The following is a 57,373-nucleotide window of genomic DNA, read 5'->3' as shown; positions in this document are numbered from 1 at the left end:
TTTTAGGGCGATGTATCTTCGTCCGGGGCGGGTGCCATGGAGCGCACCAACTCCAGAACGCGTTTCCGTACTACCGGATCAGGAATACGATAATAAGCCCGGATCAGCTCAATTGTTTCCTTGCGGGAGAACAGGGACGCTTCCTGATCTGAAAACACAGAGGCTGTCCCGGTCTGAAAAGGCGTTTCAAATGGCTTGCGGTTTTGTGCAAAGCCACCAGAGGGAGCCGACTGAGTTTTATGGTCCGGTGCTTTCCCAAAAGTTGGCATATCATCAAAGAAAAAGCTGATTGGCACATCCAGAGCGGATGCCAGATCATAAAGGCGGGAAGCTCCTACTCGATTGGCTCCCCGTTCATATTTCTGCACCTGTTGAAATGTAATACCGAGGGCTTCCCCCAGTTTTTCCTGCGAGAGCCCTAAGAGCGTACGCCTGAGCCGAATACGACGCCCAACGTGCATATCAACAGAACCGGCCCGAGGGTTGGAAGATTTGTTAGTAGGTAAGAGGGAGGCTGTTTCTATCACGACGTTTCTCGTCAGAGGAGGGGCTATTTTATACACCAAAGCACCAAGGTTTATAAACCATTCGTTAAGTTTCCCAAAGCAGGATGAGGCTTTATTTTTAAAAATTGTGAAGAATCATGATGTTTAAAAATGAAGATTATAAAAAACATTAAAATAAATATAACATTACTTTTGTGGGGATATTATTACATAATACTATAAAAGATTAATTTGAAATTAAAACATCTCATGGTGTCATTTCGGCCAATAAACGTCTTTAAACGGAAAAGAGTAATTTGCTTTATCGGCCTGTTTTTTCAGATTTGCGGCGCGGACGGATAAAGGCAGCCAGAAAAACAGCAAGACTCAGAAGAGCTGGTAGGGTGCGGCCATATTGTGCAAACAGGGGCGCGGGCAAGGCTGCGGGTAGTGACACAACAAGGGTGCCGGTCTTTCCCCACCCAAGGCGGGCGAGTTCATGCCCGAACCCATCATATGCAATGGAAATGCCGGTATTGGCGGCGCGCGCGATAGGAAGCCCTTCTTCCACAGCACGCAGCCTGACCGAGGAAAGGTGCTGACGTGGCCCTGCGCTGTTCCCAAACCAGCCATCGTTTGTCACGTTGGCCAGCCAGCGTGGGCGGTCATGCCCATTGACTGTCAGACCGGAGAAAATAACCTCATAACAGACCAGTGGCCCCACGGGTGGGAGGCCCGGCACATGCCATGTCTGTGCACCGGGTCCTGCTGCCATGCCGCCTTGAGGGACAATTTGCAACGGAATGAAGGGCGGTTGATATTCACCAAACGGAACCAGCCGGGCTTTGTCGTAAATAGCGGTAATATCGCCATCAGGGGCGAGTGCCAGAACGGAATTCCGGTAGCGCCCATCCTCATCAACGCGCAGAGCCCCAATAAATCCGGCATCTGCACCCGGTGCCCAGTTCATAATCATGCGGCGCGCGCGCGGGCTGTCCTGCAACAGTGTGGAACCGGGGAAAGATGTTTCCGGCCATAAAAAGACGATAGGCCGCGTCACGGCGTCCGGAAAATCGGAGCGTGGTTGCAGCTTGTGGGCCTGAAGAACACCGTCTGCTGTCAGGTGCAGGTAACGGGTAAAAATATCACGCGGGTTCAGGTGCCCGACTTTTTCCGTCTCCGGCACATTGCCTTGCACCAGCACGGCAATGGGGCCGGGCTCGCCGACAGGATGCACGCTGTGCAGCCGGATCATACTCGCTGCCAAGCTGATACCGATAACTGCGACGAAACACGCTGCAATGCGCAGGCGGTCAACCCGGTGAGGGAAAAACCGGCATGGGTGATCAGTTCTGGCGCGGATGGCATCCTGTAGTGCCGCGCCACCAAACAGAGCGCCCAGCACAACAAAAAGGGTCAGCCCATCCACGCCAATCCATGCGGCGGGCTGAATGAGCACGTCTCCAACTGTGCCGGGAATCGCCAGAGCGCTACCAAGGGGGTTCCACGTAAATCCGCTGAACAGAAACACACGCCCCATATCGAAGAGCGTCCAACTCCCGGCAAACGCCAGAAGTCGTCGCGGCCCGGCAGGAGCCAGACGGCTCAAGGCTGCGGGGGCCGCAACCATGGGGGCCAGAATGAGCGCGCAGCCCAAAGAGGGAAAGGGCACAAACCACCAGAACTCTTCCGCGCGGATCATCACCGCATTGACCAACCAGTAGAGATTGGCAGCGTAAAATCCGAACCCGAATAGCGCTCCGGCCCAAGCTGCTTTTTTCCAGTTTGGTGCCGTATTGAGCGCGCAGCCCAAAATAGGAAAGGTAAGGAGGAGGATAGGCAGGCAATGGACCGGCGGAAGAGCCAGCGCCGAAAGCGCGCCCATCCCCAGCATGAGGCCCGCCTGACGCGCTCTGCTTTTTGGGCTTTGCTGCGGGTCTGGATCGCTTGCCGGTATTTTTGGCAGAGAGGTCCGCCAGAACGCCAGACGGCTCAGCACGAGGGGCAAGCTACGCGTGGAAAAAACAGCTTAGTCGAGCGCATCGCGCAGGCGGCGTTCATAGTGGCGATAATATTTGTCAGCCAGTAGTTCACTTTTCACCAGCACAGCGACGTCTGTTGTGTTGAACTGGGCATCAATCACAGCACCATCGCCCACATAACCGCCTAGCCGCAGATAGCCTTTAATAAGCGGTGGCAGTTTGGCCAGCGTTTTGCGCACATCAATGGAATGCGGGTCCACGCGCAGCATGTCCACGCGCCGCTCGGGAAGGGCTTTTACGCGCAAAGCTGGAGGCGCGAGGTGGTTGTGGTACAGATAGGTGAGTTGGTCCCCCATGGCGTCCGGATTAGTGCCTTGCAGACTGGCACAGCCAAACAGCACATCAATACGGTGCAGGAAGATGTAGGAGGCAATGCCGCGCCACAGAAGCTGCATGGCCGCCCGGCCACGATAGTTCTTATCCACGCAGGAGCGACCGACTTCCAGCAGGCGTCCGGGAAAGTCCGTCAGGGGTGAAATATCGTATTCGCTTGCGGAATAGAAATGACCGATCTTGGCCGCTGCATCCCCCTGCACGAGCCGATAGGTGCCCACTACACCGCGCGCGTCGGACGCAATGGCGTGGTCAATCACCAGCAGATGGTCTGCTACGGCGTCAAATTCGTCAATATCGCGCTTCAGGCGCAGGGTTTCCGCGTCCGGGTGCGCCCCCATTTCTTCATAAAATACGCGGTAGCGCAGAGCCTGTGCGGCATCGCGCTCAGCATCGGTCGAAGCAATACGGACGCTCAGATTGCCGCCGCGGAGTTCAGGAAAACTCGTGCGGTCCAGTTCCAACGTGGAGAGGGAGCCAGAAGGGAGGTCAGAGGGGCGCTGGGCGGCGCTCATGAGGCAGCTCCTTTACGTTTGGGCGGCTGCGCGGTTTTGCCAGCCTGCTCGGGCTGCGGGCGTTTTTTGCCAAACAGTTCCAGCCGCATGGAAACAAAGTCAAACCCCAGCCGTTCCGCCACGCGCCGCATCAGCTCTTCATGTTCCGGGTCTTCAAACTCAATCACCTTCCCATTATCAACATCAATCAGATGATAATGGTGGCGGCCGTTTTCTGTGGCTTCATAGCGTGCGCGGCCTCCGCCGAAATCTCGGCGCTCCAGAATCCCTTTTTCTTCCAGCAGGCGCACGGTGCGGTACACAGTGGCAACGGAGATGCGGGAATCCAGCGCGGTGGCGCGGCGGTAGAGTTCTTCCACATCCGGATGGTCATCCGCGTCCGACAGAACACGTGCAATAACACGGCGCTGTCCCGTCATTTTCAGGCCATGTTCAACGCACAGCTGCGCAATCCGCGATTCTGTCGACTGTGACTTCAAGGGCGCAAATCCTGCTTGTTACCACCTGCATGCATGAAACATCTGGTAGCCGAAAAGGGAGAGGGTTGTCCAATTTTACACAGACGCGCAGGTTTTTTAAGGTCTGATTTCAAATGATTTCTGCCGTTGGCCCGGTGGGTGTGATGAGGATGGTTTATGCAAAATACAAAAGACCCGTCAGCAATTCCGGCACCAGAGCCATCGGATGCTGCGCCGTTCGGGCTCGATATTACCCATGAAAAATGCCCTATGACATTTGTGCGCACTCGTCTGGCGTTGGACGTGTTGGAGGCAGGGCGTCTGCTGGCCGTGCGGTTGCGGGGGGAGGAACCACACCGGAATGTCCGCCGGTCCGTGCTGGCATTAGGCCACGCTGTGTTGGCTGAACAGACGGAAGAGGATGGCAGCATTGTGCTGACAATCCAGAAAAAAGACCCCGCAGCAGCAGGCTGAAGGCAGCCGCCAGTGCGGGGTCTGATAACGCGTCCGGGACCAGACGTTTAGTTGTTCATGGCCTCGAAGAAATCATTGTTGGATTTGCTGTATTTAAGCTTGTCCAGCAGGAAGTCCATGGCATCCATCGTGCCCATGGGGGCCAGAATACGGCGCAGCACCCACATTTTGGACAGGGTGGCGCGGTCCACCAGCATTTCTTCCTTACGCGTGCCGCTCTTGGTGATGTCAATCGCGGGGAAGGTGCGCTTGTCAGCCAGTTTACGGTCAAGGATCAGTTCGGAGTTGCCCGTGCCCTTGAACTCTTCAAAAATCACTTCATCCATGCGGCTGCCGGTATCAATCAGCGCCGTGGCGATAATGGTCAGAGAGCCGCCTTCTTCAATGTTACGGGCCGCACCAAAGAAGCGCTTGGGGCGCTGGAGGGCGTTGGCATCCACACCACCGGTCAGCACCTTGCCGGATGACGGCACAACCGTGTTGTAGGCGCGGGCCAGACGGGTGATGGAGTCCAGCAGGATCACCACATCGCGCTTGTGTTCCACCAGACGCTTGGCTTTTTCCAACACCATTTCCGTCACCTGCACGTGGCGGTGGGCGGGTTCATCAAAGGTGGAGGAAATCACTTCACCCCGCACGGAGCGGGCCATGTCCGTCACTTCTTCCGGGCGCTCGTCAATCAGCAGCACGATCAGGAAGCATTCTGGATGGTTGGCGGAAATGGAGGAGGCAATGCTTTGCAGCATGACCGTCTTACCGGTGCGGGGCGGGGCGACAATCAGGGCGCGCTGGCCCATGCCGATGGGCGCGACCAGATCAATCACGCGGGGCGTGAAATCCTGTGTGCTCTTGCCCTTTTTGCCCTTGGCGTCACTTACCGGCGGGGCAGCGCTTTCCACTTCCATCTGCAGGCGGCGCTCTGGGTAGAGCGGTGTGAGGTTATCAAAGTTGATGCGATGCCGGACGGCTTCCGGGGCTTCAAAATTGATGGTGTTGATTTTCAGCAGGGAAAAATAGCGTTCTCCGTCCCGCGGGGCGCGGATCTGCCCTTCAACCGTATCACCCGTCCGCAGGGCAAAGCGGCGCACCTGAACGGGGGAGATATAAATATCATCCGGACCGGGGAGGTAGTTTGATTCGGGAGAGCGGAGGTAGCCGAACCCGTCATGCAGGATCTCGAGGGTGCCATCACCATAGATCGCCTGGTCATTATCGGCCAGCGCCTTGAGAATGGCGAACATCATATCCTGCTTGCGCAGGGACGATGCGTTTTCGATATTCAGGTCTTCGGCACAGGCCAGAAGATCGGCCGGAGACTTGGCCTTGAGTTCCGCAAGATGCATTTAGGAATGCCCTGACTGGCAAATAGTTTACAAAGGGGAGGGTCCGAACCAGTCTTGCGCAAAGCCCGGAAACACGGGGTGACACAGCATATGTGCGCCACAGCGGCCCGGATAGCAGGATGATCCTGACAGAGGGGGAAGGACTGGACAGGTGAAGTCAGCCAGTTCTGGAGGCGGAGAATAAATCCGTAAGTCTGGTTCGTCAACCAGACTTTGACAGAGCGCCGGACTGTGACAGAGCGCCAGACTTTGACAAGCGTTAGTGGGCGAGGCTGGGTGTGATGGCCGCCTGCCACGTGTCCCGGCTAAGCCAATACTGAGAAACCGAGGTATCAGGCGAGATGAAGTTTGTAACCTGAGACCATAGTTGGCTCGGCTTGGGGTGGGAGGTGAGCACGCCGGAGAGCAGATTGCCCGAACACGGGCCATCCAGCAGAATATCCCGGTCGGACAGAGTTACCTTCAGGTGGCAGTGGCTTAGCTGAGTTGATGTCGGCGGTGTCAACGTGCCGGTTATCGGCCCGGCATCCAGCGGGCGCATGGCGGAATCCAGTCGCATCATCTCGCCAGCCACAGTGCCCGGTCCAGTGGGGTGCAGCCCAACCAGAATGCGGTTGTTCCGCGCAGAGACAAGGCCACCGTAGCGCAGTGGTTCCGCACTCAGTTGGTTGAAGAGCGTCTGATAGGCAGTCTGATCGGGTACAGGTGCGGGTTTGGAGGCGGCCCAACTGTTCTGACTGCCAACCAGTCCCATAAGGCAGGCAATCCCGACTGCTAGTGCACGGCGCATGATTTTTACCGAGCGGCTTACGAGCACTTGGGGAGTGCGGAGAAACTGTGTGCGGTGCGTCATTTAATGCCTCCAAGCCATCCTTTGCGCCAGAACCACAGCAGCGGTAAGGCGACGGATGCGACCATAAGTCCGAGTGAATACCAATAGCCGAAGGACCAGCTAAGTTCCGGAATGTCCTTGAAATTCATCCCATAAACCCCGGCAATCAGGGTGGGTGCCACGCCGATGAAGCTGACAACGGTGAGCACCTTCATCATGCCATTCTGCTCAATGCTGATAAAGCCTAACGTCGCATCCAGCAGAAATTCGACCTTGCTGGCTGCCTGAGAAACATAGTCACTCAGGGAGGCCAGATCCCGGTTGGCTGTGGCCATGCGGGAGCGAAGTGCGCCGGACAGCGCGTAGGGCGCGTTTGCCGTCGGGAGTGTCGTCACGCCTGCATCAAAATGCCGGGCGGAAACAGGCAGGCCAGAGGCGGGGGCCATGCCGTCCTTTTTACTTTCACTCAGAAAAATCGTGATGCGCTCCAGGCCCAGCAATGTATCCCGCACACGGGAGCATAGGTCACCCGAACTGCCAACACGTTCCAGCAATTCCCGCTGCCATGCGGCAATGCTCCGTACGGCGGGTGCGTTTTGTCGCCGCTTGAAAATGTCGCGGGACAGTTTGTCCAACAACATGCCAACGCTTTCCAGAATATCGGCCAGCCGGTCTACAATGGTTTCAATCAGAGCCACCAGCACTTCACCGGGGCCAATGGCAGCAGCCACCAGTGTTTGCGGGGGAGCCTCTGTGTCCGGGGTGGAGGTCTCTTTCTGGTGGGGTGTCACAACTGTGCTGGGTGCGGGGGTCGCGGCAGGTGCGGGGGGCAGGATATGTTCAGCAACAAGCTGCGCCACATTTTCAAAAGACGGGTAGGGCTGGTACCGGATGGTAATCAGCCGTTCTGCGGTGAGCACAAAACCAACCGGAAATGCCTCAAACTCCAGCCCTGTTTTTTTGAGCAGGGGGGTGGAGAGAAACGCCGCGCCATTACGCACGCTGATGCGTGAGGAGCTTTCAATCTCGTTAAGGTCATCCAGTGTGGGGAGTGGCTGGCCACAGATACGGGCCGCCAGATCCTGCTCCTCCTGCGAGGGGTTTAGCAGGTCAATCCATGCAACACCTTCCGCATCGGCCTCACTTTCAATGGCCCGTGCAGGGGCACCGGGCTTGTGGGCCAGAAACATGGACATCTCCTAGGGCGGTCTTATCGTGTCATTCTAATGCGCTCCCGCAGCGCGGGCACCGCAGATATGACCAGACCGGCACGACAGTGACAAGTGACAGTCCAGAATAGCCGTATAGCGACTTTCGGCGGGTGTTTGCTCTCTATCAGCTCAGTGCATCTTGCTTGAAGCAAAGGCCCCTTCTTGTAACGGTGCCTCCGTCTGTTTTTTGTGAACCGGCCTCTGGGCAAGAGCTTGCGGCTTCTGGTAAGCCAGAAGTCTGTTTTTGGGGTAGGGCGGCCCCGGCATCGCACTTCGGCATCGTGCCCCGACATCGTACGCAGAAATCAGGAGCGGTAGAACCACCCATGGCAGATCCGGCAGCACAGCACCGCGCGGCAGCAACTCAGCCCAATTCTCTCCGGAACGGGCCGGATGAGCGCGGCCATTTTGGCGGGCGCTATGGTGGCCGTTTTGTTGCGGAAACCCTCATGCCCCTGCTGCTGGAATTGGATAAGGCGTATGAGACCGCCAAAGCAGATTCCGCGTTCCATAAAGAGCTGGATTTCTATCTGCGAGACTATGTCGGCCGCCCCAGCCCCCTCTGGTTTGCCCGCCGTATGACGGAAGAACTTGGTGGCGCCAAAATTTACATGAAGCGCGAAGAGCTGAACCATACCGGCTCCCACAAGCTCAATAACGTCATGGGGCAGATTCTTCTGGCCCGCCGCATGGGTCGCACCCGGATTGTTGCGGAAACAGGGGCCGGGCAGCATGGGGTGGCGACCGCCACGGTCTGCGCGCTATTTGGCCTGAAATGCGTGATTTACATGGGGGCGACAGACGTTGAGCGGCAGAAGCCCAACGTGTTCCGTATGCGTCTGCTGGGGGCGGAGGTGGTGCCCGTAACCGCCGGAGCCGGAACCCTCAAAGATGCCATGAATGAAGCCATGCGCGACTGGGTGGCCAATATCGCAGACACCTATTTTCTGGTGGGCACTGTGGCGGGTCCGCATCCATATCCGGCCATGGTGCGCGATTTTCAGAGCGTGATTGGTGAGGAAACGAAGGAGCAGATGCAGGCGCAGGAAGGTCGCCTGCCGGATGTGATTGTGGCCGCCATTGGCGGGGGCTCCAACGCCATGGGGATTTTCCATCCGTTTCTGGATGATGCCTCCGTGCGCTTGATCGGGGTGGAAGCAGCAGGCTGTGGTCTCGATAGCGGCAAAACGGCGGCCTCTATTGAGCGTGGCCGCCCCGGTGTGCTGCATGGAAACCGCACTTATCTGCTGCAAAATGCGGATGGGCAGATTGATGAGGCCCATTCCATCAGCGCCGGTCTGGATTATCCGGGTGTCGGGCCGGAGCATTCTTGGCTGAGTGATATTGGGCGCGCGGAGTATGTCGGCGCTACGGATGATGAGGCTCTGAAAGCCTTTGAGCTGTGCACCCGCACGGAGGGTATTATTCCAGCACTGGAATCTGCCCACGCCATTGCCTACGCCGCCAAGATCGCGCCCACCCTGCCAAAGGAAACCCTGCTGGTCGTCAATATCTCCGGTCGGGGCGATAAAGATATTTTCACTGTTGCCGAGCATCTGGGAGTGAAGCTGTGAGCCGTATTGCCGCCCGTTTCAAAGCACTGGCCGCACAGGGTCGTGGCGCGCTGATCCCGTATCTGGAAGCGTTTGACCCGGATCTGGACACCTCTCTGGCGCTGCTGAAGGCCATGCCCGCTGCCGGGGCGGACCTGATTGAAGTCGGAATGCCGTTTTCCGATCCCTCCGCCGATGGTCCGGTGATCCAGCTTGCGGCTCGCCGTGGGCTGAAGGCCGGGGCTACTCTGGCGGGTGTGCTGAAAATGATTGCGGCCTTCCGTGAGCAGGATCAGGAAACGCCTATCATCCTGATGGGCTACCTCAACCCTGTGGAAGCCTATGGCCACGCCCGCTTCTGCACGGATGCCGCTAAAGCAGGTGTGGACGGTCTAATTCTGGTCGATCTGCCACCGGAAGAAGCCGATATTCTGGAACAGCCCGCACAGGATGCGGGTCTTGATATCATTCGTCTGGTGGCCCCCACCACGTCGGACGAGCGCCTGCGGTATGTGCTCTCCCATGCGTCCGGCTTTGTTTATTATGTCAGCATTACCGGCATTACCGGCACCCGCACCGCAAGCGCTGATGATTTGCAGGCGGTTCTTCCGCGCCTCCGTGCCGCGACGGACCTGCCGATTGCCATTGGCTTTGGCATCCGCACGCCGGAACAGGCCGCCACGGCAGCACATATTGCGGACGGGGCTGTAGTGGCCTCCGCACTGCTCTCCACGCTGGCGGATACGCTGGATGCGGAGGGCCGTGCGACGGACCAGACCCTGCCACATGTGCTGGAACAGATCAAAGCGTTGGCGGCCGCTGTGCGCGCCAAGGGCAAAACCGGGGAGAAAAAGGCGGGATGACCTGTCTTTTTTCCTATCTGCCCGTTTCCGGTTCAGCCCCGCAGGCATGACGCATCCGTTTCGTGTTGTTGTGATCGGCGGCGGGCCAGCCGGACTGGCCGCCGCCGAGGTGCTGTCTGCCACAGGCTGCGCTGTGCAGGTTGTGGACGCCATGCCAAGCCTTGGCCGGAAATTGCTGATGGCCGGGCGTGGCGGGCTGAATATTACCCACTCCGAACCCGCAGAAAAATTCCTGACCCGCTATGCGCAGGCCACACCGTGGCTTGCGTCCTTTCTGGCCGCATGGACAACGGAGGATATCCAGCACTGGATGGAGGCACTGGGGCAGGAGAGTTTTGTCGGCTCATCCGGTCGTATTTTTCCCCGTGCCATGAAGGCGTCTCCTCTGCTGCGGGCATGGCTGGCGCGGTTGCGTGCGCAGGGCGTCACACTCCATCCTCGTGCCCGCTGGATGGGCTGGGATGCGGCAGGGCGCCTGACATTTTTGCAAGAGCAGCGTGACGCGGCTGATATTCCGTTATGCACCGCACCGGATGCCGTCATTCTTGCCCTCGGCGGGGCAAGCTGGCCGCGTCTGGGGAGTGATGGCGGCTGGGTTTCCCTGCTGGAACAGAAGGGTGTTGCTGTCTCGGCGCTGCGTCCCGCGAACTGTGGGTTTCAGGTTGACTGGTCAGACGCGGTCCGGGAGCGGTTTGCCGGAACACCGCTCAAGCCGGTGGCTCTGACCTTCGGCGGCCTGACCGTGCGCGGGGAACTGGTGGTGACAAACTCTGGACTGGAAGGCGGCGCGCTCTACGCTCTGTCGGCCCCTTTGCGGGAGCATCTGGCGCAGCATGGCGCGGCGGACCTTTCGTGTGACCTGCGGCCTGATCTTTCGGTGGATGATCTGACAAAACGGCTGGCGGCTGTGCGCCCGAGAGAAAGCCTGTCCAACAAACTGCGCAAAGCCCTTCGCCTTCCGCCGGTCGCTGTGGCGCTGCTGCGGGAGGCCGGACCTGTACCGACATCCATGCCCGCTCTGGCGGCCCGGTTGAAGGCCCTGCCTGTGCGTCTGACTGGTGCGGAGCCTCTGGCCCGCGCCATCTCCACAGCCGGAGGGATTGCGCAGGATGCGTGTGATTCCCGGTTGATGCTGCGTGCGTTACCCGGTGTTTTTGCTGCGGGAGAAATGCTGGACTGGGAGGCCCCGACCGGCGGCTATCTACTGCACGCATGTCTCGCAACCGGGCGAGGCGCTGCGCAGGGGGCGCTTGCATGGTTGCGGGAGACCCATCCGGAGCGGTATCGGATGCCCCTATGAGCAGCAATATGATCGTGATGGGTGATGTGCCGGGGGGTGGCCCGGCACAGATGGACCTTGCCGAACTTCTGGCCACCCGCCTTCTGGTGCAGGGCAATTCCGGGTCTGGTAAATCCCATTTACTACGGCGCTTGCTGGAGCAGTCGGCGCGTACGGTGCAGCAGGCCATTATTGACCCGGAAGGTGATTTTGTCAGTCTGGCGGAAAAATTCGGCCATCTGGTGATTGATGGCGCGGAGTGCTCGGAAATGGCACTCCATGCTGCCGGAGAGCGGATGCGGATGCACCGCGCCTCTGTTGTGCTTAATCTGGAAGGTCTGGATGCGGACCAGCAGATGAAGTGGGCGGCGGCTTTTCTGGGCGGTATGTTCGAGGCCCCGCGGGAGTATTGGTACCCCGTGCTGGTGGTGGTGGATGAGGCCCAGCTTTTTGCCCCGGCGGCGGCGGGTGAGGTCTCGGATGAAGCGCGCCGCGCCTCGCTTGGGGCCATGACCAACCTGATGTGCCGTGGTCGCAAGCGCGGCCTTGCAGGCATTATCGCCACCCAGCGTCTGGCCAAGCTGGCGAAGAACGTGGCGGCGGAAGCCTCCAATTTCCTCATGGGCCGCACCTTTCTGGATATCGACATGGCCCGCGCGGCGGACCTTCTAGGCATGGAGCGCCGTCAGGCGGAAGCGTTCCGGGATCTGGCGCGGGGCACGTTCGTGGCCCTTGGCCCGGCCCTGAGCCGCAGACCTATGCCGGTGCGGATTGGCGTGGTGGAGACGGAAAGTCGTTCCGCCGGTCCGGTGCTGACGCCGTTTGAGCCAGCCTCCGCCCCCGTGCATGATCTGATTCTGGCCCCTGTGCCTCTGGCGGAAACCTTCGCCCGGCCCAGAAAAGCGCCCGCCGCGCCACAGCCAGACCTGCTGACACAGCTAGCCGCCCATGGAGAGGCTCAGGCCACGGCCATGCAGGACGAGCCATCGCAGGAGGAAGCGCCGGAAGATCAGGCTGAGCGGGAAGCCCGCATGAACGCTATTTTGCGCGACATGCTGGCGGATGATGAAACCTCTTTCCGCGCCCCGGCCGTGCTGTATCAGGATTTTCTGGTGCGCTGCCGTATTGCCGGGTTGGGCCGAAACGCGCTGGACCTCAAGGCTTTCAACCGTGCTTTAGCGACAGCCCGCAGCGGTGTGAGTGAGGACATGTCGGCCTCATCGGACTGGCAGCAGGCGGAAGATCTGGCCAACGCCCTGCCCGAAGACCTGCAATCCGTTTTTCTGTTTCTGGCGCGTGCCGCCATTGCCCGCCAGCCGTGCCCGTCTGATGCCGAAATTGCACGTGTTTACGGCACCGCCTCCCAAGGCCGTGCCCGCCGTCTGGTGGAATGGCTGGAAGACCGGAATATCATTGTCCTGCGGGCTGATGGCATGGGCCGGAGGGTGATTACGGTCATCGGGCCGGGGTGGGAGACGCTGCCCGGCGTCCCACAGGGGTGAGTTGCGTTAAAAAAGTGCAGGCGTGCAGGCATGACGGGCGCGCCCTGCGGTGCTATAGGCCGAAACATGACGGATGACCCGCCCTTTAGCCCGGCTCTGCTCCCGGCTGGCTTTGTAGACCTTCTGACCCCCGATGCCCGGACCGAGGCAGAAGGGGTTGCAACCCTTATGGGTGTGTTCGCCTCGCACGGGTATGACCGTGTGCGGCCGCCGCTCATGGAGTTTGAAGAGACATTACTGGCGGGCTCCGGCGCGACTCTGGCGGATCAGAGCTTCCGTGTCATGGACCCGGATACCCGCAAGATGATGGTCCTGCGGCCCGATATTACGCCCCAGATTGCCCGCATGGCCGCGACTCGTCTTGGCGCGGCGGCGCGGCCCCTGCGCGTGTCCTATGCTGGCGCGTGTGTGGTGGTGGTGCCCGCTGCGGCTGAGGAAAGCGGGCGGCAGATCATGCAGGCGGGTATTGAGCTAATCGGCCCGGACAGCCCGCAGGCGGATGCGGAAGTGATTTCCGTCGGGGCGGAGGCGCTGGCCCTGCTGGGTGTGCCGGATGTCTCGTTTGACCTCACCATGCCCCCGCTGGTTCCAGCTTTGCTGGAAGAAGCCGGAATTTCCGCTTCCGTACGCCCCGTGCTGATGCGCGCACTGGACCGTAAGGATGCCGCCGCCGTGGCCGAATTGGGGGGCGCTGCTGCGGAAACACTGATTGCCCTGCTGCGTGCCACCGGACCAGCGGATCAGGCGCTTGAGCAACTTGCCCATATCAGCCTGCCGCCACGCGCCCGCGTCTTTAGTGAGCGGCTGGCGGCCACCGTCAAAGCCCTGCGCAAAACCAACCCGGACTTGCGGCTGACGGTTGATCCGGTGGAATTCCGGGGCTGGAAATATCATACCGGCGTGTGCGTTACGGTGTTTGCCGTAGGCCGTGCTGAAGAGCTCGGCCGTGGCGGGCGCTATCTTTCCAGTGATAATGAACCCGCTTGCGGCGTGACCTTCCGGCCGGATGTGCTGTTTCGCACCATTCCGGCAGCGGCCCCCCGCCCACGGGTTTATCTCGCCCCGGATGCAGACCAACAGGTGGCCGCCCGACTGCGGGCAGAAGGGTATGCCACGCTGGGTGCCCTGCCGTCCGGCCCGTCTCACGGCACAGACCCGGAGCATAACCGGGCCGAGGCGCTGCGTCTGGAGTGCGGTTTTCTTCTTTCCGGTGCAACATGCACAAAGCTTGACTGACCCTCTATGCCAGAGGCCTGCTGCAGGCCTTTTTGGCAGGATTTTTCAGGTAGATTTTCCAGGAGCAGAGCGTTTTATGTCCAACGTCACGGTGATCGGCGCCCAGTGGGGCGATGAAGGCAAAGGTAAGATTGTAGACTGGCTGGCCAGCCGGGCAGACATTGTTGTGCGCTTTCAGGGTGGCCACAATGCCGGGCACACGCTGGTGGTGGGTAATCAGGTCTACAAGCTTTCGCTGCTGCCCTCCGGTGTTGTCAGCGGCAAGCTGGGCATTATTGGCAACGGCGTGGTGGTGGACCCGCAGGCTCTGCTGGCGGAAATTGGCCGTATTCAGGAACAGGGGCTGACAGTCACGCCGGACACCCTGAAAATTGCGGAAAACGCGCCCCTGATCCTGCCGGTGCATGGCGCGCTGGACCGCGCGCGTGAAGCCGCTCGTGGGGACCGCAAGATTGGCACCACAGGCCGCGGCATTGGCCCGGCGTATGAAGATAAGGTGGCCCGCCGCGCCATCCGCTTGTGTGATCTGGCCGAGCCTGAAACGCTGGACTGGAAGCTGGACGAACTGCTGCTGCACCATAACACGCTGCTGGCGGGTCTGGGTGCCGAGACGTTCACAAAGGAAGAGCTGATGGCCTTCCTGACCGACATAGCGCCCAAGGTTCTGCCGTTTATGGCTCCGACATGGGATATTCTGGATGAAGCCCGTCGCGGCGGTCGCCGTATCCTGTTTGAAGGTGCGCAGGCTGTCATGCTGGATGTGGACCACGGCACTTATCCGTTCGTCACCAGTTCCAACACGGTCGCCGCCAATGCGGGCACCGGGTCTGGCATGGGGCCGAATGCCGCCGGGTTTGTGCTGGGTATTGCCAAAGCCTATTGCACCCGCGTGGGGGAAGGGCCGTTCCCGACAGAACTTTTTGATGATGTTGGCCGCAAAATTGGTGAGCGCGGCCATGAGTTTGGCACGGTTACGGGGCGTCCGCGCCGCTGTGGCTGGTTTGATGCCATTCTGGTGCGTCATGCCGTGCGCGTTGGTGGCGTGAATGGTCTGGCTCTCACCAAACTGGACGTGCTGGATGGTTTTGACGAAATCCGCATTTGTGTGGGGTATGAACTGGACGGTGAGAAGACGGACCGTTTCCCGTCCTCCCCGGCGGCTCAGTCCCGCATCAAGCCGATTTTTGAAACGATGGAAGGCTGGAAAGAAACCACGCACGGCGCACGGCGCTGGGCGGACCTTCCGGCACAGGCCATCAAATATGTACGCCGGATTGAAGAACTGGTCGGCGCACCTGTCACGCTGCTCTCCACCAGCCCAGATCGGGATGATACCATCCTGATGCGTGACCCGTTTGAAGACTAAGTAACTATCCGCCACTCAATAGTGTGGTTTGACCCGCTGTGTGGCCCTTTGAAAAAAGGGTCATGCAGCGGTTTTTTATTGCCACCAAGGCGCTGTGGGTCTGACGACACTTATCATCCTACCCGTGAAAACAGAGGAAATCTGTCGCCGTGCCGAAAAGTTTTTCTAAGGCGTAATCGGAGCGGCGGCGGCACAGTCTCAGAAAAATACAGATAAGATTTCTCCGTATGCGTGCAAACCCAAGTTCAGCGGGTATATGGGGCCTGCTGCATGGCCGTGATGATTTCACCCCCTAAAAGCCTGAAAAACGACGAGGGCTGGATACTGCGCGTAAATACGCTCCCGCTGTATCTTGTTTTTCAGCGTTGTGCAGATCCCTTCAGCATCCCCGGCTCTAAAAGTCCGCGTTCCGAGAAGGAGCGGGAAACCCGGTTGTGAAAGGTTTCATGGCGGAGGCGCATGACAGCAAACCGCGTCTGCATTTTTGAGGCAGAGGGGGCGAAAAATACGTTTCGGGAGGGGGAACCCGGTACAATTGCCGGCCCAGCTCCTAAGCGGTTCATAAGCCAGAACGCCAGCCTTTGTAGAGAATAATGTTACATCCGGTCAGAGCCTCGGAACACGGGTCCCGGATATGTGTAATTTTTATGACACTGGTTGTTTTTCCCGTGTTTCCCGGCTTATCCTGCGCCCGAATCGCTATGGGGTGTTCATGTCAAACAATGCAAGCGTTCTCGTTGTTGAGGATGACCCGGCGCTCTCCCGGCTGATCTGCTATAATCTGGAAAAGCAGGGCTATGATGTCCGTCTGGCTGGGGATGGCCATACTGCTCTTGATCAGGTGAGTCGCCGTGCGCCTGATCTGATTCTGCTGGACTGGATGCTTCCCGGGATTTCCGGTCTGGAAGTGTGTCGGCAGTTGAGAGAACAGCCAAAAACAAAATCCATTCCCATCATCATGCTCAGCGCGCGCGGGCAGGAGACGGACAGCGTACGCGGGTTGGAAATTGGCGCGGACGATTATCTGATCAAGCCGTTCGGCATGGAAACACTCTTTGCGCGGGTCAAGGCCATGCTGCGTCGGCTCCCGCCTTCCGGCAACGTGCTGAAGTTTGACACGCTGGTGCTAGACCGTGTTGCCCATAAAGTGGAACGCAGCGGGCGGCTCCTGCCTTTGGGGCCGACCGAGTATAGATTGCTGGAATTCCTGATGACGCATCCCGGTCAGGTGTTCTCGCGCGAGGAATTGCTGGAACAGGCATGGGAGCGCAGCTCCTGTGTGGAATTGCGCACGGTTGATGTGCATATCAGACGGTTGCGGCAGACGCTGAACGCAGGGGATGAGAAAGACCTGATCAGAACTGTCCGCGCCCGGGGATATGCACTTGATATGCCACAGGATTAACACACGTTCTGACGCAGCGGAGTGCCTGAATCATGCATGAGGCACTTGTTGCTGTGGCAGGGATACTGGTGGGGAGCGGGCTGACAGCAACAATGCTGGCGGCGCGGCTGCGGCCGGGAAAAGACGTGGCCCGACCTTATCATCATGAAGATAGTCCGACATCTGCCAGAACCGCTGTGCTGGAAGCGGTGGAGCAGGTCATGGCCTGTCTGCCGGCAGCCACGATGGTGCTGGATGCAGAGCGTCGGCTGCACTATGCCTCGCCGGAAGCGCATCGGATTTTTGAAGACAATCTGGGCAGTATCAAACGGCATCCTGCTTTTCAGACAGCGCTAGACCGGCTGGCTGAAAAAAATCTGGATGCGCCGTCCGGTGCGGAAACAGCACGTATCGTCCTGGATGTTCCGCATCATCGGGTTATCCGGGCACTTTTCCAGCAGCATGTCTTGCCCGCAACGTTCTGTGCAGACCCTCGTGGCCGGAGCGCATTGTCAGACCGGCCGCCGTATGTGCTGGTTTTTGTGGCGTTGCATGATGAAACGGAAGCGGACAATACCGAGCGCCAGCATACCGATTTTGTAGCCTACGCCAGCCATGAACTGCGCACACCGCTCGCGGCATTAATGGGGTTTGTGGAAACGCTACAAGGCCCCGCTGCGGATGACCCGGAAGCACAGCAGGAATTTCTCGGGATCATGGCCGCGCAAGGCAAGCGGATGCAGCATTTGCTGGATGATCTGCTCTATCTGTCCCGCGTGCAGCGCGTGGAGCACCAGCGCCCGCGTGGTTCTGTTGCGCTGACAGATTTATTTGCCCGCCTGAAAGCCGAGTCTCAGGCTCTGTTTCGTCAGAAAAAGGCAAAACTGGCTATCCAGCCTGTCCCGGACCCCGCGTTGTGCGTCGCCGCGGATATCGGCCAGCTTGTGCAGGTGCTGCTCAATCTGATTGAGAACGCTATCAAATATGGCACCCTGACGGATGGCGCGCCTGCGTCTGGTAGCTTGCAGGTTACGGTGTCCTGCGGGCCAGCCCCCCTCGATTCCCGTTGGCCTGCGGTGCCGGGGGTCGTGCTGAGTGTTGCGGATACCGGGCCGGGTATTGCCGCACGGCACCTCCCGCGACTGACGGAGCATTTCTACCGCGTGCCCAAAACAGCGGTCACGGTGCAGGGCAGCGGGTTGGGGCTCGCCATTGTCCAGCATGTTGTCACCCGCCATGGCGGGCGTTTTGTGGTTGAAAGCACGGTTGGCAAGGGCACAACCTGCCTCATCTGGTTGCCGCGGGTGGCGGCTGCGCCGGATGTCATAAAACCTTCAAAAAATAGTCTTCAACATGTCATCCCGCGTGAGGCGCAAACCCAGTAAGGGTTGTTCCCGACGTGGCGATTTGCGTCGTTATTTATGATGTCCAGGGATAAAACCGAAATGCGTCTTTCCTTCAGGCCTGCTCTGTGTCTGCTCGCTGCAACGTGCTTGACCGCTGCACTGCCGAGCGTCTCCCGGGCCGAAAGCGTCACTGGCGCCGGTTCCAGCTTCGCCGCCCCGATTTACGAGGCTTGGGGTGAGACAGCCAAAACCGCCGCTGGCGTCACGGTGAACTACCAGAGCGTTGGGTCCAGCGCCGGGCAGAATCAGGTTCTGGCAGGAACGGTTGATTTCGGTGCGTCCGATGCGCCGATGGATGCGCAAAAGATCGACTCTGCCGGTCTTTTCCAGTTCCCGACAGTGATGGGCGGTATTGTGCCCGTCATCAATGTTCCGGGCATGAAAGCTGACACGCTGCGCCTGAGCGGTGCGGTGCTGGCTGGTATCTATGCTGGTGAAATCACGGAATGGAATGACCCGAAGATTGCCGCCCTTAACCCGGGTGTAAAGCTGCCGGACATGGCCGTCGCACCCGTGCACCGTGCAGACGGTTCCGGTACGACGTTCGTCTTCACGTCCTATCTGTCTGGCTCTTCTGCTTCATGGCACGATTCTCTGGGCGCCAGCACGTCCATCTCATGGCCCGGTGGTCTGGGCGCCCGTGGGAACGATGGCGTGGCCGCCACCGTGCAGAACACGGAAGGCGCGATTGGCTATGTTGAATATGCCTATGCCAGCCGTAACCACCTGACGACCGTTAAGCTGCACAACCGTGCGGGTGAAGATGTTTCTGCGAATCAGGCAAGCTTTGCCCATGCTGCGGAAGCTGCTGACTGGCAGCATGCCTCTCATTTCGCAGTGAACCTGCTGGACACGCAGGGTAAAGGCGCATGGCCGATCGTCTCTGCAACCTACGTGCTGACCCCGATTGCCCCGAAAAATGCTGCACGCGGTGAAGCCGTGCGTAAGTTCTTCACATGGGCCTTTGAAAAGGGTGATGCAACAGCACAGAAGCTGGACTATGTGGCTCTGCCGCAGGCCGTCAAGACCAGCATTCTGGCTGCATGGAAAAGTGCGAAGTAAAAAACCCCATTATTCTATCAATCCCTTTCAGAATACTTTTTAAGATATCTTCTTAAAAAAGTCTTTTCAGAAGTGAGGCGGGCTGGATTATCCAGCCCGCCTTTTTTGTCATAGGACTGTAACGAAACCATCATGAAACCATCACGCACAAGCGATGTTCGCTAGGATATTCAGCAATCATCTTATCTCCTCTGGATTGGCAAAGATGCGCAGTAAACCGGTTATTTCATCTCTAGCTTTTGCTTCATTTTTGATGGGTGGCGCGGCACCTGTCGCAATGGCATCGTCTTCTGACGACGCCCAGATCCGTGCCCTTCGCCTTGAAATGGCGCAGATGCGGAAAGAAATGATGGGGCAGATCACGACGCTTAAAAGTCGTCTGGCTAAGACTGAAACTGTATCTCATCGGCAGGACCACATGAGCAGCGCATCGGCTCATGGTGGTCGTGTAGCCGGTCATCATGACATTGCCTCCGGTCCGGTTGACCCAAGTGTGCAGTTCAATGAGCAGCCTGCCTCAGCCAACCGCATTCATCTGGCCAATGCAGGCACGCCCACGTCTGACCGTGGGGATGTCATGTCATGGAAGTCTTTCCGCGCCGCTACCAGAAGCGATGAAAACGTGCATGTCGGCGGCATGATCGTCGGCTTCCCGAAAGGTCGTTTCACGGTCGCCTCTGAAGACGGTGCTTACGGCCTGTCCATTGGCCTTGCCTTCCATGAAGATTTCGGTGGCTTCTTCAACTCAGGGCCGCGGCCGGGTGAAGCGCGTGGGGCTTTCAATAGCTTTACCACTAACATGCGCCGTCTCCGTATTCCCTTCACCTTCCGTTACAAAAACTGGGTTGCGGCTGTCACGCCTGACTTCGGCGCGAACCATAACGATGGGTATGTCGGGCTGTATGAAGGCAACCTGAACTATACCGGTCTGCATAATACCATTCTGACTGTTGGTTATTTCCAGCCGCGCGTGACTGAAGAAGATTCTGAAAGCTCCAACGACTTCTTCACGCTCGAACGTCCGAGCATTACAGACATGGTGCGTAACATTGCAGCAGGTGACGCCCGCTTTAGCGTTGGCGCTCTGCATTATGAAAAACGCTGGTGGATTGCTGGTTACTTCACCGGTCAGGAGTGGGGCCACCGCAACGCATCTGACATGAACAGCACCTATTACGGCGGTGGTAGCGGCACAACCATGGACAGCCAGACAGGCGGCATGCTGCGTGTTGCCGGGCGTCCGGTTGCGACGAAAGACTGGGATGTCCACACGGGTATCTCCTCAATCGCGTCCTTCCGTCAGGCCTGTAACTCCACAGATGCCTATCATTGCTCGCGTTCCACGTCCTTCGGTCAGCGTCCTGAATTTGATATTGGTGAAGCCAACCTTTCGGCAACTGGTGGTATTAGCAACGCAGCACAGGTCTGGGCTGCTGGCCCTGAACTGGGTGTCCGCTGGAAACGCCTGATCGTGAAGGGTGAATACTATCACGTTGGTGTTCAGCGTGATGCGCCGGGCCTGAAATCTGCTGGTTTCCAAGGTTGGTATGGCGCTGCATCCTACACGCTCTTTGGCAACCCGCGTATGTATAACGAAAAAGAAGGGGCCTTCGGCGCACCGGGCGTGAAAGAAAGTGAAGAGTTCGATCCCGCTACGAATCATTGGGGTGCGATGGAAGTTGTGGGTCATTACAGTGTGATCGACCTCAACAGCCGCCTGACGGATGCTTACGCCAAGAACGTAATCCGTGGTGGTCAGCAGACAGTCTGGACAGGTGGTGTCAACTGGTATCCGAACCGTCACTTCCGCATGATGCTTGATTACAGCCACTTCATTGTTTCTCGTAGTGAGCAGCCGACCAACATTTATGGCCGCACAGGCAACGCCGTCTCTGTTCGTGTGCAGGCAGGCTTCTAATCTGGTCTTCGTGACAGTCTGAAAGAGGTTTGAACAAATCTCTTTCAGAACTACATATGTGATCTGATGCAAAACCCCCTTCAGGGCAGCCTGAAGGGGGTTTTTGTTTGGATTATTTTATGAAAAATACTGCATATGAAATAGAACAATGCTGGGCAGAGTTCATCCGATAGCACCTGTAAACAGATGCTGTGAGGACCGCCGCGCTAATGCTACAATAGTTAGTCCTGCCTGCTCTGCCAGTCGCACGGCGCGGGTTGTGGGGGCAGATACGGCAACCAGCGTGGAAAAACCAGCCAGAATGGCCTTCTGCACCATTTCGTAAGAGCATCGGCTGGTAATGATACAAAACCCCTCTGCAAAGCAGATGTTTTGACGAAGCCCCGCTCCAATCAATTTATCCAGAGCGTTGTGGCGGCCGACATCTTCACGGATCATGCGCAAGGCACCCTCTGAACCATACCACGCTGCCCCATGGACCATATGCACCTGTGCATTCAGTGTCTGATGGTCAGCCAGTGTCTTCACAGCATGTCGAATTGCAGAAAGGGGTACGGGAGGCATGACTGGCACAGCAGGTAGCGCCTGATGAAGACTTTTCAGATCTTCACTGCCGCAGACGCCACACCCTGTTCGACCCGTCATGGCGCGCCGGGACTGTAACAGACGCCGGAAATCTTCTCCTGCAATATCGAGAAACAGGGTGACACCGTCTTCTCCCATTTCTGTTCGGATACTGCGGATAGAGGAGGGATGGGAAACCAGACGTTCCGTTATAGAAAAGCCATAGGCATAATCTTCCAGATCCTGACACGTTGCCATCATCACAGCGTATGGCACGCTGTTATAGACAAAATTGACCGGCGTTTCCTCGGCAATGGCGAGTGTAGTGGTTTCAGCCTCTGTTTCGGTAAAACGCTGTACTGGCCAATAGGTCATGACGGATTCAGGCATGTGTTAGCCCTTCATAAGCCAGCGTGCGGGCATAAGCGTACTCATCAGGTGTATTGATGTTGAAAAACAGATCCGGTGACTGATCAGGAAAGACGATAGAGCGCATACCCAACGTTGCAGCAAAAGCGCGGATACGGCGTTTATCTTTACACTCGGGCTGGCTAAGCCACGCTTCCAGCGCAGAACGGCATGAGGTGGGCCAACTGGCAACCAGATGATGGTGCCGGTTAGCTGATACGGCAACCGCCGGAGCCGGAAGTAAACGCTGCGGTAAATCAGCCGGGATAAACGGTGTGTCGCCGGGAACGGTGATCAGAACGGAACAGTTTTGTGCTTCTGCCCAACGCAATCCTTCCAGAATACCAGCAAGCGGCCCGGTATCGCTCTCCATGTCCGATAGAACAGGTAGGTTCCAAGGTGCGAAACGAGAGGCGTCTCCATTGGCGCTGATAGCCAGTGCCGCACAGTGTGGGCGCAGAGCATATAGAACATAATCCAGAACGGTCAGGGTTCTGGAAAGGGGGAGCAGGGTTTTATCACACCCGCCCATGCGGGAGCCCGTGCCGCCAGCAAGCACAAGTGCGGCAATACGAGGAGAGGAAAGATGGGCGCTCATGCGGCCAAACATTGACCTGTTCCCCAAGGGTGGCAAGTGTTTTTACACCGCTGATCGGGCAGGATATTTTGCACAGCTCATAAAAAAAGTGGCCCGACAAATCGGGCCACCTGACCATGCGGCAGAATAAAGCCGAATTCGGCTAGTTTTACCGGGGCAGCACGTTCTTGTAAGCAACCATGCACTGCACATAGGCATTGTTATACTGGGTCTGGAGACCTCCCTGCTGGTTGCGGGAATAAAGCCCACCGCCCAGCGCGCCACCCAGAGCACCGGCACCGGCACCAATGCCAGCACCCGCGCCACCGCCAGCGGCAGCACCCAGACCAGCACCCAGAGCTGTTGCGGCCAGACCACCATACAGAGCCTTACGGTTCTGGCTGCCAGCCTGCCCTTGTACGGCAGCAGTGGCCTGAGACCGGCAGAAGTTCTGTTCCTGCTGGAAGGTCGCGTAATTCTTGCCCGGACCCGGTAGAACCATTGCGGTCGGGCCCATGGGTGTTTCTGCGCAGGCAGTCAGCAGAAGCGCCGGAAGAAGGACGAGGGACGCTTTTTTGAAGCTCATGACAAACACTCTTGTTATCGTTGGACGCTTGTAAACCTGAAGATTCTGGCATTTTTTTGGGCGAAAGCAAAATTTTTAATCAGCAGGAGCCTATCAACAGGCTCCTGCGGGCCCGTGCCACAAGCGTCAGGCGTGGTCGTGGTGAGTGCGTTTGTTCTCTTCGGAAAGCACGCGGCCACACAGTTCCTTGATTTCTTCTTCTGTCAAAGAAGCAGGGTGACGCAGGCCTTTAGCGGCAATGGAAGCCAGATTTTTTGAAGGCGGTTTTTCTGGCGTCGTGTGAGAAGACATGGCTTTTATCCTTGTAAAAAGTGAAAAGAAAACCGTGTACTCTGTAAATCCTAAAAATCCTGAGGACAGATTTCAAGGCTATAGTGCGCATCTCACACTATAAATCACGCTGCTTTAAAAAACTATAAAAACTGTTCTGTTAGTTTTTGCACACTGTGTGCAAGCCTTTCCGGGCTACAAACCGCCAGCGCTGAAGACGGGCAGAGCTGGCTGTGAAGTGGAAGAGGGAGCGTCTGTGCCGTCATAGGCTGTGCCTGCCGTAATTGTTCCAGAGATTGATGGAAAATACGGAACCGCACATCTTTTTGCCCATCAGGAAGGCGCCAGAGTTCAAAAGCTAGAGTAGTGTCTGGAGCCGTGCGATCAGGCTGGTCGGCAAACGACCAGTCCAACCCGAACAGTGTGGCCAACATGTCCAGTGTTGTGTCATGCCCGGCAAGCATGGTCAGTCTGGCTGAGGGAGGAAGGAGCGACTGGTCGGGCAGGAAAACTGGCTGACCTGCGAGACTCTCGATGAGTGTTTCCGCCAGAACATACCCTCTTGGAATTGCAATGGCTGGAAGGCGTCTCAGCCTGTCACTTTGTAAGGCGTGGGCGGGTAGAACCGTGTCCAGAAGCTCGCGTGTCTCAGCATGGGAGCATTCTTTTGAGGTGGGTGTGTGAGCAAAAACAGTAGACGGCAAGCCTTCCACATATTCCAGAAACAGGTTTTCCGCCGTGGAGGCGCTCAGGCTAAGACCACCTGCATCATGAGGCTGTCCCTTTTTCCATGAAAGTGTGGTGGGTGCAGAAAAGCATGGACCGTTCTGCTGCTGGCATCCGTTGGGCGCGAATGCGGCTTGCAAGGCAGATTCCGCCTTTGCCTCTGTGCTGACCGCAGGCACGTCCTGCTGAAACGCAAGAGTGAGCGCTGGCATAACACGTTGCTGGTCAAGATGAGCCTTTCCCGCAGCTAGCGCATTGAACAAAGGGTCATGCTGGCCAGCAGATAGGCCGTGCGCGGCACTGGTGCAGCCATGGCTCAGGGTCTTGGCCAGAATGTCACCGCTTTGGCGTGTGCGGGAGTCGGTGGCATCAGCCCAGACGAAAACAGCGCTTGATGAAGTACAGGTCTGCGATGCCGCTGGGAGAAGGGGGGCATACCAATCACGGAGGAATTGCCCCATGAGAGTCAGATTGGTGCGGCCATGGTCCGTCAATTCTCCCGGTGGCACGGGCCAAGCGGACCAGACACGACCTGTCGTTTTTTCTAATGTGCTGAGCGGCTTGGTCGGGCTGCGGATGCCATGCCGGGAAACCAGAACAACTTTCTCCAGCATTGCGCCGGATGGAGGCTGCCGAGACGGCGTGGGGTTAGCCTTCGCAGAGGTAGCCGCAACCGGGACGGCAGCACTCAAAGCAAGGATCAGATAATAAAAGAAGCGAACACGAAGCATCCCCGTGCATAGCACAGGGTAAATGCTTTGGTCGTTCGCAAAATGCTGCGCCGGTCTTGCCCTCAAGGGACAAACCGGCCTGCATCAGGTCAGACGGGTGACGAGCAACTGGTTGATACGGAAACCTTCCACATCAACCACTTCAAACCGGAACCCACCGGCATCCACGCGGTCAGCCTTGCGCGCCATACGGCGCAGGCGATGCATGACAAAACCGCCAATCGTGTCAAAATGCGTACTGTCGGGCAGTTCGATCACATGCAGTTCACGCATGACATCGCCAATCGGTGCCGCTCCGTCAATCAGCCATGAGTTTTCATCGCGCCGGACAATGGCCTGTTCCTCAAACGGATTGGCCAGACCATCCATGAGCGCACCCATGATGTCCTTGAAGGTAATTAACCCGACAACCAGCCCGTACTCATTGACAATCAGGGCAAAGCCTACGCCATGCGTATCAAACTGGGCCAGTGTGTCCCACAGGTTGAGCGTTTCCGGCACGGAGAGCACGTCCCGCCGCATGCGGAAAATCGGGTTGCCACGTAGGGCCGGACCTTCCGGGATGCTGGCGGGATCAACGACTGACGCCAGAACGTCTTCCGCACGGATGGAGCCAATGACCTTATCTAGCCCGCCATCACACAGCGGGTAACGGGAATAAGGTTTGGCACGAACCTTTTCGTGGTTGTTTTCAGCGCTGTCCTGCACGTCCAGATAGACAATTTCATCACGCGGAGTCATGGCGGATGTTACGGAGCGGTCCTGAAGACCCAGTACGTTCTGGATCATCTGGTGTTCCTGCTCTAGCAGCACGCCAGAGGCGGTGCCAGCCGCCAGAATGGCGCGCAAATCTTCCGGTGTTACAGGCTCCACAGCGGAGGCTGCGGGGATTTTCATGGCCCGCAGCACAGCGTCGGACACTTTGGAGAAAATCCACACAAACGGATACAGTACCCGCAGAGCCAGTTTGGGGAACCAGCCAATGGACAGCGCCACCTTATCCGGCGCATTCATAGCTACGCGTTTGGGCAGCAGGTCGGCAAACAGCACAAACAGGCCGGTGACCATAATAAAGCTGACCGCCGAGCCGATTTTTTCCGCCAATCCGTCTGGCAGACCCCAGTAACGCAGCAGCGCGCCGCACGGGGGGGAGAGCATTTCCGAGCTGACAATACCGCCCAGAATCCCCACCCCGTTCAGGCAGATCTGAAGGACAGTAATAACCTGACCGCTATTACGCCGCAGGGCCAGAAAGGCCTGCGCCCGCTTATCGCCAGCTTCTGCGCGGGAGCGGAGGCGCACATCACGGGCGGCGGCAAAGGAAATCTCAGAGAGAGAAATCAGGATGCTGACAGCAATCAGCAGGAAAAGTGCGACAAAACCTGTAAGAAAAAGAATCAAGACACGCTCGGAGTTCAATAAGAAACAGCTTATTGGACAAGGTTATACCTGTAGGCTTTTTAAAATCCTAATTTATTTTCCCAAATTTGGCCGAGTGGCAGGGGCGCGCCCGCAGCTTTGTGACTGGCAGTTTCCAGAAAATGACGTAGTGGGATGATCTCTGGCGCCCGTGTGGCGTTGAGAGTGCGGGAGGAGACAGGCCATGTTCCAAGCGTTGTTGATTGAAAAAGATGCCCAAGGGCACCAGTTTGTCCACGAGCAGTCTCTATCGGAAGACCAACTGCCAGAAGGCGATGTGACGGTGCGGGTGGCATGGTCTACCCTGAACTATAAGGACGCTCTGGCCATAACCGGCAAAGGGCCGATTGTGCGCCAGTACCCAATGGTGCCCGGCGTTGATTTTGCAGGAACAGTTGAAAGCTCGTCCCATCCGGGCCTGTCCGTTGGTCAGCCTGTTGTGCTGAATGGCTGGGGCGTGGGGGAAAGCCATTGGGGCGGGTTGGCGGAACGCGCCCGCGTGCCGGGTGAGTGGCTTATTCCGTTGCCATCCGGGCTAAGTGCGCGGCAGGCCATGGCACTTGGAACCGCAGGGTACACCGCCATGCTCTGCGTGCGCGCTTTGATGCGGGAGGGTGTCACACCCAAAAGCGGCCCGATTGTCGTCACGGGGGCCTCCGGCGGCGTGGGAAGCGTGGCCCTGATGCTGCTGAGTAAATTGGGCTATCAGGTTACGGCCATTACAGGTCACCCGGAGGAAGAACCAACTCTGCGCGGGCTGGGGGCGTCGGACGTGATGTCCCGTCAGGCGTTGTTACGGCTGACCCGCCCGCTGGAAAAAGCACAGTGGGCCGGGGCTGTGGATGTCGCGGGGGGTGCTATGCTGGCGGCTCTGTGTGCCTCCATGCAGTACGGAGGCGTGGTGACAGCCTGCGGTCTTGCCGCGGGGATGGAGTTCCCGGCAACAGTCGCGCCATTTATTCTGCGCGGCGTCACGCTGGTGGGGATTGATAGCGTCCGTTGCCCGAAAGAAGACCGTCTGGCCGCATGGCAGCAACTGGCGGAGTTGATTGACCCTGAAAAGCTGGACGGGATTCTGACAGAAATTACCCTTTCTGAGGTTAAACAGGCGGCATCTGATCTGCTTGATGGGAAAATCAGAGGTCGTATTCTTGTCAGGCTGGAAGCATAGGAAACCGTAAGATTAGGTCAGATGGTTCGTCCGGGGAGTTGATGGATTAATGGTGATATATGCTCAATCAGCTATGACCACCTTTACGCACCCTTGCAGAAGGTTCCGTATCTGATCTGGATTTTTAAAATTTCAGACTATCCGATGACAATCTGATTATATCAGGAAACAAGAAGACGTTTCCGCTGGATTTTTCCAGATGTGGTCGTGGGAAGGTTAGAGACGAAGCGGATTTCCTTCAGGCCAACCCACCGACCAAGCACTTTATGGACAAGTTCAATAACCTCATCGGATAAGCGTCTGCACGGCATCTTGGAAATAGGGATGACATAGGCCACAGGGCGCTGTCCGCGCAGGTCATCATGGATCGCGACAACGGCGCAGGCATGAACATCTGAGTGGGCTGCGATGACCTTTTCGATCTGCACACCGGAAATCCGCCGTCCTGCAACCTTAATGACGTCATCGGAGCGGCCGAGCATATGAACCGCGCGTGTCGCATCAATCATGCCTTCGTCGAACGTACGGTAATACTGGCCTGTTTCATCAAGATAGAGAGAAGGAACACGGATAGCTCCATCCTTCCATAGCCCTGCAAGACAACCGGGCGGTAACGGCAGGGATAAAACAATCTCGCCACACAATTCCCCGCGTTCTGAAGGCATGATAGCGGGGTGAAATCCCGGTGCAGGCCGTCCAATATCATTGATGAGTGAAATGGGGGCATGTTCCGGCAGGCCGAAGAAATGGGCCGTGATGCTCCATCCTGTTTCTGTCTGCCACCAGTGATTCACAACAGGTTTACGGAAATAGGATCGCGCCCAGTCCAGCAGTGTCGGGTCCGCATATTCTCCGGCAACGAAAATGCGGGCCAGTGCAGGCAGCAACGCTGCTGAGAGATGGCGACTCTCCTGCCGCATAAGCCGCATCTGTGTTGGCGTTGTGAACAGGCATTTTACAGCATGTTCATGGCAGAGCGCACGGATGGCGGATGCAGATGCGCCACCTTCCACGATCACGCTGGTGCCGCCGCAGATCAGGGGGGCGTAAACCCCATAGGAATGGCCGACGACCCAGCCGAGGTCCGATGTTGTGAAAAACGTGTCTCCGGGGTGGCACCCATAGATCAGTTCCATGGACAGAGCGAGTGCTACGGCATGGCCGCCATTGTCTCGCACGATGCCTTTTGCCTGACCTGTTGTGCCGGATGTATGGAGAATATAAAGCGGATCTTCGGAGTGCAGCGCGACAGGCTCTGCTGGTGTGGACCGTTCCAGCATATGGAAGTCATGATCCCGCGTTGGCAGAAGTGTCGCCGGGCAGGGTTTGCGCTGCACGATGACACAGGCCTGTGGCTTGTGCGCGGCTAGGGTGAGCGCGTCATTCAGCATGGGTAAGGATGGGATTACCGTCTGGCCCTGAAAGCTGCAACTGGCGATAATAACGACTTTTGGGGTTGCATCATCAATGCGTCGGGCCAGTTCCGGGCTTGCATAGCCGGCAAAAACGACGACATGCACAGCCCCGATCCGCGCACAGGCCAGCATGGCTATGGCGGTTTCGATCATGGTCGGCATGGTGATCAGAACCCGATCACCCTTGTTGACCCCTAGAGCGCGCAGACCACCAGCAAATCCGGCGACCCTGTCGAGAAGGTCCTGATAGGTGACAATTCGCTCTTCTTTCGTTGCGCAGGAATGCCAGATCAGGGCGGCCTGTTTGCCACGTCCATTTTCAACATGCCGGTCAACAGCGTTAAAGCACGTGTTGAGCGTGGCACCGGGAAACCAATCATGCCAGCCATCTGGGCGTGTCCGGCATGCGGTAACAGGTGTCTGCTTCCATGAGATGCGTTGTGCTGCGTCCAGCCAGAACTGGTCTGGCTGGCTCAGGGCCGCCTTATGGAGTGCGTCGTATGTTGTCCATGGAAGCATTGTGCACTCTCCCCCTTAAGCTACGGGAACGTCTTTTCCGGTGATCTGACTGGCCAGCCACGCGGCATCGCGCGAGACGCCAGAGAACCGTCCTGATCCCCATGTGTGCAGCCACGGAAGGCCGAGAAAGTAGAAGCCCGGCGCGTCAGTCACGCCCCGATGCCAGATTGGCTTGTTGGCTCCGTTAAAGACCGGCACATCAATCCAGTGATAATCCGGGCGAAAACCAATGCACCAGATAATCGAGGTGATGCCCGCAGCTTTCAGATCAAGCGGAGTGTTGCTGCCATCGGGTTCCCAGACGGGCACGTAAGGCGTTTCTGTTGGTGCACTCAGGCCTTCGCGGGCGATATAGGCATCAATGGATTTTTTGATGTCAGCGTTGGTCTTGTCTGCATCATCAAGATTGATTTTCAGATCCGGCCTGAAGTCCGCAACCTCATCTCGGATTGTCTCCAGTGTGCCGTGCAGACTTACGCCGTCCTTTGCAAAAAGGCGCAGGTCAAGATCATGCCCGCCATTACGGCCGGTGACATAGTGATTGGTCTTATCCCGTGCGCCGTCACGCAGAGGGTGGTTGTCCACCGTAAGGTCATAGAAGCGCATATCTGCAAGCCAGTCCACAATATCGCGGCCACGGTAAAAACGTGAAACACGCGGCGCAGAACCGACGCAGAGATGCACCTTGCGTTTTTCAAGGAACAGGTCCTCGACAATCTGCGCACCGGACTGACCGCTTCCAACAACCAGAACAGCCCCTTCCGGAAGCTGGGATGCATTGCGGTAATCCTGTGAATGAAGCTGGAAAATAGCAGAATCAATAGCACTGGCATAACCCGGAATGACAGCATCATGATACGCACCCGATGCAATCACGACATGCTGTGCATGCCAGACCTCATCGGCCGCCACCACGCGATATCCGCCGGCTTCATGCCGTGTGATGGAGGTGACAGCCATATGCTCACGTAGGGGAGGGGAAAATGAGTTCACAAACCCCCGGACATAATCGATGATTTCCTGCTTCATCATGAAGCCGTGCGGGTCTTTCCCTTTATAGGGGTGACCGGGCAGTTCGCACTGCCAGTTCGGTGTAACCAGACAGAAATTGTCCCAGCGTTCATCTTCCCAAGAATGGCAGGCCGTTCTGGCTTCAAAAATGATGTGCTCCACGTGCTCATTGCAGAGATACCAGCTCATGGAGAGGCCTGCCTGTCCGCCGCCTACAATAACGACGGGGATGTTTTTCTCATTCTGTGTCATCATAAGATCCGTTTCAGAGAGTGAAGGACAGAACACGTATTTGCGCGTCCTGACTGTTTTTGAACTGTGCGCAGGTCTGTCGAATGGTCTGGAGCTGCCCAAGGGCACGGCTACAAGGGAAACCGTAACGTGAGCGAACCCGCTCACTGGCTTCGTTCAGTGCGGTATCAGCCTTTTTCAGAAACTCCGGGACCAGATACGTCATGCCGGGCGTAAAATGGTCCTGAATGACCAGAGATGGAGAGTAGCATTCCGTTTCTGCCCCATCGGGCCAGCGCACACGAAAAGTCATTTCAGGCATGGTTAAGAGCTCCTGAGGGAGGAGAACTGGCACGCGGCAGGGCCGCGAGGCGTCGATAGGCAGTAAGGTGACGGCTAGCGACGTTGCGCCAGTCGAAACGGCGGGCTGTCGCCGGGCCACTGTTCTGGAAACGGTCACGGGTTTTGACGTTTAGGGCGTGCCGCAAAGTCCGTAACAGAGTGTCTGGTCGGTCAGGGTGGCACCACAGAGCGTCCGGCTCCTCAAGATGTTCTGTAAATGGCGCGATTTCTGGCACGATGACGGGTGTGCCGCAGGCCAGAGCTTCCAGTGGACACAGGCCGAACCCTTCGCTGAGGGATGGATAGGCCAGCACGTCCGCCTGTCGGTAGAAGGCAGGCATATCCTCATCCACGACCGGTCCGGTTACGGTGACATGATCGCTGGCACCGCGTTCACGCAGACAGGCGTCGAACCGGGTGCGATAGGCAGAATGATCCAGCAGCGAGGCGCCACCGATTATGACCAGATGAACATCTATCTGCTCACGGTGCAGGCTCAGAAAACTTTCTAGCAGGCTCAGGGTATTTTTGCGCTGCTCGACCCCGCCAACAGATAGGATCAATCGCCGGCTGGCAGGTAGATGATACCGTGCCCGGAGCGTGGCATCCCGCCCGTGCGGAACAGGTGAAAAACGCACGGGATCGACCCCATTGCCCACAACGGGGGCATGGCACCCATGGGTGTTGCGCAGGATGTCTGCCCACAGGGTGCTGACGGTAAACAGTTCGGTCGCGGCCTTGAAGCCGCGTTCCTGCCGGGCAGCAAGAACGGGATGGGTCAGGGGATCGAGATGATGAACCGTACGGGCAAAGCCCGATATCCGGCCTTCATCCATCAGATCAGCCAGAGCATTGGCGCTGATGGGATCCTGCGCGTGGAGAACGTCAAAATGCAGGCTGCGCACGGCGTCCCTGATTTCACCAATGCGACGTTCCACCAATGTTGGCAGGTCGGTCTCGCGCGCGGCAGGGATAGAGTGGGTTATGCAGAGGGGTGTGCGGAAAAAGCCGCTCCCTTCCACGTCCGGGGCGATCAGGGTCGCATGATGCCCAGCCTCGCATAGGGCTTCTGCCAGCGCCATGCCATGCACAACGCCACCGCGTGGATTGGTGGAATGGGTCAGAATACCGATGGACAGGCTCATGGCGCAAATCCCATGAGCGGTGTCCGTGTAAGATCCCAGAAGGTCTCTGTCTCATCAGCCCAAGTGATGTCCAGTCGGCGTGAGTTGTTGCATTGGCCAATAACAGCCGCGGCAATGTCCCGGCTGTGAAACCGGGTCATGATCGTTGCCGCATCTTCGGGGCGGGCTGTCAGCAGATAACCATAGCTGGGGAACGCAGATAGCCAGCGCTCCATGGGGGCGTCCGTGGGGCGCGGAATGGCGTCAAGCGTGAGGGTCATCCCCACGCCCGAACATTCGGCAAGCATGAGGGCTGTGCCCAGCAGTCCGGCCATGCTGATGTCTTTGGCGGCGCGGCTCAGGCCATCTTCAGCAATGCCGGGTAGCAGTGCGATGTCGCCTTGCAGGCGTTCTGCGCCGTGTGTGCCGCAGAGTGCGGAACTGGCATCCCAGAAGGGGTGAGGGTCATGCCAGCGGCCTCTCAGGTCGATGGCGGCAATCAGAACCTCATCTGGTCGGGCGTCGAAGCTGGTCAGTAGATGACGGGCGCGGCCAAGAATGGCGGCAGATAATGCGGTGTGCGGACTGCGCAGGTTAGTATGGCCACCCACAACCGGCACGCCATAGGTGCGTGCGCCGTCCTGTAAGCCGCGCAGGATGGCGGCGGCTGAGTCGGAAGTGTCGCTCCAGAGCGCATTCACCACCGCAACAGGACGACCGCCCATGGCCGCAATATCGCTGATATTGACCATGACGCCGCAGTAGCCGGCAAACCACGGCATGGACTGGACAAAACTGTCCTGAAACCCCTCGCTGGCCAGCAGGAGATAACCCTCACCATCCGGGATCGCGGCGCAGTCATCGCCAAGCCGAATGGCTTTTGCATCAGCTCCTAGAATTGAAGAAACTTTTGCAATATCCTGCTTGGATGCAAGAGCGCAGCTATTGCGGAGGGTGCGGAGCAGGTGCGCCAGATCACGTGCCATTATGCCACCTGTCGGGCGCGTGGTTGCGGGCGCAGTAGCCATGTCTGATCCTGTCCGTGGGCCGGATAGCGTGACAGATCAGCTTGCATGTCGTGGTGCGGCAACCCGTGCAGGAAACTGGTCCCAAGGCTTTTCCAGTGCAGGCGGCGGAAGAACAGCACGTTCTGTTCCTGCACTTGTGCCAGAAATCGGGTCGCTCCAAGACCGTGCGCCGTGCAGACCGCCATGCGGATAAGCTCTGCCCCGATCCGCCCCAACTTGCGATGGTCCGCATGGACTGCCAGACGGGAACCGCGCCAGAGACCGGGTTCAGCGTTATGGATGCGCACTGCCCCCACAATCCGGTCCGGCATACCCGCCATGCAGCAGGCGGCAATGATGGGAATAGCGGTTGCGTCGATAGCATCCCGATCATCATCTGCAAAAATCTTCTGCTCGGTGCAAAAGATTTCACGGCGTAGCGCATGGTACCCGGCGCGTTCCCACGGTGTGCGGGCAAGGCGCACGACATATTCCGTTGGGATGAAGTGTCGGTCTTCCACGCCTTCAAGTGTCGTGCTCATTGTTCGTAGGCCGACAGTGAGGAACAGGCGCCGCAACGGCCACATCCTGCCCGGATGTCTGTGGATTTCATGTTCGCCTCCCGTAGCATTCGTCCAAGAGGCGCCAGAACCGATTTCATGAAATCAGCAGAAGGCGGTGCATAATTTTCAAGCGGTGTGCCGGAGATGGGCACAAATGGGACCACGAAGGGATAGACCCCAAGTGCAATAAGGCGTTCGGCCAGAAGCAGAATGTCCTCGGCACTGTCTCCCAGACCGGCCAGAATGTAGGTGTTGACCTGCCCGCGCCCGAAGAGTGGCACGGCGGACGCAAACGCCTCCATGTAACGATCGACGCTGACAGTGGCTTTACCGGGCATGATTTTTTCGCGCACGCTCTGCGTGGCGGCTTCAAGATGCATGCCCAGACTGTCCGCTCCAGCATCGCGCAGGCGCTGGAACCATGCATGGTCACGCGGTGGTTCACACTGGACCTGAAGCGGGAGGTCAACAGCCGCCCTGATGGCACGGGCAGAGGCAGCCAGCACGGCGGCACCCCGGTCCACCATGTTAGGGGTGCCGGTGGTCAAGACCATGTCACGCACGCCGTCCAGTTCTACAGCGGCTTTCGCAACTTCAGCCAGTTGCGCGGGTGTCTTGTGGGCGATTGTCCGATCCGCCTCCAGAGACTGGCCGATGGCGCAGAACTGGCAGGAGGTGCGTCGGTCAGCATAACGAATGCAGGTTTGATATACGGTCGTGGCCAGCGTGTCCCGTCCGTGCAGCAGGGCTATTTTCCAGTAGGGAATACCATCTGCTGTTGTCAGGCCGTAGAAGCGTGGCGCCGCCGGGAAATGGATCGTGCCGAGGGGGTGGCCGTCTCGCAGCAGCGTGCTGGCACCTTTCTGGTCAGGTGGGCTTGCCTGAAACGGTGATCGGCGCGCGCCGGATGTATAGACCGGGACCATAACGGTCTGCCCTGCGATGGTGATCGTCTTGTGATCTGAAGGACCAGCCCCGCCTTTGCGGGCGATGCCTCCGGTCTGTTCGCCAATCTGCAACCCGAAGGATTGCAGGTCGGTCACGAGCTTGCGGCCGGAGAACGAGCCGAGTGTCGGAACGGTCATGGCGCAACCTCATTGTGGGAGAGGGCCGGCGGGACTTCCTGTTCCGGCTCTCTGGCGTAATGAACGGTCCGGGCGGGGTGTCGGTCCTGAAGCAGGCTGAGCAGTTCGGGGCGTGCGTAGTGCCCGACGGAATCCATCATGCGCTTGCGCTTGGTGATCAGGGCGAAGTCGAGATCCGCGATCACCATGCCTTCCCCTTCAGTCAGGGGCGGTGCGAGCAGCTTGCCTTCAGGAGAGACAATGGCCGTGAAGCAGCCTCCCCGTAGTGGTCCTTCCAGTGCCGGATCACCGGAGATGTCCTTGATCTGCTCTTCCGTCAGCCAGCCGGTGGCGTTCACGACAAAACAGCCGGATTCCAGAGCATGGTGTCGAAGTGTCACTTCCATCTGGTCGGCAAAAATCTGGCCGACCAGAGAGCCGGGAAACTGTGCGCAGTGGATGTCCTCATGCTGCGTCATCAGCGCGTAGCGGGCGAGGGGGTTGTAATGCTCCCAGCAAGCCAGCGCCCCGATGCGTCCTGCGGCGCTGTCAACAACCTTCAGGCCCGCGCCATCCCCTTGTCCCCAAATCATGCGCTCATGATAGGTGGGGGTAATCTTACGGCGTTTGAGCAAGATTTCACCTGTTGCATCAAAGATGATCTGCGTGTTGTAGAGGGTGCCAAAATCCCTTTCATTCACGCCTAGCACGACGACTGTGCCGGTCTGACGGGCCGCTTCGGCCACCATGTCTGTAACCGGTCCGGGAATGATAACGGCGCGTTCGTAGAGTTCCAGATGCTCGGCACCCATGCGGAATGCCGGCTGAATGAATGAGAAATAGGGGTAGTAGGGCACAAAGGTTTCAGGAAAGACCATCAGGTTAACGCCTTTTTCAGCGGCATTACGGATGGTCTGACAGACTTTCCGGGCAGTCCCCAGACCATCGTCACCAAGGACAGGGCTGATCTGGATGGCTGCGGCGCGAACGATACGGGACATGGCTGATGGTCCTCCCTAGGGCCTTAGAGAGTCCATGTATTGAGGATGAAGGCGTTGTCGCGTCGGGCAAGCAGGATAATGTCGAGCACGTCCTGCGGATTAATGGGCGTAATGCCGGGGATCAGGTTTTGCTCGCCATATCCGTACAAAGCCTGAAGCGCGAAGCGGCAGGCATAAACTTTTCCGCCCTCTTCAAGAATTTTTGCAATCTGTTTGTTGCAGTTCATGTGGCCCGGAAAGGCTTCATCACCTAGGCGGGGAAAACCGCGCTGCACACCAAGGGTGACACCCGGACCATACAGCAATACAGATGTTTCAAACCCTTTGCGGATAAGGCGTGTTGCCTGAAGCAGGTTTACGAACCCAACGGACCCTTCATTGGCAACGGTATGGAAGGTGATGAGGGCTTTTTCGCCGGGGTTGGCTTTAACGTCCTCGAAAACCTTGTTTTCATAATTGACGAAGCAATCACCATCTTTGTGTGGAGCGTGTTCAATTGTTGGCATGATATCTCTCCCGTGTGCTGCGGTCTCCGGCGGAAGGTCGGGAGTGACCGCGTTACCGGGAGAGATGTGACACGAGAGGCGGGCGTTTCAAAATTTTGTATGGATAATGGTCTCCATACAAAATCAACAAAAAATGCGATAAAAGCTAATTTCATGGGTACAAAGCCAGATTAATCATGCCACGCAACCATGCAATCGGTTGTAGCCTCATTAAAGCTTTGTTTTACAAGGGTATTATTCTCACGCGTTTGTGAGTGCGGTCATTCCTTGTTTCCAAATCCAGAATTTCAGGAGACGGCCCCGGCGGGAGTCTCTGATGCCCGATGCACAAGCAGGTCACACAATATCAGTAAACCCGGGAGACCGTTTATGCTGGAGAACCGACAGCACGCCATGCAGGGATTTTTCCAGACTGGCCGCGTCTGGTGCGCTCCCCAGCGCAATCCGCGCGCGCTGTGGCGGTTCGCCACTGATGGTGAACACTGTGCTGGGAACAAGAGCCAGACCGCGCCTGCGGGCATAGGCGACAAAATCGGCACTTCCCCACCAGTTCGGCAGTTTGAGCCATACATGGGGGCCGTCCGGGTTCATACAGTGCTCTTCGCCCAGAATCCTGCGGGCGACTGACTGCCGGAGCCGAAGCTCTTTTTGAATGGCGTGGAGTATGGCGTGCGCCTGTTCCGTCTGCATCCAGCGGACTGTCAGCGCGCTGAGCAGGCCGGCATTGGTCAATGCAATGGCGCGGATGGCTGCGGTCACCCGTCGCGTCATGTCTGTGCTGGGGAGCGCGACATAGGCTGTACGCAAACCGGGGCTGAGTGTTTTGGCAAGTGTGGCAATATAGCTGACACGGCTATGATCAAGAGCCGCCAGAGCTGGCAGCGGAGTATCCATGAGCAAGCTGTAGGGGTCGTCTTCAGCAATATGCAGGTGATGGCGTTGGGCGACTTTCAGAATATCCTTGCGGCGTTGCAGGGACATTGTGGCCGTGGTGGGATTATGAATGGTCGGGATGCAGTAAAGCAGCCGGGGGTGATGTTCGGCGCACACCCGGTCAAGTTCCTCCGGCATCATGCCTTCCATGTCACTGTCTACACCCACAAGGATAAGGCCAAACTGTGCGGCTATGGTCCTTATGCCGGGATAGGCGATACGGTCGGTGACGATGACGTCACCGGGCTGGGTATGTGTGCTGACGATTGCCGCCAGAGCACTCTGGGCACCGGGGGCTATCAGGATTTCATCCGTGCGGCGCTGGCCAATAACAGGGGCAATCCATTTTGCGCCAAACTGGCGTTCCTCAAGAGTTCCACCGGTTACGCGGTAGGACATCAGGCTGTTCAGATCCTGCTGCTTGAGGATGGCGGTAATATCGCTTTGGATCATGCGTTGGAGTGGCGGATCCTGCGGGATTGGGGGCAAGTTCATGGTCAGATCAACCACGGCAGGACCAGTATGGCGCCAGTGGCTTTCCCCGGCACCGACACGGACAAAGGTGCCTCGTCCGACGGTGGCATCGATAAGGCCGCGTCGCCGGGCTTCGGTTAACGCGCGGGTGACGGTCGTGAGGTTGGTGCCGAGGTACTCCGCAATCACGCGTTGGGGAGGCAGTTTGTCCCCATCCCGTAAATCGCCTTTGCGAATGGAAAGGGCCAGAGCATCGGCAAGCGTCAGATAAATAGCGTTCGGACTCCGGCTGATGTCTTCTTTCCAGTGTGCGAGATAGGGATAATCAGCCATGCGAAGCGGTCTCCATATATGTTGGCAGATTGTATGTGATTATTGTCCATACAATCAATGCAATAGACCTACTGTCGTGATGGCTGTTTTGCTCAGGAGACCGACCGGGTTTCCAGTTTCCGCAGCTGCGTAATAAAATTGCGAGCTGTCGGAGCATTTTCATCCGAGCGAAAGAGAGCCGCTATTTCTGAAATGATGGGCTCGCCGGAAAGAGTATGGAAAGCAACGGCAGGCAGTGTGACAACAGCCCGTAATGTGCTGGGAATAACGGCGACGCCCCGCCCTATGGAGACCTGCGTCAATACGGCGAGAAGGCTTCCCGGTCTGGAGACAATCCGTGGTGTAAATCCACCGAGACTGGCAACCTGAAAAGTCCCAAATGCCTGTTCTGGCAATACAAAAGCCGCAGCGGCGAGGTCCGCGGGTGCAACAGCCTCTTCCGGGCTATCCGTTTGTGCGGCGGGACGTGCGAGACAAAAGTGATCCCGGATCAGAACATGGTGCTCAAGGGACGCAGGCAGGGTCATGGGCAACCGGACAAAGCCGATATCCACCTCTCCATCTGCGATCAGCTTCGGGAGTTTTTCCATCTCAAACTCGCGTGCATTAACATGGACATCCGGATAGTCGCCAGAAAACTGGCTCATCTGGGCTTGTAGTAATCCCGTGTACGCCGCTGAACCGACATAGCCGATTTCTACCCGTCCCAGTTCACCGCGCCCAGCGCGACGTCCGACATTTTCCGCCGTGGCAAACTGCTGGAGCACCCGGCGTGCTTCGACCAGAAAGACCTCGCCTGCGGACGTAAGGGCGACAGAACGCTTTGTCCGCTTCAGCAACTGGGCCGATAAGGTTCGCTCAATTTCCTGTATTTGTACTGTGAGGGTAGGGGGCGAAATAGCCAGCCGTTCCGCCGCACGTGCGAAGTGGAGCTCTTCTGCCAGAATTACAAAATACCGAAGATGTCTGAGTTCCATGAGAATGCCGATGATTATTAGCTCATGCCTAATAATAGAGAAAAGAGCGACGAATGACAGAAATTATGGCCGTCAGTAACGTCAGGACAGTTTTTAATCCTTTCAAGGCCCCTTCTTATGACGAGACCATCTACATCGGGCGTGTTGAATAAGTCAGAGAAAACTGTAAGCCTCATCCCGGTGCTGCTGACAGCTTCAACAGGCTGTGCGCTTACGGTTCTGGATACAAATGTGGTTGCAATCGTCCTCCCCACGATTGCCCGCGAATTTCATGCGAGCTTTTCGGATATCGAGTGGGTGATCAGCACATACGTGCTGTGCTTTGCCTCCCTGCTCCTGCCCGCCGGTGCGATTGCTGACCGTTTCGGACGCCGCCGTGTTTATCTAATCGGTATCACGATGTTTAGCGTTGCGTCTCTCCTCTGCGGGCTCGCGCCGTCTGCCTCCGGGTTGTATATGGCGCGCGCCTTGCAGGGCATAAGCGCTGCCTTCCTTCTGGCTCCGGCACTCGCCATTATTGGTCACAGCTTTCATGATCCTGAAGCACGGAACCGTGCTTGGGCCATATGGGGAAGTATCATGGGTCTAACCATGGTTATCGCCCCAATTCTTGGCGGATTGATTGCGTACACTCTTGGTTGGCGCTGGGCTTTTTACATCAATGTTCCAATCTGCACATTCCTTGCCGGTGCAGTAGTGGGTCTGGTGACTGAATCAAACGACAATGCCGCCAGCAGGCTTGATCCTTTCGGGATCATAGTTTTTGCAGTCTTCATGTTCGGCCTGACATGGGGCATGATCAATGGTCAGGCTGTGGGGTGGGGATCTCCAAAGGCGTTGGCCGGATTTATTGGTGGTGGTGTAGCGCTCGTTGTTTTTATCGTTGGCGAGCGGGCTCAGTCACGCCCGATGCTGGATCTGAGCCTGTTCACCAATCCTCGTTTTCTTGGTGCGGTCTGGGCAATGTTTGCTTATGCGGCCTCCGCTCAGGTCATGGCGTCAATGCTTCCCCTGTTCCTTCAAAATGGACTGGGTCGTTCCGCTTTGCAGGCGGGCTTTTCCATGTGTCCATTTGCCGTGGCGATGCTGGTCTTCCCGCATATCGGGCGTCTCCTTGAGCGTCGTATGTCTTCAGCCGGTATTCTGACATCCGGATTAGCGCTTGTCGCCATTGGTAACGGGATAACCGCATGGGGAGCCGCGATATTAACGTGGCCAGTGATTCTGGTGGGAATGGTTGTGCTTGGCAGCGGCGGTGGTCTGCTGAACGGAGAGACGCAGAAAGCGATTATGAGCGTGGTGCCACGAGAACGATCTGGAATGGCCTCAGGGATCAGTACAACATCACGGTTTTCTGGAATTTTGCTCGGCTTCGCCATGCTCAGTGGGATATTGGCTACGAAAGTGAGGGCATGGGTCAATGTGTCTGCATGTGGTCCCGCGTGTCAGCATTCTTCGACATTTGCTGATGCAATTGTAGCAGGTGATCTTCCCAGTGCCGTTGCAGGGCTGGAAGGTCCATCACGTGCCATAGCCGTTGACTATGCACGGCAGGCGTTTTCTCATGGTTTTTCTGCGGCCCTTTTGACTGCGGCGGGTTTGGCGCTGCTGTCATCCCTTGTGGTGTATGTTTTGATGCAAAGGGCCGACTGAGGGCGGCTTACGCCTTATGCCAAACAGGATTCACGATAAACTGCATTGTAGACAGGAACAGGTCCACAGTGATCCTGAAGCTTATCGTGCCCCCCGGATTATGGTGCTGATTATTTCATATCTGGATAATGAATATCCGCATGCTTCTGTATTGATTATCTATTGTTCGTGGCTGTAGAGGACGTGTCCGACCACATATCACGATGGATTTTCCACTTTCCTCCCTGTTTGAGCAAGATGATAATTTGTCTCCCGCGTTCGACGACGCGACCATTTCGGTCAAGCATCCTGATCTGGGAGATACTGGTCGCGGCTTCAGGACCAGCATAGATCTCATAATGGTCAAATCGGGCTCCCCCGATGAGGTCCGGTCGCAGGGTTTTTTCAAAATAGGCAAGGATTGCCGCTCGGCCGGAAACTGCTGCTGCATTAGGCGGCAGAAGGCTGGCGTCATCGGTGTAGAGACGCGAAATTGCTTGAAGATCCCCTTTGGCGAGATCTGTGGCAAACTGTTCTGTCACGGCCTGCACTTCAGCCGGGTCAGCAGATGGCGTATGAGCTGCCAGAGCTGGAGTGTCATGGAGAGCGAGAACCATCAATGCACCAAGGAGAAACGAGAACGGTTTTGTGATTGTCATTAGGACATCTCCAGAAATCATCATTACCTGCTAAAAGTGGAAAATAGTTTCAGAGCTGGGAGCAGCCGCCATCGACCACCAGTTCCGTTCCAACGACGTATCGGGATTCATCGCTGGCAAGGTAGAGAACAGCCGCAGCGATTTCTTCAGGCTGACCCATGCGGCCCAAAGGTACAGTCGAGGCAAACTGCGCTTTGAAAGCCTGTACCTCGGCGTCAGACAGGCCAAGCTTTCCGAGTAATGGTGTTTCAATGCCTCCCGGAGCGACGGCATTCACGCGGATTTTTCGGTCAAGCAGTTCGTAAGACCAACTCCGTGCGAACGAACGGACCGCCGCCTTTGCGGCTGCGACCAGAGACAGAGCATGTTTTCCGGTCTGGTCAATAAAGGAGGTTGTCAGAATAACGGATGCGCCCTCACGAAGTATCGGCAACGCAGCCTGCATCGTAAACACGGCACCTTTGACGCTGATGTCCATGATGTCGTCATACTGGCGTTCATTAATCAATGGCAGCGGTGTTGGAATGACGTAACCCGCGTTTGCAAACAGGATATCAAGACCGCCAAACGTCTTCTGGACGCGGGATGCAACGGCTTGCATAGCCTCAAGGGATCGGACATCCGCAGCAAGGACGAGTGCCTCTCCACCGAGTTCGGCATGCACGTCGGCAAAGCGGGATTCGTCGCGACCGGTAACAGCTACGCGGGCCCCCTCCTTGATGAAACGCTTGGCGGTTGCAAGACCGATGCCGCTCGTGCCGCCAGTGATAAGCGCAGTTTTTCCTGAAAGTCTCATTCTGGAGTCCTCATATTCAAGAGCCACAAAAGGCAGCTCTCGTTGGCTTCGACAGTGTATAGGCGAAGGAAAAATGTCTTAAAGGACATATTTCCCTCAAATACAGCCATGAATCACATCAGGATGAAGTGAGTCTTAAAATGAGGGAAATAGGTCCTTTTGGAAATTTTTGAGTAAAGCTAAATGTCGAAAGAGTTCGGCAACGGACCCTGTATAAACAGGGCGCTTTGGAGAGCGATATGTTTGAAAATTCCAATAAAATTCCAATGGAAAAACTGAGTGCAGATGGCCGGGCACGGCGTCATGCACTGCTCATGGGCGGCGCAGTTCTTGCCGCCGCCGCAGTTGTGGATTTCATGCCTGAAACAATACAGGCGGCAACGATTGCTCAAGCCGAGAAGCCTATTGAATTCCTGTTCGCGATCTATCCGAATGGGACACTTCTCGATTTTGCAGGTCCTAACGAAATTCTCTCACGCCTTCCTAATACAAAGGTCAGGTTCGCCAGTCCGGACGGCGGTCTTGTGACTCTGGAAAAAGGCGTGACCTTTGGGCCAACGGAGAAACTGTCTGATATAGAGCGGGTTGATGTGATTTGCGTTCCCGGTGCGTTGGATCTTTCAGCAATGATGAAGCCTGAAATTCTTGCTCATATCAGGAGACTGTCAGAATCAGCGCGTTATGTGACATCAGTTTGTACCGGATCGATTATCCTTGCAGCCGCCGGTGTTCTGAAAGGAAAGCGCAGCGCATGTCACTGGGCGTTTCTGAATGTTCTCAAGAAATATGGAGCCATTCCAGACCCAGCGCGCATCGTAAAGGATGGCCGGTTCATGAGTGGCGGCGGTGTTACCGCCGGGATTGATTTCGGCGTAGCGATAGCGGCGGAACTTCGTGGTGTACAGGCCGCACAGGAAGTGCAACTTCTTGTTCAGTACGATCCGCAACCGCCATTTCACGCAGGTAATCCTTCCGACGCACCCCCAAAGGTCCGTGATGCTGTTTATAAAATGCTGCCCGGCTCTGAGAATGGTTTGATGCAACCCATCCTTTGATACAAATTCGACAACTTTTTACAGCCGTTTCATTGCTTTGATGGTATTGCGGAAGTGCCGTCATTAGGCTGCATGTATTTTGACTTTCTGCGGCCAGTTCAGATGAAAATCAACTTACTAAGAGAACTCAGAGTGAGTAATGCACATGAAATCATTCTTCGTTAAATTTGTTTCGTTTTCGGTCGTTATCGCCAATGCTATCTTGCCGATTGTGGCTTATGCGGAGAGCCCCCCTCTGTCAGTAGAATCAGCGATCAAGGCTGAAAATACGCGATGGGCCGACGCTTTTAAACGAGGAGATTATCAGGCTATTGGTCGTCTCTATACTGAAAATGGAACATTATTGCAGCCCGGCGGAAAGCGCATTATCGGTGCGGCTGCTATCACGAAATACTTTACCGAAGGATATGCAGGAAAGGCACCCGATACGGTTACTTTCAGCAATTTTGAGTTCTACGGCAATGACAAGGTCATAACTGAAGTTTCAGATTCCATTGTGAGAAGTCACGATGGAAAATTAAAATCGCGTGGCAAGCAAATTCTCATTTTTCTAAAACAGGGAAATATGTGGAAATTGCATCGTGATATCTGGAATGATGACGGCCCTGTACAATCTGATGATCGTTAAATAAGTATTGCTGATCTTGAATGCTATATATCGGAAAATATCTTATTGTCTGCGCACACCACACCTCAAATTCGTTTGTTAACGCACCGTTGAATTGAGTCATGAGGGCGCTGGTGCTGCAAAAACATAACATGGACGCCTCAGACCGACAGTCCATGTGATTTAAGATCGTTGCAGATGATAGGGACTTGATCGCCTGCGGTTTCGACGGAGGCGCAGGTTTAGATTTGGTCTTGTAGAGGGGGATCGCGCCATTGCAGACTTTGCAGCATTGGCGCGATTTCTAATAAAGCCGAGTTAAATAGAGGGATTTGCATAGAAATTTAAATTGTTTTTGATATTTTTAGGAAAAATGAAGACGCCCAAATTTATGCTTTATTGCACGTATTGTGCGTATTGCAATGGTTGTGCTTCTATCCAGTCCATCCAGAGTTTTGAAAATATTTTTCTAGATAACAAATTTTAGAGTCGTATACTTTCTAAAAAACACGCATTGATTAGAAAATATTTTTGAAAATTCTTGTCAAGATCTCTCATATAAAGTCTGTATTTCCAAAAGATTTCTATCCAGAAGAGATGGTTTGTAACAGAAACAGTTTTTGAAAAATAATTTTCTATTTCGGAATAGATGATTTATTTCAGACAACCGGAGAGGTAACGCCATAGTCAGCTACCCAACCGCCGTGGAAACCAAACGGTACCCGCACAGGCAGATGAATGGTAGCGACAGGCTCGCCAGCAAAATCCTGCGCGTCCAGAATGACGACATCGCTTAGGTTTCGGCCTGAATCATAAACGTAAGAAAAAATCCAGCCGTCATCTTCCGCACATGAATCAGGCTTTGGTACAAAGATTGGCTCCAGAGTCATCCGGCCTGTGCCGTAATCATGTATTTCCGTGGTGCCTCGCACCATGTCGTGCTTCATAGCCGGACCAAACGTTACACCGGCACCCCAATGGGCAGTGTAACTGAATCGGTAGGGCTGACCGCCAAACCGACCATTGATCTGCGGAAATTCCGTTCCATGATCATCAAGCTGCGTCTCGGTCAACTGGCCGGAACATCGGTTGAGCGTCCACCGGACAAGTGTGGGAGCACCTTCGTTCGGTCCATTGTGATCACGGTCGAACATGCGTGGGTGGCGTATGAGGTCAATAATCGTGAGATGATTATCGTCATAGGCATTCACAAAGTGAAAGACAAAACAACGTGGTGTTTCAAACCATTGAATGTTCTCGGCATTTCCGTTGCGTGGCAGAAGTCCGATCCGTGAGTCTCGCCGCTCGTCCCATAGCCACGGAAATCTCGCCTGTGACCGGTCTGGCTGAAACGTCACGGGCAGATCGGGTATGATGATGGATGAGGCGGTAAATGCTGTATCGTGGATCAGGGGAATGTGCGGCAGGTCGATCCGTGCTCTGGTTGTGGCGCGGCCGGTCTGGTCGACCGTAACGTAACGCACAGGCTGTCCGGGTTCATACGTTAAGGCATGCTGCTCACCCGTGATCGGATCGAACTTCGGGTGGCCAGTAAAACCGGCTTCCAGCGTCCCGTTGAAGTCCGCGCGTGCGATACTTTCCAACTCATAGTTCAGTTCTACCGGCAGGCTCCCTGCTTCAACAATGGCATAAAGCTTTCCACCCACACTTGTAAAATTCGTATTGACGCTACCATCGCGCCTGTTTTCGCCAGGGCCGCCGAGGGGCAGAACGTGCAGGGCTGTCACGACAGAGGAGTCTCTGACATAGCGGCTGCGATACCATTCTGCCTTACCATTTCGTAGGCGCAGGCCATGGGCCATTCCCGAACCTGAAAGCCAGTGATAGCGCACCGGGTCTGGGGCAACTGCTGGATTGGGACCAATGCGAAGGAGGCGACCAGTCAGCACTTTGGGAATATGACCGGTCACTTCCAGATTGAAAGCGGTGGTTTCAGCCTCGATCGGCGCAAAATTGTTGGCGAGATAAGGCGCCCCCAAACCCGCAAGTTTGGACGATTTCGATGGCAGAGTCATGATGATCTCCGATGTGATAGACAATCACATTGGCGCTTATTGATTGGGTGTCAATTAAAATGTTATAGATCATCACATGAAGCGAGACGTAGAACCCAAACGACCCGAGCGCCGCAAAACCTATCATCATGGTGACTTGCGAAAGGTGTTACTGGATGCTGCCCGAGAGGAAATAGCCGCTCATGGGGCGCAGAGTCTTTCAATGGCGTCGTTGGCGCGGCGGGCAGGGGTGGCTCAGTCAGCGCCTTATCGCCACTTCACGGACCGCGAGGCTCTCCTCGCAGCTGTTGCGACGGATGGTTTTGAGCAGTTCACCGAGGTCCTGCTTGAAGCCGCAGCAAGTGGCGGTAAGGCACATGCGATGCGGCGGATGGCAATTGCCTACCTTGCTTTTGGTGAAAAAAATGTGGAGCTTTACCGCCTCATGTTTGCGTCCGGTTTGGTGCCCGGGGCCGCCCCCGACAGCCTCCTTGCACGTGCGGCGGCAGTAAGTTTTCAGCCGCTTCTTGAGCGCGTTAGAGCATCCAGTCCGGCATCATCGCTCATTTCCGCGCATGCGAGATGGGGACAACTTCATGGACTGGTTATGCTAAAGGCTGATGGGTTTATTAGTGATTCGATTGAGACCCTGATAGACGCGTCAGATTTTTGAAAATCGACTCTTCCGAAGGTTTTTTCAAGAATAATGCGATGGGCAACGCGTTGGACCCCTGACTCCAATATGTCCTTCATCTGTTATTTGTCAGCATCGACACTGCGCGCGCGATGTGGCCGGTTAGTCTATACTGTCCAGACGGCCTGCGCGCCGGATAGCTTGCGGTGGATGCCCGTGCAGTTTGACGAAGGCGCGGCGCATGCGTTCTGGGTCCGTAAAACCGACCGCCTTTGCGATCTGCTCAATTGGTTCTGAGCCATCCTGTAAACGGACACATGCGGCTTCAACGCGCAGACGTTCAACCGCTTTAGCCGGTGTCTCGCCGGTTTGGCGGCGAAAAGCGCGTCCGAATTGGCGCACACTTAATCTAGCAGCCTCTGCCAGTCGCTCGATTGGGAGCGGTTCGACCAAATGATCACGCGCAAATGCAAGGGCCATGCGGATACGGTCTGAGTCCGGCTCCATCTGTGACATGGCTGAAAACTGCGACTGTCCTCCAGAGCGTCGATAGGGAACGACGAGTTCACGCGCGACCTCACGTGCAATTTTGGTTCCGAAGTCGGTCTCGATGAGCGCGAGTGCCAGATCAATACCGGCTGAAATTCCCGCAGAGGTCCAGTAATTATCGTCCGCGATGAAGATGCGATCGGCTTCGACCCTGACCAAAGGATACCGCTGCTGGAGTTCTGGGGCGAGACGCCAATGGGTCGTTGCGCGACGTCCATTGAGCAGTCCGGTTTCAGCAAGGAGGAATGCACCGGTACAGACGCTCGCAACGCGAGCAGTGTTTGCCGCAAGTTTGTTTGCTGCGGCGATGATGCCCTGATTTTGAAAAGGAGTGATGTCTCCACCGATGAAAATAACTGTATCAAATCCCCTATTGCGAAAGGGCTGCGTATGAATGGGAACCCCTGAACTTCCGGCAACAAGGCCTCCGAACTCGGAAATGACCGTCAAGCGATAGCTCTCACCCTCAATGAAGCAGTTCGCCTCTTCAAAAGCCCCTAAAGGCCCTGCGAGGTCGAGTATCCGATGGTTCGGGCAGATGAAAAATCCAATATGGTGCATAGACCTAATTTAAGGGAAAAACAGATTTTAAGCCATTTGTTTTTCGTGTTAGAATTTTTGAATGCCATTCAAAACCATGACGTGAGAGCTTTGAAACAGAAGCCCAAGGCTCTCGCGCCGGCTGCTTCTTCAAATCCTCTTCGCGAACAAATGGCTGCCCGACATTGGGCTGGACGTGTGAAAATCGCTCTGGGAAACAAATCGCGACTATTCCCGCACGTCTTGATCGATTTTGCGAATGATCGGGTTTAGACTCTCGATGGTGTTCGTGGTGTATATGATCTTGCAGCATGTAGATCGAAAGCAAAAACGGGATCACTCTCGGGTGAGAGAGTCTGATATCTCATACACAGAAGACCGGACACTCTTTCATCTTGCCAGATGATCCATGCGCAATCGCCCTCGGGTGTCGCTTAGTCGTGCTGCCGTTAGGATGGCAGCCAATGTCGCGCCAATCATATTGCCGCTGACAATCAGGCTCATCAGCACGATCTGATATTTTGAGGCTTCCAGCGGGTTCATGCCCGCCAGAATCTGTCCAGTCATGATTCCCGGCAGGGTAATAATTCCTGCGGCAGCCATTTGGTTGAGTGTTGGGATCAGGGCCGTACGAATGGCCTGCTGGATGGTAAAGTTCATCGCTTCCGCACGGGTTGCGCCCAATGTCAGCCGGGCCTCGATAGCCGAACGTTCGCGCGATATCGTGGAAAGCACTGTATTCATCGTCAGGCTGACAGCATTCATGACATTACCGAGTAGTAGGCCCGTCATGGGAATTGCTATACGTGCCTGATACCATGGATGTGGCTGCAAGGCTGTCAGTAAACCGATTAATGCGACAATCACCGTGCCGGTTACGGTGCTGCCACCCCCTATGGCAAAGTGCCAGCCCGGCGTTAGGCGTACCAGCTGGCGCGTGCCAACCTCGTAAGATGCCGCGGCCAACATGAAAACGAGCATTGCGACCGTCAGCCAGACAGAGGAGCGCCCGAAGATTAGCAACAGCAGGCTGCCTGCCAGAACCAACTGCACGACCATGCGCGAAGCCGCTATCACCAACGCCTTCTGGATACCGAGTGACAGCACGAGAGACAGGGCAACGCAGCCGCAAAGCATGCCTCCCGCCAGCAGCAGATCTCCCGACGTCAGCAAGGTTGGTGTCATATGATTGTTCCGCTGAAATGTCCGTGAACTATTTCGCACCGCTGATCAGCCATCCGCGATGCCTGCTCTATATCGTGCGATACAAGAATAATTATTGTTCCCTCTGTCATTTTTGTATGTAGCATGTCTTCTACCAGCAGCGTCGTCGTATCATCCAGCGCCGCGCATGGCTCGTCCAGCAGCATAACACGAGGCCTCTGGGACAGGCCGCGCAGCAGGGCAAGACGTTGCCTTTCACCTGTGGACAGACGGTGGATTGGGTCATGCAGCACATTGCAGCGCAGGCCCAACTGTTTCATCAGGCCATGGGTTTGGGCATTGTCTTGTATATGGTCCAGCACACGATCACTCCACCACCCCGGTTCAGCTGGCAGATATAAAACCTGCTGCCGCCATAAATGAGCAGGCATGGCCGAACAGAATTGGCCATCCAGCGCGGTGTCACCCTGATGCGGATCAAGATCCGCCATCATGCGTAACAATACAGACTTTCCCGTGCCAGACGTGCCTGTAATGACAAGGCAACTCCCAGTTGGGACATCGATATCAAACGGTCCGGCGTGAGGGTTGCGTAGCCCTCGGACCGAAAATCCATCTGACAGGACGGCGCATGGCCATCCATGAGGTTGGGGAGAAGAAAGAAAAAACATCGATCCTGTCGCGCTAATACAAATAACCTTATCTTTTTCTTGTCTTATCAGACAGGATAGACGAACAGATGCCGTGCATCGAAAGCAAGGCAGGTTTGTTCGGGTGGAATTTCGGGTTCCAGACTATGGAGCGACCAGCCTAGCTGCGGCAAATGCCACAAGACGCGCCAACGTCCGGCCTCGAACGTCATGTCTATTCGTCGCGCCACGTATCCCTCATTGATCTGACGTACACCTTCGGGCCGAATATAGGCTCTGGCTGGTCCCTCGGTGATGAGGCCAACCGGTGTCACGGGCTGGAAACCTGTTACGCTCTCAAATCCCCATTGCATATCCCGCTTTTGCAATGTGACAGTAAACGCGCCTTCAGCGCCCGTCAGACGTGCGATCCGGGGGGACCGTGGGCAGCCGTATAATGTGTCGGGGGTGGCGTCCTGAATGATCCGCCCCTCTTCGAGCATCAGCACCCGGTCTGCCAACCGCCAGACGTCAACAGGGTCGTGGGTTACGAACAGGGCGGAGCAGGATGTTTTCCGCACGAGTTGACGGATATTGTCGCGCATGCGTCCTCGTATCTCGACATCCAGACCGGAAAGTGGCTCATCCAACAGCAGCAGATCGGGACGTGCCGCCAAAGCTCTGGCCAGACCGACCCTCTGCTGCTGCCCGCCCGATAACTGCGCAGGATAGCGTTCTTCCAGCCCTTCCAGCGATACATCGCGGACCAGACTTCGGGCGCGTTCCATCCGTTCAGACCGCGCTTTGAAGAGTGAGCGGCTTGGAATGGCGGCGGTAATATTTTCAAGACAAGTCAAGTGTGGCCACAGCGCATAGTCTTGAAACACCATCCCCAAGCCGCGACGTTCGGGGGGTACAAACACTTTGCCCGCAGGGTTGTCCACCACCACGCTCCGGAGTGCCACAGACCCAGAATCAGGCCGCTCCAGCCCCGCGACTATGCGAAGGAGAGTCGTTTTACCCGAACCAGACGCACCCATTAGCAACACGAACTGACCGCGAGGAATTTTCAACGTAATACCGCGTAACACTTTGGTCCGGGCATGGGATTTTTCGATCCCATCCAGTGTCAGAATGTTATCGTCCATTCGCTTTGTCTGCCTTAAAAGTCGTATCCGTTCCATCTGTCGGCCCAGCCAGAAACGGTACCAACACCAGACCCAAACATGTTACCGCCAGACACGTTACCATACCGACCAACGCCACCCTCGCTTGGGCTTCATAATGCTGCGAGATTCCCAGAGAAAGTAACCGCACGGCTAATGGTGGTGTGCCAGCGGGATACAGGATTTCTGACAGCGGCAGTTCAAAAAACACAGTTATGAACACCATGGCCCATGCCCAGCTCAAAGGCCGGATTAGTAGCGGCAGATAAATGCCCTCAAGACGCTCAGAAAGTGAAAGACCATGTACGCGTGCTGCTTCCCCCAGTCCACGATGCAGGGACGCAAACGGTGCATCAAGAAAGCGCAGGGCAACGGGTAAGTGGCTGGCCGTATAAGCAAGGAGCAACAACATTGGTGTTCCATACAGCGCCAGCATTCCGCCATTGAATGCAATCAGATAAGAGGCTCCCAGAATAACCCCCGGTACCGCCATGTTGGCTGAAGTCAGCCACAGTAACAAACGCGCCAGCACGGCGCCGCCCTTTCCAGAGCGCATCCGCCCGCCGAGAATAATGGCGGCGAGGAGTACCGCAGCCACCGCCGACACAAATCCATAGCGCAATGACAAGCTGATGGCGCGCCAGCTTCCGGCATCAACCAGAGAACCATGAACCGCCGGGCCGCTCATCCCTTCCACCGCCAATGCCACTTGTGGTGCGCCAACCCCGGCCAAGAACACACTGCCTGTCAGCAGCCATGCCAGAGCGAGCATAACGGGGCGACATGATAGTGCTACGGGGCGATGCTGGCGGCCCCCGATTGTGGCGGCCTGTGACCGCCCCAGCATGGCCTGCGCCCCTAAAGCTAACAGGGCCAGACAAACCAGAAAGAGGCTCAAAAGCGCGGCACGGGAAAAATCGACAGGAATGGTGGACAGGTTCTGGTAGATTACATAGCTCACCAAGGGGAGGTGGACCTGAGCTCCCAATGTTGCCGCGACGCCAAAATCCTGTGATGCAGCCACCATCTGCACCATCATCATACTGCCCACGATGGGGAACAACAGCCGTGCTATCAACCACCACCGTCGCCACGCGGTGCGCACGTGCATGCGTGATGCAGCCTCCAAATCTTCACCGAGTACGTGCCAACCCGTACGCGCGCTCATCGCAGAAAAAGCCAGCCCCTTGATTGTCAGAAGGAAGACAATCCCGGCTTCACCATAGAACAGGCGGCTGATGTGACTGTCGGCTAGCACTGGCATGGCGACTAAAATCTGCCATCCGGACGTCAGCAGATAGCTGGGCATCAGAAACACGGCCCATAATGTGACGGATAGAAATCCGCGCCCCAACCACCTTCGGCGTTCCAGCAGAAAGCCAATTAGCAGGCCAGGTGGGACGACCAGAAACCCTGCTTCGATACTCAGTCGTACGGTATTCCACATCGCTATGGGCGACAGGCCATGTCTCAATGCCGTATCCAGCGGCGGCAATGGCGCCAAGCTCGGTATTAGCGGCAAAGCCAGAAACCTTACTAGAGGATAGACAAAGCAAACCATGATGAGCGCAGCAAAGAGCAATCTTGCCATGCTGGTCAAAAGGTTTGGGATGTGTGAAAGCAACCGTGACGCGTGTGTCATCGAACAATCATTCGCTGGAACCAATCAATGACTTCGGCTTGACGTCCGCCCCAGATCAAGGGGCTCAGGTGCATCAACGTCATTCCGTCCGGGTCCGGCAGATCCGGCTGTGCGGGACTGTTTGTCACTGGCCAGAACAGTCGGTCTGCATCTGTGTCATGCATCCGTAGGATCTGGATATCTGGCCGCATGATGAAACGCAGAAAATCAGAGGCAGTGTGACGTCTTGACGCTGGCTGATCAGCCGCGACTGATGCAACGCCGGGCAGAATAAAAGCTGGATCTGGGAGCGCAACAAGAAATCGCTTATCCGTGCGCGACAGGGCAATCCCTGCCGAACTCTGCGTGATTGCAGAGTCGATCCGTCCGGTGAGCAGGGACGTCAAGACCGCTGCGTTAGACGGAGCAACCAGCATCCCGTTGGCCGCCATCCGTAACAATGCCGATTGCCCTGCTGGCCAGCCGCCATTGATAGATAACATTCCTGCCAGGAGCTGATACGCAGGGCCTGAAAGCGCCGGATCAGCCATTCCAATCCGCTTTGTATTGAAGGCCTGCGTCCAGTTCTGGACGGTATGCGCCTTGTCTGCGCGCTCAAGGAACACCCCAGCCAGAGTAAAACCCGTTGGTTCATAGGATCTGTCAGCGGGCAGCAGGGTACGCCCTAATGGAGTCCAGTCCAGATCCGGCACGGTACCACGCGCGAACAGTCCAGCTCGATCCATGGCGACAGCACCATCATCTCCCTCAAACCAGACCACGTCCCAACGTGGATGGTGGGCTTCAGCCGAAATTCGAGCCAGCAATGCCCCTGTAGACATCGTGACAAGGCTGGCGCGCCGTCCAGTTTCCCGAGTATAGGCGGAAATTACCGCTGGCGCAGTTCCTACCGAACTATAAACCACCATGTCAGGTATCTGGTGGTCTTCAAGGCTGACCACGCACCCCACGCTCGCAGCGAACAGCAAGGTGGCTGCCAGCCGCATACGCGCACTGCGTTGTCGGTTATTCGGCCTCACAGTTCGTAATAGTGTCATCATAAATCATATAAACATGTAGTAAACACTACTGCGTGAAGCTTTTGTGAAGTTAGCAATTATGCCATTACGAGCCTGTAGGGTAAGGATTATGCCAGCTACAGTGCAGAGGGAGGACACAGTATTGAAACCTGACCTGATCCTGCAAAGTCTGCATCCCGATTCCGGAATGACGCCAACGACACGTCGTGTTGCACAGTTCATACATGATAATCGTCCTCTCGCTTTGGCCAGCTCCGCAGCGGAACTCGCGGAAAAGCTGGGAACATCGGATGCTTCCGTGATTCGATCGGTACAGGCTATGGGTTTCGAAAGTCTGGCCAAACTCCGGGCTGCGTTGATTGCCGGGCTTACCCGCGCGCATACTCCTGCCTCAGCGCTTTCGCGAACCATCGAAGAGATCGGGTCTGATCTGGATACAGCAGTCGGAAGCATTCTTGATACTCAGATTGAGATGGCGGCGACTCTAAAGAACCCGACAATACGGCGACAAATTGCAGATGCGGTAAGGGTCTTGCATTCCTGTACACGTGTTGCAGTGTTCGGTATTGGCCCGTCTCATGGCATCGCAGATTACATCTGTAGAGTACTGAACCGTCACGGTCGCATCAGTTTTCCGATCGGCACGACCGGGCGTCTTTTCGCGGATGATCTTATTCTGCTGCATCCGACGGACGCTGTCATTGTCATGGCATACGGCACGTTGTCTCGTGACGTCGCTATCCTGTTTCATGAAGCACAACGCCAGAAGCTGCCAGTTGTTTTGATTACTGACCGGATCGCGGCGACCGAAGTGCCGTCAGGCACGGTCATCATCTCAACAGTTCGTGGGAAAGAAGAACATATTGTCATGCATTCCGCTACAGTGGCGCTTCTGGAAGCCATAGCTTATGGGCTGTCCATTGCCTCTCCTGAGCATACATTGCAAACGCTCAACCGTCTGAACAGTTTTCGAAGCAAACTCACCGAGGAATAAAAACACAAAACATTTTTAAATATAGAGCGTTCTGCATTTTTTCTTTATCAGTATTTGTTTTTGATCGGCGATATCGGAAATTCTTGGCGCAGCCATGCGCGCATATACTGGAAGGTTGGGTGATTGTAAGCTGACAAAGTGTGCCTTTTCCTGCTTTGCGGTGGTGATGACTTACAGATCTTGAAATGATCAAGCGGAAAGAAGTTACGCCATGCTTATTCGTGCAAGCTATATGCGAGCAAAGCGAAGCCAGAACTCAGGCAAGGTATTCTTGTTATGCGGTGCAATGATCGCCGCCTTATTCGTGGCGATTCCGGCACGAGCTTCGGACAATGATCAGCACTCTCTTGTAATCTCCTATCGTACCGCACCCGCAGGTCGCCCAGAGTTGTTGAGTGCGCTGCGCACCCAACTGGTTCCCCGGTTACAGGGGTTGTATGCCAAAGACGGACTTGCTCATTATCGTATCCTGTTCAGTCGGCTTGTAGATACTAACACTTGGGACGCCCTTGTTATTCTGGAATTCCGGAATAACGCTCAGGCAACGAGATGGCAGACCATTGATACGCAGACGCCAGCCGGTCTTGATGTCAAAAGTCTGACGGGTATTTCCACAGTGGAAAGCACGGTCTCGGACTGCATTGGCAGTAGCGGGCCTCTCTCAGGAACTCCAGATCCCGTGTATATGGTGATTCCGTATGATTATTTTGTCTCACCCTCAGAGTATGTGGACTATGTGCACGCTTATGTGGAACCACAAACAAACGGTTGGATCAAAGCTGGTGCGTTGAACGCTTATCAAATCTATACTGCGCGCTATCCGGCAGGGCGTGGGTGGATGTCATTACTGCTCCTCGCTTATCACGGTAATAATGGTCTGGATCAGCGCAATACCGTTGTAGCCGCGACACGTAAGGCATTAACCACAAATGCAGAATGGGCTGCTCGGGCTCATGGAAAAGAGCATATCCGATCGGAAAAAGCAGCCATGATTGCCGATATGATCGCGGGTAAATAAGGTTTGGCACAATGTGCGAGTTGCAGAGGGCGAAAATATTGATGTCATGGATAAATATTCAAAGTTGGCAGACTGATCTCGCAACGTAAGCCCGGATTGTTGTCCTCAAGGCGAATGGTGCCGCCATGAAGGCGTACGATTGCCCGTACCATGCTCAACCCAAGTCCAGTACCGGGAACTGTGCGACTTGAATCCAGCCGCACCATTTTCTCAAATACCCGCTCCCGTTCGGCGAATGGGATGCCGGGCCCGGTATCCGTGACAACAAATATGATCACATCTTTACTCAAACGTGCAGACAAAACGATCTTCGTTTCTGGAGGTGAGTGGTTGATGGCATTCTCGATCAGATTGGATAGCATCTGAATAAGTAAAACGCGGTTTCCCTCAATCGTCACGTCAGGTTTAGGCGGGCTGACAACAAGACTATGTTCATGGTCTTCCGCAACCGCGTGATAAAAATCACTGATGGTTCCGAAGAGCTGGTCCACTGAGTATGTCTGGCAATCCGGGATGCGGTCTCCGGCCTCTATCTGTGCAAGCCTTAAAAGAGAGGAGAATATCTCAAGCGCGTCCTGAAGGTCAGCCTTTACACGGAGAAGGCTGGCATCCCGAATTTCTGGATGAGACGCCGCCATTGCCTCATCCAGATGCTGCCCCAACCGGGCCAGTGGGCGCCGCATATCATGGGCGATGTCGTCTGAGACCTGTTGAACACTGGCGATGAGGGTTTCATTCCGGTCGAGCATTGCATTCAGACTGCCGGCAAGATGGTCGAATTCATCTCCTGTCCCATTAAGGGGTAACCTGCGAGAAATATCACCCCGCATGATTTTACGCGCTGTCAGGCTGATGGTCTCGATTTTTCCCAGTACAAGCCGGCTCAGCATAAAGCCGCCCCCAAGGCCGATTAGCAGGAAAGCGACACTGTTCCATGCCAATGTCAGCCAAAGATCGCGACGAAGAGATTGAAGAGGTGTGGCATTAATGCCAACAAAAAAATAACCGCCATCCTGCAGAACTGTGCCATACCCCAGCACCGGCTGGTGATCGCGAGGCAGCGCGCGGTGCGTCCATGATAGCCACCTCCAACCCTGAATGGGTCTCAAATGCCGCATAGTACCAGTGACAGAGTGTTGCTGATTATCCTGTAGAAGGTAGTAAAAACCCGGTTCGTTCTGCACGAGTTCCTTCAGGACAGGATGTAGATGAACAACGTCCTGGCCGTGTGCTTCTGAAAATGCTTCATCACGCTCATTTGCAACAGACTGTCTGATCTGCTGTGAAAGCAATTGCTGGCTACGATACCCGGATAGCACGGTTACCATAAGGCCGCTGACGAGAAAGCAAACAGCAAACAAAGCAACAATACGAAAAGACGAACTCCGGAGAACTGGAAAGCGTCTGACTGTTGTCTGGGGCAGGGTTGTCATCTCAGGGGTGCCGCAAGATATAACCCTCACCTCTCATCGTATGGATCAGAGGTGGGGCATCTCGCCCCAGACGTTCTCGTAGTCGGCTTATATGGGTTTCGACCAAATTGGTTCTAATCGGGAAGTCAATGTCCCAAACAGCGTGCAACAGCATTTCGCGCGTTACAAGTATGAGAGGGTGTCTCATGAAATATTCAAGAAGTTCCAACTCTTTTCCCTGAATGTAGAGTTTTGAACCGGCGCGATGCAATTCCCGGCTTAGAAGGTTGATTTCAACATCGGCAAACACCAGACGTGTTTCCGGATGTTGAAATTTGATGCGGCGCAAGATGGCATCCAGCCTCGCTGACAGTTCAGCTAATGAAAAAGGTTTGACGAGGTAATCGTCGCCGCCGCTCTTCAAGCCTGTAACCCTGTCACTAATGCCGTCCATTGTTGTCAGAAAGAGAACAGGAGTCTGAATATTGGCCGCGCGCATAATTGTTAGTATTGTCAGACCATCCATGCCGGGAAGTCTGCGGTCGAGAATAATGCAATCCCATGCGTCTTTCAGAGCCAGATCACAGCCAAGGTTGCCGTCGGCTATGGTCGTGATGTCGATATGTGC

The 57,373-nt window shown here is 56.1% G+C and carries 53 protein-coding genes; 18 read left to right on the top strand and 35 right to left on the bottom strand.

Features of this window, described 5'->3' with window-relative positions; translation table 11 throughout:
- Positions 1-2: 2 nt before the first annotated feature.
- From AD949_RS05730 to AD949_RS05715, 4 genes are all read right to left on the bottom strand, one after another.
- Positions 3-461 carry a helix-turn-helix domain-containing protein gene (locus AD949_RS05730; RefSeq protein WP_048834996.1) on the bottom strand — a complete coding sequence of 153 codons (459 nt, stop codon included), beginning with the start codon at positions 459-461 and terminating at the stop codon, positions 3-5.
- Positions 462-807: 346 nt separating this feature from the next.
- Complete coding sequence (lnt, locus tag AD949_RS05725; RefSeq protein ID WP_082064605.1) at positions 808-2,379, bottom strand: apolipoprotein N-acyltransferase; 1,572 nt, start codon at positions 2,377-2,379, stop codon at positions 808-810.
- Positions 2,380-2,514: 135 nt separating this feature from the next.
- A complete protein-coding gene (locus tag AD949_RS05720; RefSeq protein ID WP_048834995.1) occupies positions 2,515-3,375 on the bottom strand; it encodes a GNAT family N-acetyltransferase in 861 nt (286 codons plus the stop codon).
- Positions 3,372-3,794, bottom strand: coding sequence for a Fur family transcriptional regulator (locus AD949_RS05715; RefSeq protein ID WP_096430487.1), 423 nt, complete (start codon positions 3,792-3,794; stop codon positions 3,372-3,374). The genes AD949_RS05720 and AD949_RS05715 overlap by 4 nt, the downstream gene beginning before the upstream one ends.
- Positions 3,795-4,010: 216 nt before the next feature.
- Here AD949_RS05715 and AD949_RS05710 point away from each other — a divergent pair, with 216 nt between their 5' ends.
- Positions 4,011-4,307, top strand: coding sequence for a sulfurtransferase TusA family protein (locus tag AD949_RS05710; protein ID WP_082064604.1), 297 nt, complete (start codon positions 4,011-4,013; stop codon positions 4,305-4,307).
- 47 nt (positions 4,308-4,354) lie between these two features.
- Here the strand turns inward: AD949_RS05710 and rho are convergent, their stop codons facing one another.
- The 3 genes from rho to AD949_RS05695 form a co-directional block, all read right to left on the bottom strand.
- Positions 4,355-5,650, bottom strand: coding sequence for a transcription termination factor Rho (gene rho / locus AD949_RS05705; protein WP_048834993.1), 1,296 nt, complete (start codon positions 5,648-5,650; stop codon positions 4,355-4,357).
- A gap of 259 nt (positions 5,651-5,909) precedes the next feature.
- The gene (locus AD949_RS05700) at positions 5,910-6,503 is read right to left on the bottom strand and encodes a hypothetical protein (RefSeq protein WP_048834992.1); all 594 of its coding nucleotides are present in this window, start codon (positions 6,501-6,503) and stop codon (positions 5,910-5,912) included.
- Positions 6,500-7,672 carry a magnesium transporter CorA family protein gene (locus tag AD949_RS05695; protein WP_048835028.1) on the bottom strand — a complete coding sequence of 391 codons (1,173 nt, stop codon included), beginning with the start codon at positions 7,670-7,672 and terminating at the stop codon, positions 6,500-6,502. Before AD949_RS05695 ends, AD949_RS05700 begins: the two co-directional genes overlap by 4 nt.
- A 347-nt stretch (positions 7,673-8,019) precedes the next feature.
- Here AD949_RS05695 and trpB point away from each other — a divergent pair, with 347 nt between their 5' ends.
- The 10 genes from trpB to AD949_RS05645 all read left to right on the top strand — a co-directional run bounded on the left by trpB (position 8,020) and on the right by AD949_RS05645 (position 21,262).
- Positions 8,020-9,267 (top strand): tryptophan synthase subunit beta, encoded by a 1,248-nt coding sequence (trpB, locus tag AD949_RS05690; RefSeq protein ID WP_048834991.1) that lies wholly within the window; start codon positions 8,020-8,022, stop codon positions 9,265-9,267.
- Positions 9,264-10,109 carry a tryptophan synthase subunit alpha gene (gene trpA / locus AD949_RS05685; protein ID WP_048834990.1) on the top strand — a complete coding sequence of 282 codons (846 nt, stop codon included), beginning with the start codon at positions 9,264-9,266 and terminating at the stop codon, positions 10,107-10,109. The genes trpB and trpA overlap by 4 nt, the downstream gene beginning before the upstream one ends.
- A gap of 46 nt (positions 10,110-10,155) precedes the next feature.
- Positions 10,156-11,409, top strand: coding sequence for a TIGR03862 family flavoprotein (locus AD949_RS05680; RefSeq protein ID WP_048834989.1), 1,254 nt, complete (start codon positions 10,156-10,158; stop codon positions 11,407-11,409).
- Positions 11,406-12,890, top strand: a complete 1,485-nt coding sequence (locus AD949_RS05675; RefSeq protein ID WP_048834988.1) for an ATP-binding protein — start codon at positions 11,406-11,408, stop codon at positions 12,888-12,890. Before AD949_RS05680 ends, AD949_RS05675 begins: the two co-directional genes overlap by 4 nt.
- A 30-nt stretch (positions 12,891-12,920) precedes the next feature.
- Entirely contained in the window at positions 12,921-14,126 is a 1,206-nt protein-coding gene (locus tag AD949_RS05670) for an ATP phosphoribosyltransferase regulatory subunit (protein WP_082064603.1), read from the top strand.
- A 76-nt stretch (positions 14,127-14,202) separates the two neighbouring features.
- Positions 14,203-15,492, top strand: coding sequence for an adenylosuccinate synthase (locus AD949_RS05665; protein ID WP_048834987.1), 1,290 nt, complete (start codon positions 14,203-14,205; stop codon positions 15,490-15,492).
- Positions 15,493-16,204: 712 nt separating this feature from the next.
- On the top strand, positions 16,205-16,897 hold the full coding sequence (gene phoB, locus AD949_RS05660; protein WP_048835026.1) for a phosphate regulon transcriptional regulator PhoB: 693 nt from the start codon (positions 16,205-16,207) through the stop codon (positions 16,895-16,897).
- A gap of 32 nt (positions 16,898-16,929) precedes the next feature.
- Positions 16,930-18,261 (top strand): sensor histidine kinase, encoded by a 1,332-nt coding sequence (locus tag AD949_RS05655; RefSeq protein ID WP_052944516.1) that lies wholly within the window; start codon positions 16,930-16,932, stop codon positions 18,259-18,261.
- A gap of 60 nt (positions 18,262-18,321) precedes the next feature.
- A complete protein-coding gene (pstS, locus tag AD949_RS05650) occupies positions 18,322-19,344 on the top strand; it encodes a phosphate ABC transporter substrate-binding protein PstS (RefSeq protein ID WP_096430490.1) in 1,023 nt (340 codons plus the stop codon).
- Positions 19,345-19,540: 196 nt separating this feature from the next.
- Positions 19,541-21,262, top strand: coding sequence for an OprO/OprP family phosphate-selective porin (locus tag AD949_RS05645; RefSeq protein WP_048834985.1), 1,722 nt, complete (start codon positions 19,541-19,543; stop codon positions 21,260-21,262).
- A gap of 162 nt (positions 21,263-21,424) precedes the next feature.
- Here AD949_RS05645 and fdhD read toward each other — a convergent pair whose 3' ends face one another.
- The 6 genes from fdhD to AD949_RS05620 all read right to left on the bottom strand — a co-directional run bounded on the left by fdhD (position 21,425) and on the right by AD949_RS05620 (position 26,525).
- A complete protein-coding gene (gene fdhD, locus AD949_RS05640) occupies positions 21,425-22,216 on the bottom strand; it encodes a formate dehydrogenase accessory sulfurtransferase FdhD (RefSeq protein WP_048834984.1) in 792 nt (263 codons plus the stop codon).
- Positions 22,209-22,832, bottom strand: coding sequence for a molybdenum cofactor guanylyltransferase (gene mobA, locus AD949_RS05635; protein ID WP_048835024.1), 624 nt, complete (start codon positions 22,830-22,832; stop codon positions 22,209-22,211). The genes fdhD and mobA overlap by 8 nt, the downstream gene beginning before the upstream one ends.
- A gap of 148 nt (positions 22,833-22,980) precedes the next feature.
- On the bottom strand, positions 22,981-23,397 hold the full coding sequence (locus AD949_RS05630) for a glycine zipper family protein (RefSeq protein WP_048834983.1): 417 nt from the start codon (positions 23,395-23,397) through the stop codon (positions 22,981-22,983).
- A gap of 126 nt (positions 23,398-23,523) precedes the next feature.
- A complete protein-coding gene (locus AD949_RS14075) occupies positions 23,524-23,688 on the bottom strand; it encodes a hypothetical protein (RefSeq protein ID WP_156475921.1) in 165 nt (54 codons plus the stop codon).
- A gap of 122 nt (positions 23,689-23,810) precedes the next feature.
- Positions 23,811-25,124 carry a histidine-type phosphatase gene (locus AD949_RS05625; protein WP_052944515.1) on the bottom strand — a complete coding sequence of 438 codons (1,314 nt, stop codon included), beginning with the start codon at positions 25,122-25,124 and terminating at the stop codon, positions 23,811-23,813.
- An 84-nt stretch (positions 25,125-25,208) separates the two neighbouring features.
- Positions 25,209-26,525: a hemolysin family protein gene (locus tag AD949_RS05620; protein WP_048834982.1), complete on the bottom strand. Its 1,317-nt coding sequence runs from the start codon at positions 26,523-26,525 to the stop codon at positions 25,209-25,211.
- 202 nt (positions 26,526-26,727) lie between these two features.
- Here AD949_RS05620 and acuI point away from each other — a divergent pair, with 202 nt between their 5' ends.
- The gene (acuI, locus tag AD949_RS05615; RefSeq protein ID WP_048834981.1) at positions 26,728-27,714 is read left to right on the top strand and encodes an acrylyl-CoA reductase (NADPH); all 987 of its coding nucleotides are present in this window, start codon (positions 26,728-26,730) and stop codon (positions 27,712-27,714) included.
- 161 nt (positions 27,715-27,875) lie between these two features.
- Here the strand turns inward: acuI and AD949_RS05610 are convergent, their stop codons facing one another.
- The 11 genes from AD949_RS05610 to AD949_RS05560 all read right to left on the bottom strand — a co-directional run bounded on the left by AD949_RS05610 (position 27,876) and on the right by AD949_RS05560 (position 39,214).
- Entirely contained in the window at positions 27,876-29,648 is a 1,773-nt protein-coding gene (locus tag AD949_RS05610; protein ID WP_048834980.1) for an AMP-binding protein, read from the bottom strand.
- A 15-nt stretch (positions 29,649-29,663) separates the two neighbouring features.
- The gene (locus AD949_RS05605; protein WP_048835022.1) at positions 29,664-30,911 is read right to left on the bottom strand and encodes an MSMEG_0569 family flavin-dependent oxidoreductase; all 1,248 of its coding nucleotides are present in this window, start codon (positions 30,909-30,911) and stop codon (positions 29,664-29,666) included.
- A gap of 13 nt (positions 30,912-30,924) precedes the next feature.
- Positions 30,925-31,212, bottom strand: coding sequence for an MSMEG_0570 family nitrogen starvation response protein (locus tag AD949_RS05600; protein ID WP_048834979.1), 288 nt, complete (start codon positions 31,210-31,212; stop codon positions 30,925-30,927).
- Positions 31,205-32,377: an MSMEG_0565 family glycosyltransferase gene (locus AD949_RS05595; protein ID WP_048834978.1), complete on the bottom strand. Its 1,173-nt coding sequence runs from the start codon at positions 32,375-32,377 to the stop codon at positions 31,205-31,207. The genes AD949_RS05600 and AD949_RS05595 overlap by 8 nt, the downstream gene beginning before the upstream one ends.
- Entirely contained in the window at positions 32,374-33,345 is a 972-nt protein-coding gene (locus tag AD949_RS05590; RefSeq protein WP_174766776.1) for a sll0787 family AIR synthase-like protein, read from the bottom strand. Before AD949_RS05590 ends, AD949_RS05595 begins: the two co-directional genes overlap by 4 nt.
- On the bottom strand, positions 33,342-33,905 hold the full coding sequence (locus AD949_RS05585) for an MSMEG_0567/Sll0786 family nitrogen starvation N-acetyltransferase (protein ID WP_048834976.1): 564 nt from the start codon (positions 33,903-33,905) through the stop codon (positions 33,342-33,344). The genes AD949_RS05590 and AD949_RS05585 overlap by 4 nt, the downstream gene beginning before the upstream one ends.
- The gene (locus tag AD949_RS05580; RefSeq protein WP_048834975.1) at positions 33,902-35,011 is read right to left on the bottom strand and encodes an MSMEG_0568 family radical SAM protein; all 1,110 of its coding nucleotides are present in this window, start codon (positions 35,009-35,011) and stop codon (positions 33,902-33,904) included. Before AD949_RS05580 ends, AD949_RS05585 begins: the two co-directional genes overlap by 4 nt.
- Positions 35,008-35,991: a Nit6803 family nitrilase gene (locus tag AD949_RS05575; protein WP_048834974.1), complete on the bottom strand. Its 984-nt coding sequence runs from the start codon at positions 35,989-35,991 to the stop codon at positions 35,008-35,010. Before AD949_RS05575 ends, AD949_RS05580 begins: the two co-directional genes overlap by 4 nt.
- A gap of 23 nt (positions 35,992-36,014) precedes the next feature.
- Complete coding sequence (locus tag AD949_RS05570; protein WP_048834973.1) at positions 36,015-36,497, bottom strand: MSMEG_0572/Sll0783 family nitrogen starvation response protein; 483 nt, start codon at positions 36,495-36,497, stop codon at positions 36,015-36,017.
- A gap of 336 nt (positions 36,498-36,833) precedes the next feature.
- Positions 36,834-38,237 (bottom strand): aminotransferase-like domain-containing protein, encoded by a 1,404-nt coding sequence (locus tag AD949_RS05565; RefSeq protein ID WP_048834972.1) that lies wholly within the window; start codon positions 38,235-38,237, stop codon positions 36,834-36,836.
- Between the two features lie 92 nt (positions 38,238-38,329).
- On the bottom strand, positions 38,330-39,214 hold the full coding sequence (locus tag AD949_RS05560) for a LysR substrate-binding domain-containing protein (protein ID WP_048834971.1): 885 nt from the start codon (positions 39,212-39,214) through the stop codon (positions 38,330-38,332).
- 117 nt (positions 39,215-39,331) lie between these two features.
- Here AD949_RS05560 and AD949_RS05555 point away from each other — a divergent pair, with 117 nt between their 5' ends.
- Positions 39,332-40,867 carry an MFS transporter gene (locus AD949_RS05555; protein ID WP_048834970.1) on the top strand — a complete coding sequence of 512 codons (1,536 nt, stop codon included), beginning with the start codon at positions 39,332-39,334 and terminating at the stop codon, positions 40,865-40,867.
- 155 nt (positions 40,868-41,022) lie between these two features.
- Here AD949_RS05555 and AD949_RS05550 read toward each other — a convergent pair whose 3' ends face one another.
- Both AD949_RS05550 and AD949_RS05545 read right to left on the bottom strand, forming a co-directional pair.
- Positions 41,023-41,529 carry a YybH family protein gene (locus tag AD949_RS05550; RefSeq protein WP_082064601.1) on the bottom strand — a complete coding sequence of 169 codons (507 nt, stop codon included), beginning with the start codon at positions 41,527-41,529 and terminating at the stop codon, positions 41,023-41,025.
- Positions 41,530-41,554: 25 nt separating this feature from the next.
- On the bottom strand, positions 41,555-42,301 hold the full coding sequence (locus AD949_RS05545; protein WP_048834968.1) for an SDR family oxidoreductase: 747 nt from the start codon (positions 42,299-42,301) through the stop codon (positions 41,555-41,557).
- 239 nt (positions 42,302-42,540) lie between these two features.
- Here AD949_RS05545 and AD949_RS05540 point away from each other — a divergent pair, with 239 nt between their 5' ends.
- Both AD949_RS05540 and AD949_RS05535 read left to right on the top strand, forming a co-directional pair.
- Complete coding sequence (locus AD949_RS05540; RefSeq protein ID WP_048834967.1) at positions 42,541-43,356, top strand: DJ-1/PfpI family protein; 816 nt, start codon at positions 42,541-42,543, stop codon at positions 43,354-43,356.
- A gap of 145 nt (positions 43,357-43,501) precedes the next feature.
- Positions 43,502-43,984 (top strand): YybH family protein, encoded by a 483-nt coding sequence (locus tag AD949_RS05535; protein ID WP_052944518.1) that lies wholly within the window; start codon positions 43,502-43,504, stop codon positions 43,982-43,984.
- Positions 43,985-44,622: 638 nt separating this feature from the next.
- Here the strand turns inward: AD949_RS05535 and AD949_RS05530 are convergent.
- On the bottom strand, positions 44,623-45,999 hold the full coding sequence (locus AD949_RS05530) for a carotenoid oxygenase family protein (RefSeq protein WP_082064600.1): 1,377 nt from the start codon (positions 45,997-45,999) through the stop codon (positions 44,623-44,625).
- A 76-nt stretch (positions 46,000-46,075) separates the two neighbouring features.
- Here AD949_RS05530 and AD949_RS05525 point away from each other — a divergent pair, with 76 nt between their 5' ends.
- Complete coding sequence (locus tag AD949_RS05525; RefSeq protein ID WP_048834965.1) at positions 46,076-46,651, top strand: TetR/AcrR family transcriptional regulator; 576 nt, start codon at positions 46,076-46,078, stop codon at positions 46,649-46,651.
- 123 nt (positions 46,652-46,774) lie between these two features.
- Here the strand turns inward: AD949_RS05525 and AD949_RS05520 are convergent, their stop codons facing one another.
- From AD949_RS05520 to AD949_RS05495, 6 genes are all read right to left on the bottom strand, one after another.
- Positions 46,775-47,722 (bottom strand): GlxA family transcriptional regulator, encoded by a 948-nt coding sequence (locus AD949_RS05520; protein ID WP_048834964.1) that lies wholly within the window; start codon positions 47,720-47,722, stop codon positions 46,775-46,777.
- A 369-nt stretch (positions 47,723-48,091) separates the two neighbouring features.
- The gene (locus AD949_RS05515) at positions 48,092-48,886 is read right to left on the bottom strand and encodes an ABC transporter permease (RefSeq protein WP_048834963.1); all 795 of its coding nucleotides are present in this window, start codon (positions 48,884-48,886) and stop codon (positions 48,092-48,094) included.
- Entirely contained in the window at positions 48,883-49,536 is a 654-nt protein-coding gene (locus AD949_RS05510) for an ABC transporter ATP-binding protein (protein ID WP_082064599.1), read from the bottom strand. The genes AD949_RS05515 and AD949_RS05510 overlap by 4 nt, the downstream gene beginning before the upstream one ends.
- 47 nt (positions 49,537-49,583) lie before the next feature.
- Entirely contained in the window at positions 49,584-50,642 is a 1,059-nt protein-coding gene (locus AD949_RS05505; protein WP_052944514.1) for an ABC transporter ATP-binding protein, read from the bottom strand.
- On the bottom strand, positions 50,632-52,134 hold the full coding sequence (locus AD949_RS14070) for an ABC transporter permease (RefSeq protein ID WP_158319945.1): 1,503 nt from the start codon (positions 52,132-52,134) through the stop codon (positions 50,632-50,634). Before AD949_RS14070 ends, AD949_RS05505 begins: the two co-directional genes overlap by 11 nt.
- Before the next feature lie 164 nt (positions 52,135-52,298).
- Positions 52,299-53,288: an ABC transporter substrate-binding protein gene (locus AD949_RS05495; protein ID WP_048834961.1), complete on the bottom strand. Its 990-nt coding sequence runs from the start codon at positions 53,286-53,288 to the stop codon at positions 52,299-52,301.
- Between the two features lie 175 nt (positions 53,289-53,463).
- On the opposite strand from AD949_RS05495, the gene AD949_RS05490 reads away from it, so the two are divergent.
- Complete coding sequence (locus tag AD949_RS05490) at positions 53,464-54,315, top strand: MurR/RpiR family transcriptional regulator (RefSeq protein WP_048834960.1); 852 nt, start codon at positions 53,464-53,466, stop codon at positions 54,313-54,315.
- 211 nt (positions 54,316-54,526) lie between these two features.
- Positions 54,527-55,333 (top strand): hypothetical protein, encoded by an 807-nt coding sequence (locus AD949_RS05485; protein ID WP_141325399.1) that lies wholly within the window; start codon positions 54,527-54,529, stop codon positions 55,331-55,333.
- 44 nt (positions 55,334-55,377) lie between these two features.
- Here the strand turns inward: AD949_RS05485 and AD949_RS05480 are convergent, their stop codons facing one another.
- Positions 55,378-56,766 (bottom strand): sensor histidine kinase, encoded by a 1,389-nt coding sequence (locus AD949_RS05480; RefSeq protein WP_048834958.1) that lies wholly within the window; start codon positions 56,764-56,766, stop codon positions 55,378-55,380.
- A gap of 1 nt (position 56,767) precedes the next feature.
- Positions 56,768-57,373 (bottom strand): winged helix-turn-helix domain-containing protein (locus tag AD949_RS05475; RefSeq protein WP_156475920.1); only part of this gene is annotated, 606 nt, incomplete at its 5' end.

This window comes from Acetobacter orleanensis (genome assembly GCF_001581005.1).
GTDB classification, from domain to species: domain Bacteria; phylum Pseudomonadota; class Alphaproteobacteria; order Acetobacterales; family Acetobacteraceae; genus Acetobacter; species Acetobacter orleanensis.
Note: the sequence above shows the minus strand (reverse complement) of the source record. Positions and strands in the feature narration are given on the sequence as shown.

Bases quoted from the DNA above. Each gene is read 5' to 3' on its own strand.
- AD949_RS05710 (WP_082064604.1), top strand. From the start codon at position 4,011: ATGCAAAATACAAAAGACCCGTCAGCAATTCCGGCACCAGAGCCATCG.
- AD949_RS05585 (WP_048834976.1), bottom strand. From the start codon at position 33,905: ATGAGCACGACACTTGAAGGCGTGGAAGACCGACACTTCATCCCAACG.
- AD949_RS05515 (WP_048834963.1), bottom strand. From the start codon at position 48,886: ATGACACCAACCTTGCTGACGTCGGGAGATCTGCTGCTGGCGGGAGGC.
- phoB (WP_048835026.1), top strand. From the start codon at position 16,205: ATGTCAAACAATGCAAGCGTTCTCGTTGTTGAGGATGACCCGGCGCTC.
- AD949_RS05555 (WP_048834970.1), top strand. From the start codon at position 39,332: ATGACGAGACCATCTACATCGGGCGTGTTGAATAAGTCAGAGAAAACT.
- AD949_RS05675 (WP_048834988.1), top strand. From the start codon at position 11,406: ATGAGCAGCAATATGATCGTGATGGGTGATGTGCCGGGGGGTGGCCCG.
- AD949_RS05630 (WP_048834983.1), bottom strand. From the start codon at position 23,397: ATGAGCTTCAAAAAAGCGTCCCTCGTCCTTCTTCCGGCGCTTCTGCTG.
- AD949_RS05565 (WP_048834972.1), bottom strand. From the start codon at position 38,237: ATGGCTGATTATCCCTATCTCGCACACTGGAAAGAAGACATCAGCCGG.
- AD949_RS05560 (WP_048834971.1), bottom strand. From the start codon at position 39,214: ATGGAACTCAGACATCTTCGGTATTTTGTAATTCTGGCAGAAGAGCTC.
- AD949_RS05510 (WP_082064599.1), bottom strand. From the start codon at position 49,536: ATGTTTTTTCTTTCTTCTCCCCAACCTCATGGATGGCCATGCGCCGTC.
- AD949_RS05480 (WP_048834958.1), bottom strand. From the start codon at position 56,766: ATGACAACCCTGCCCCAGACAACAGTCAGACGCTTTCCAGTTCTCCGG.
- AD949_RS05485 (WP_141325399.1), top strand. From the start codon at position 54,527: ATGCTTATTCGTGCAAGCTATATGCGAGCAAAGCGAAGCCAGAACTCA.
- AD949_RS05730 (WP_048834996.1), bottom strand. From the start codon at position 461: ATGCACGTTGGGCGTCGTATTCGGCTCAGGCGTACGCTCTTAGGGCTC.
- rho (WP_048834993.1), bottom strand. From the start codon at position 5,650: ATGCATCTTGCGGAACTCAAGGCCAAGTCTCCGGCCGATCTTCTGGCC.
- AD949_RS05530 (WP_082064600.1), bottom strand. From the start codon at position 45,999: ATGACTCTGCCATCGAAATCGTCCAAACTTGCGGGTTTGGGGGCGCCT.
- acuI (WP_048834981.1), top strand. From the start codon at position 26,728: ATGTTCCAAGCGTTGTTGATTGAAAAAGATGCCCAAGGGCACCAGTTT.
- AD949_RS05600 (WP_048834979.1), bottom strand. From the start codon at position 31,212: ATGCCTGAAATGACTTTTCGTGTGCGCTGGCCCGATGGGGCAGAAACG.
- AD949_RS05610 (WP_048834980.1), bottom strand. From the start codon at position 29,648: ATGCTTCCATGGACAACATACGACGCACTCCATAAGGCGGCCCTGAGC.
- AD949_RS05700 (WP_048834992.1), bottom strand. From the start codon at position 6,503: ATGACGCACCGCACACAGTTTCTCCGCACTCCCCAAGTGCTCGTAAGC.
- AD949_RS05715 (WP_096430487.1), bottom strand. From the start codon at position 3,794: ATGACGGGACAGCGCCGTGTTATTGCACGTGTTCTGTCGGACGCGGAT.
- AD949_RS05695 (WP_048835028.1), bottom strand. From the start codon at position 7,672: ATGTTTCTGGCCCACAAGCCCGGTGCCCCTGCACGGGCCATTGAAAGT.
- AD949_RS14075 (WP_156475921.1), bottom strand. From the start codon at position 23,688: ATGTCTTCTCACACGACGCCAGAAAAACCGCCTTCAAAAAATCTGGCT.
- AD949_RS05575 (WP_048834974.1), bottom strand. From the start codon at position 35,991: ATGTCCCGTATCGTTCGCGCCGCAGCCATCCAGATCAGCCCTGTCCTT.
- fdhD (WP_048834984.1), bottom strand. From the start codon at position 22,216: ATGCCTGAATCCGTCATGACCTATTGGCCAGTACAGCGTTTTACCGAA.
- AD949_RS05545 (WP_048834968.1), bottom strand. From the start codon at position 42,301: ATGAGACTTTCAGGAAAAACTGCGCTTATCACTGGCGGCACGAGCGGC.
- AD949_RS05535 (WP_052944518.1), top strand. From the start codon at position 43,502: ATGAAATCATTCTTCGTTAAATTTGTTTCGTTTTCGGTCGTTATCGCC.
- AD949_RS05580 (WP_048834975.1), bottom strand. From the start codon at position 35,011: ATGACCGTTCCGACACTCGGCTCGTTCTCCGGCCGCAAGCTCGTGACC.
- AD949_RS05720 (WP_048834995.1), bottom strand. From the start codon at position 3,375: ATGAGCGCCGCCCAGCGCCCCTCTGACCTCCCTTCTGGCTCCCTCTCC.
- AD949_RS05605 (WP_048835022.1), bottom strand. From the start codon at position 30,911: ATGACACAGAATGAGAAAAACATCCCCGTCGTTATTGTAGGCGGCGGA.
- mobA (WP_048835024.1), bottom strand. From the start codon at position 22,832: ATGAGCGCCCATCTTTCCTCTCCTCGTATTGCCGCACTTGTGCTTGCT.
- AD949_RS05550 (WP_082064601.1), bottom strand. From the start codon at position 41,529: ATGATGATTTCTGGAGATGTCCTAATGACAATCACAAAACCGTTCTCG.
- AD949_RS05670 (WP_082064603.1), top strand. From the start codon at position 12,921: ATGACGGGCGCGCCCTGCGGTGCTATAGGCCGAAACATGACGGATGAC.
- AD949_RS05665 (WP_048834987.1), top strand. From the start codon at position 14,203: ATGTCCAACGTCACGGTGATCGGCGCCCAGTGGGGCGATGAAGGCAAA.
- pstS (WP_096430490.1), top strand. From the start codon at position 18,322: ATGCGTCTTTCCTTCAGGCCTGCTCTGTGTCTGCTCGCTGCAACGTGC.
- AD949_RS05520 (WP_048834964.1), bottom strand. From the start codon at position 47,722: ATGCACCATATTGGATTTTTCATCTGCCCGAACCATCGGATACTCGAC.
- AD949_RS05540 (WP_048834967.1), top strand. From the start codon at position 42,541: ATGTTTGAAAATTCCAATAAAATTCCAATGGAAAAACTGAGTGCAGAT.
- AD949_RS05570 (WP_048834973.1), bottom strand. From the start codon at position 36,497: ATGCCAACAATTGAACACGCTCCACACAAAGATGGTGATTGCTTCGTC.
- AD949_RS05680 (WP_048834989.1), top strand. From the start codon at position 10,156: ATGACGCATCCGTTTCGTGTTGTTGTGATCGGCGGCGGGCCAGCCGGA.
- AD949_RS05625 (WP_052944515.1), bottom strand. From the start codon at position 25,124: ATGCTTCGTGTTCGCTTCTTTTATTATCTGATCCTTGCTTTGAGTGCT.
- AD949_RS05525 (WP_048834965.1), top strand. From the start codon at position 46,076: ATGAAGCGAGACGTAGAACCCAAACGACCCGAGCGCCGCAAAACCTAT.
- AD949_RS05505 (WP_052944514.1), bottom strand. From the start codon at position 50,642: ATGGACGATAACATTCTGACACTGGATGGGATCGAAAAATCCCATGCC.
- AD949_RS05495 (WP_048834961.1), bottom strand. From the start codon at position 53,288: ATGCGGCTGGCAGCCACCTTGCTGTTCGCTGCGAGCGTGGGGTGCGTG.
- trpB (WP_048834991.1), top strand. From the start codon at position 8,020: ATGGCAGATCCGGCAGCACAGCACCGCGCGGCAGCAACTCAGCCCAAT.
- AD949_RS05595 (WP_048834978.1), bottom strand. From the start codon at position 32,377: ATGAGCCTGTCCATCGGTATTCTGACCCATTCCACCAATCCACGCGGT.
- lnt (WP_082064605.1), bottom strand. From the start codon at position 2,379: ATGCTGGGGATGGGCGCGCTTTCGGCGCTGGCTCTTCCGCCGGTCCAT.
- AD949_RS05655 (WP_052944516.1), top strand. From the start codon at position 16,930: ATGCATGAGGCACTTGTTGCTGTGGCAGGGATACTGGTGGGGAGCGGG.